General features: G+C 43.7%; 44 protein-coding genes, 6 tRNA genes and 2 pseudogenes. 31 read left to right on the top strand and 21 right to left on the bottom strand.

The window, feature by feature from the left end; translation table 11 throughout:
- Positions 1-50 precede the first annotated feature (50 nt).
- From C8322_RS08535 to C8322_RS08505, 6 genes are all read left to right on the top strand, one after another.
- Positions 51-1007, top strand: coding sequence for a sensor domain-containing diguanylate cyclase (locus C8322_RS08535; RefSeq protein WP_005221321.1), 957 nt, complete (start codon positions 51-53; stop codon positions 1005-1007).
- A gap of 578 nt (positions 1008-1585) precedes the next feature.
- A complete protein-coding gene (locus C8322_RS08530) occupies positions 1586-1828 on the top strand; it encodes a DUF378 domain-containing protein (RefSeq protein ID WP_004810720.1) in 243 nt (80 codons plus the stop codon).
- 382 nt (positions 1829-2210) lie between these two features.
- On the top strand, positions 2211-2801 hold the full coding sequence (locus C8322_RS08525) for a DUF4142 domain-containing protein (protein ID WP_008305987.1): 591 nt from the start codon (positions 2211-2213) through the stop codon (positions 2799-2801).
- A 1092-nt stretch (positions 2802-3893) separates the two neighbouring features.
- Complete coding sequence (gene ubiH / locus C8322_RS08515; protein WP_111810511.1) at positions 3894-5102, top strand: 2-octaprenyl-6-methoxyphenyl hydroxylase; 1209 nt, start codon at positions 3894-3896, stop codon at positions 5100-5102.
- Positions 5099-6340 carry an FAD-dependent monooxygenase gene (locus tag C8322_RS08510; RefSeq protein WP_111810510.1) on the top strand — a complete coding sequence of 414 codons (1242 nt, stop codon included), beginning with the start codon at positions 5099-5101 and terminating at the stop codon, positions 6338-6340. The genes ubiH and C8322_RS08510 overlap by 4 nt, the downstream gene beginning before the upstream one ends.
- 174 nt (positions 6341-6514) lie before the next feature.
- Positions 6515-6763: a hypothetical protein gene (locus tag C8322_RS08505; RefSeq protein ID WP_004810703.1), complete on the top strand. Its 249-nt coding sequence runs from the start codon at positions 6515-6517 to the stop codon at positions 6761-6763.
- An 82-nt stretch (positions 6764-6845) separates the two neighbouring features.
- Here the strand turns inward: C8322_RS08505 and rsmI are convergent, their stop codons facing one another.
- Positions 6846-7688 (bottom strand): 16S rRNA (cytidine(1402)-2'-O)-methyltransferase, encoded by an 843-nt coding sequence (gene rsmI / locus C8322_RS08500; protein WP_004810701.1) that lies wholly within the window; start codon positions 7686-7688, stop codon positions 6846-6848.
- A gap of 10 nt (positions 7689-7698) precedes the next feature.
- Between rsmI and C8322_RS08495 the strand changes: the two genes are divergently transcribed.
- From C8322_RS08495 to C8322_RS08480, 4 genes are all read left to right on the top strand, one after another.
- Positions 7699-8658 (top strand): penicillin-binding protein activator, encoded by a 960-nt coding sequence (locus C8322_RS08495; protein ID WP_004810700.1) that lies wholly within the window; start codon positions 7699-7701, stop codon positions 8656-8658.
- A 5-nt stretch (positions 8659-8663) separates the two neighbouring features.
- On the top strand, positions 8664-9083 hold the full coding sequence (locus C8322_RS08490) for a YraN family protein (protein ID WP_004810698.1): 420 nt from the start codon (positions 8664-8666) through the stop codon (positions 9081-9083).
- A 139-nt stretch (positions 9084-9222) separates the two neighbouring features.
- The gene (locus C8322_RS08485) at positions 9223-9906 is read left to right on the top strand and encodes a BON domain-containing protein (protein WP_004810697.1); all 684 of its coding nucleotides are present in this window, start codon (positions 9223-9225) and stop codon (positions 9904-9906) included.
- The gene (locus tag C8322_RS08480; RefSeq protein ID WP_004810694.1) at positions 9896-10777 is read left to right on the top strand and encodes an alpha/beta hydrolase; all 882 of its coding nucleotides are present in this window, start codon (positions 9896-9898) and stop codon (positions 10775-10777) included. Before C8322_RS08485 ends, C8322_RS08480 begins: the two co-directional genes overlap by 11 nt.
- A gap of 61 nt (positions 10778-10838) precedes the next feature.
- Here the strand turns inward: C8322_RS08480 and nudC are convergent, their stop codons facing one another.
- The 3 genes from nudC to dnaQ all read right to left on the bottom strand — a co-directional run bounded on the left by nudC (position 10839) and on the right by dnaQ (position 14789).
- Positions 10839-11615 (bottom strand): NAD(+) diphosphatase, encoded by a 777-nt coding sequence (gene nudC, locus C8322_RS08475; protein WP_004810692.1) that lies wholly within the window; start codon positions 11613-11615, stop codon positions 10839-10841.
- Positions 11615-13258 carry a hypothetical protein gene (locus C8322_RS08470; protein ID WP_004810691.1) on the bottom strand — a complete coding sequence of 548 codons (1644 nt, stop codon included), beginning with the start codon at positions 13256-13258 and terminating at the stop codon, positions 11615-11617. The genes nudC and C8322_RS08470 overlap by 1 nt, the downstream gene beginning before the upstream one ends.
- Positions 13259-13385: 127 nt before the next feature.
- Positions 13386-14789: a DNA polymerase III subunit epsilon gene (gene dnaQ, locus C8322_RS08465; RefSeq protein ID WP_034424132.1), complete on the bottom strand. Its 1404-nt coding sequence runs from the start codon at positions 14787-14789 to the stop codon at positions 13386-13388.
- Between the two features lie 206 nt (positions 14790-14995).
- Between dnaQ and C8322_RS08460 the strand changes: the two genes are divergently transcribed.
- The 6 genes from C8322_RS08460 to C8322_RS08435 all read left to right on the top strand — a co-directional run bounded on the left by C8322_RS08460 (position 14996) and on the right by C8322_RS08435 (position 25193).
- Complete coding sequence (locus C8322_RS08460; protein WP_004810688.1) at positions 14996-18316, top strand: LysM peptidoglycan-binding domain-containing protein; 3321 nt, start codon at positions 14996-14998, stop codon at positions 18314-18316.
- 27 nt (positions 18317-18343) lie between these two features.
- Complete coding sequence (locus tag C8322_RS08455) at positions 18344-20185, top strand: extracellular solute-binding protein (RefSeq protein WP_004810686.1); 1842 nt, start codon at positions 18344-18346, stop codon at positions 20183-20185.
- An 18-nt stretch (positions 20186-20203) separates the two neighbouring features.
- Positions 20204-21271 carry a microcin C ABC transporter permease YejB gene (locus tag C8322_RS08450; protein WP_004810685.1) on the top strand — a complete coding sequence of 356 codons (1068 nt, stop codon included), beginning with the start codon at positions 20204-20206 and terminating at the stop codon, positions 21269-21271.
- On the top strand, positions 21271-22284 hold the full coding sequence (locus C8322_RS08445; RefSeq protein WP_004810683.1) for an ABC transporter permease: 1014 nt from the start codon (positions 21271-21273) through the stop codon (positions 22282-22284). Before C8322_RS08450 ends, C8322_RS08445 begins: the two co-directional genes overlap by 1 nt.
- Positions 22259-23845 (top strand): ABC transporter ATP-binding protein, encoded by a 1587-nt coding sequence (locus tag C8322_RS08440; protein WP_004810682.1) that lies wholly within the window; start codon positions 22259-22261, stop codon positions 23843-23845. The genes C8322_RS08445 and C8322_RS08440 overlap by 26 nt, the downstream gene beginning before the upstream one ends.
- 103 nt (positions 23846-23948) lie before the next feature.
- Positions 23949-25193 carry an NADH:flavin oxidoreductase/NADH oxidase family protein gene (locus tag C8322_RS08435; protein WP_004810679.1) on the top strand — a complete coding sequence of 415 codons (1245 nt, stop codon included), beginning with the start codon at positions 23949-23951 and terminating at the stop codon, positions 25191-25193.
- A 53-nt stretch (positions 25194-25246) separates the two neighbouring features.
- Here C8322_RS08435 and C8322_RS08430 read toward each other — a convergent pair whose 3' ends face one another.
- The 13 genes and pseudogenes from C8322_RS08430 to pyrC form a co-directional block, all read right to left on the bottom strand.
- Entirely contained in the window at positions 25247-26659 is a 1413-nt protein-coding gene (locus C8322_RS08430; protein WP_004810678.1) for an iron-containing redox enzyme family protein, read from the bottom strand.
- Between the two features lie 243 nt (positions 26660-26902).
- Positions 26903-26978: transfer RNA gene (locus C8322_RS08425), tRNA-Glu, on the bottom strand.
- Between the two features lie 24 nt (positions 26979-27002).
- Positions 27003-27078, bottom strand: a tRNA-Glu gene (locus C8322_RS08420).
- Positions 27079-27209: 131 nt separating this feature from the next.
- Positions 27210-28121, bottom strand: coding sequence for a hypothetical protein (locus tag C8322_RS08415; protein WP_048881573.1), 912 nt, complete (start codon positions 28119-28121; stop codon positions 27210-27212).
- A gap of 243 nt (positions 28122-28364) precedes the next feature.
- Positions 28365-29257 (bottom strand): annotated as a pseudogene (locus tag C8322_RS08410) (alpha/beta fold hydrolase).
- An 85-nt stretch (positions 29258-29342) separates the two neighbouring features.
- Positions 29343-30755: an amino acid permease gene (locus C8322_RS08405; RefSeq protein WP_004810673.1), complete on the bottom strand. Its 1413-nt coding sequence runs from the start codon at positions 30753-30755 to the stop codon at positions 29343-29345.
- 114 nt (positions 30756-30869) lie between these two features.
- Positions 30870-30945 (bottom strand) — tRNA-Glu (locus C8322_RS08400).
- A gap of 46 nt (positions 30946-30991) precedes the next feature.
- A tRNA-Glu gene (locus C8322_RS08395) sits at positions 30992-31067 on the bottom strand.
- A 211-nt stretch (positions 31068-31278) separates the two neighbouring features.
- Positions 31279-31428, bottom strand: coding sequence for a hypothetical protein (locus C8322_RS14410; RefSeq protein WP_167456609.1), 150 nt, complete (start codon positions 31426-31428; stop codon positions 31279-31281).
- Positions 31429-31509: 81 nt separating this feature from the next.
- Positions 31510-34056 (bottom strand): TonB-dependent receptor plug domain-containing protein, encoded by a 2547-nt coding sequence (locus C8322_RS08390; RefSeq protein ID WP_048881572.1) that lies wholly within the window; start codon positions 34054-34056, stop codon positions 31510-31512.
- Between the two features lie 165 nt (positions 34057-34221).
- Positions 34222-34297: transfer RNA gene (locus C8322_RS08385), tRNA-Glu, on the bottom strand.
- A 20-nt stretch (positions 34298-34317) separates the two neighbouring features.
- Complete coding sequence (gene rnt, locus C8322_RS08380) at positions 34318-34977, bottom strand: ribonuclease T (RefSeq protein WP_008303612.1); 660 nt, start codon at positions 34975-34977, stop codon at positions 34318-34320.
- Positions 34962-35996, bottom strand: coding sequence for a dihydroorotase (gene pyrC / locus C8322_RS08375; RefSeq protein ID WP_004893685.1), 1035 nt, complete (start codon positions 35994-35996; stop codon positions 34962-34964). Before pyrC ends, rnt begins: the two co-directional genes overlap by 16 nt.
- A gap of 151 nt (positions 35997-36147) precedes the next feature.
- On the opposite strand from pyrC, the gene C8322_RS08370 reads away from it, so the two are divergent.
- Positions 36148-37416 carry a GGDEF domain-containing protein gene (locus C8322_RS08370; RefSeq protein ID WP_048881591.1) on the top strand — a complete coding sequence of 423 codons (1269 nt, stop codon included), beginning with the start codon at positions 36148-36150 and terminating at the stop codon, positions 37414-37416.
- A gap of 66 nt (positions 37417-37482) precedes the next feature.
- Here the strand turns inward: C8322_RS08370 and argG are convergent, their stop codons facing one another.
- Positions 37483-38823 carry an argininosuccinate synthase gene (gene argG, locus C8322_RS08365; protein ID WP_071321044.1) on the bottom strand — a complete coding sequence of 447 codons (1341 nt, stop codon included), beginning with the start codon at positions 38821-38823 and terminating at the stop codon, positions 37483-37485.
- 503 nt (positions 38824-39326) lie between these two features.
- On the opposite strand from argG, the gene lldP reads away from it, so the two are divergent.
- The 7 genes from lldP (at position 39327) to C8322_RS08330 (ending at position 47671) form a co-directional block, all read left to right on the top strand.
- Positions 39327-40988, top strand: coding sequence for an L-lactate permease (gene lldP / locus C8322_RS08360; protein WP_004810658.1), 1662 nt, complete (start codon positions 39327-39329; stop codon positions 40986-40988).
- A gap of 21 nt (positions 40989-41009) precedes the next feature.
- A complete protein-coding gene (lldR, locus tag C8322_RS08355) occupies positions 41010-41753 on the top strand; it encodes a transcriptional regulator LldR (RefSeq protein WP_004810656.1) in 744 nt (247 codons plus the stop codon).
- Positions 41754-41756: 3 nt separating this feature from the next.
- Entirely contained in the window at positions 41757-42911 is a 1155-nt protein-coding gene (lldD, locus tag C8322_RS08350; protein WP_111810509.1) for an FMN-dependent L-lactate dehydrogenase LldD, read from the top strand.
- 156 nt (positions 42912-43067) lie between these two features.
- Entirely contained in the window at positions 43068-44762 is a 1695-nt protein-coding gene (gene dld / locus C8322_RS08345) for a D-lactate dehydrogenase (protein WP_004810652.1), read from the top strand.
- A gap of 233 nt (positions 44763-44995) precedes the next feature.
- Positions 44996-45349 (top strand): hypothetical protein, encoded by a 354-nt coding sequence (locus C8322_RS08340; protein ID WP_004810650.1) that lies wholly within the window; start codon positions 44996-44998, stop codon positions 45347-45349.
- A gap of 107 nt (positions 45350-45456) precedes the next feature.
- The gene (locus C8322_RS08335) at positions 45457-47493 is read left to right on the top strand and encodes an NADPH-dependent 2,4-dienoyl-CoA reductase (protein ID WP_004810648.1); all 2037 of its coding nucleotides are present in this window, start codon (positions 45457-45459) and stop codon (positions 47491-47493) included.
- Positions 47494-47580: 87 nt separating this feature from the next.
- Positions 47581-47671: transfer RNA gene (locus C8322_RS08330), tRNA-Ser, on the top strand.
- A gap of 624 nt (positions 47672-48295) precedes the next feature.
- On the opposite strand, the pseudogene C8322_RS08320 reads toward C8322_RS08330, so the two are convergent.
- Positions 48296-49660: pseudogene (locus C8322_RS08320) on the bottom strand (ATP-binding protein).
- The gene (locus C8322_RS08315) at positions 49653-50327 is read right to left on the bottom strand and encodes a response regulator transcription factor (RefSeq protein ID WP_004893711.1); all 675 of its coding nucleotides are present in this window, start codon (positions 50325-50327) and stop codon (positions 49653-49655) included. Before C8322_RS08315 ends, C8322_RS08320 begins: the two are co-directional and overlap by 8 nt.
- 108 nt (positions 50328-50435) lie before the next feature.
- On the opposite strand from C8322_RS08315, the gene dsbD reads away from it, so the two are divergent.
- From dsbD to C8322_RS08295, 4 genes are all read left to right on the top strand, one after another.
- Positions 50436-52373: a protein-disulfide reductase DsbD gene (gene dsbD, locus C8322_RS08310; protein ID WP_111810508.1), complete on the top strand. Its 1938-nt coding sequence runs from the start codon at positions 50436-50438 to the stop codon at positions 52371-52373.
- Positions 52370-53218 carry a TlpA disulfide reductase family protein gene (locus C8322_RS08305; protein WP_111810507.1) on the top strand — a complete coding sequence of 283 codons (849 nt, stop codon included), beginning with the start codon at positions 52370-52372 and terminating at the stop codon, positions 53216-53218. The genes dsbD and C8322_RS08305 overlap by 4 nt, the downstream gene beginning before the upstream one ends.
- Positions 53219-53236: 18 nt before the next feature.
- On the top strand, positions 53237-53977 hold the full coding sequence (dsbG, locus tag C8322_RS08300) for a thiol:disulfide interchange protein DsbG (protein WP_111810506.1): 741 nt from the start codon (positions 53237-53239) through the stop codon (positions 53975-53977).
- A gap of 107 nt (positions 53978-54084) precedes the next feature.
- Positions 54085-54447: a YidH family protein gene (locus C8322_RS08295; protein ID WP_004646570.1), complete on the top strand. Its 363-nt coding sequence runs from the start codon at positions 54085-54087 to the stop codon at positions 54445-54447.
- Here C8322_RS08295 and C8322_RS08290 read toward each other — a convergent pair.
- Positions 54444-54764 (bottom strand): ArsR/SmtB family transcription factor, encoded by a 321-nt coding sequence (locus C8322_RS08290; RefSeq protein WP_004810630.1) that lies wholly within the window; start codon positions 54762-54764, stop codon positions 54444-54446. The two genes, C8322_RS08295 and C8322_RS08290, sit on opposite strands and share 4 nt — an antisense overlap.
- Positions 54765-54884: 120 nt before the next feature.
- Between C8322_RS08290 and C8322_RS08285 the strand changes: the two genes are divergently transcribed.
- The 3 genes from C8322_RS08285 to C8322_RS08275 are packed head-to-tail and all read left to right on the top strand — an operon-like array spanning position 54885 to position 56618.
- A complete protein-coding gene (locus C8322_RS08285; RefSeq protein WP_111810505.1) occupies positions 54885-55301 on the top strand; it encodes a YeeE/YedE family protein in 417 nt (138 codons plus the stop codon).
- A 1-nt stretch (position 55302) separates the two neighbouring features.
- On the top strand, positions 55303-55719 hold the full coding sequence (locus tag C8322_RS08280) for a DUF6691 family protein (protein WP_111810504.1): 417 nt from the start codon (positions 55303-55305) through the stop codon (positions 55717-55719).
- A gap of 2 nt (positions 55720-55721) precedes the next feature.
- Positions 55722-56618, top strand: coding sequence for an MBL fold metallo-hydrolase (locus C8322_RS08275; RefSeq protein WP_111810503.1), 897 nt, complete (start codon positions 55722-55724; stop codon positions 56616-56618).
- The last annotated feature ends 220 nt before the right edge of the window (positions 56619-56838 follow it).

Raw genomic sequence — 56838 nt, 5'->3', positions numbered from 1 at the left:
TGGCTCAATTAGGGGCGCTTTGCATTTCAAATCTTTGTGCAACAAAGCCCATGCACAGTATAAAATTTCATAATTTTGAAGAAGCGGGCAAGCAGGTACTTCAATATCTTCATCAGCATTTGGGTTTTGGCTTATGGATGATCACTCGTGTAGAAAATGATGATTGGATTATTCTCCAGGCAGAAAATCAAAAATATAATGTTAAGCCAGGCGAAGTATTTGGTTGGGCGGATTCATTTTGCTATCACATGGTACAGGGAAAAACTCCTAAAATAGCGCCATGTTCTAACGAAATCGAACTATATTCAAAAGCACCAATAAATAACAAACTGTCGATCAAATCTTATATTGGTGAGCCACTATTTAATGAAGATGGATCAATTTTTGGAACAATTTGCGCTATTGATGATAAGCCCCATTCTGAGGATATTTTAAAAGATGCGGCACTCATTTCGCTTTTAGGCAGTTTATTGAGCTCAATTTTACAAAGTGAATTGCGGGAAAATAAACAGAGACGTTTACGTGAACGTTATGAGGTAGAAGCGCTCACCGATAGTTTAACCGGACTGTATAATCGCCGCGCCTGGGATCAGCTGTTAGAAGCTGAGGAGGGACGCTGTCAACGTTATGGCTTACCAGCTGCAATATTTAGCATCGACCTGAATGATTTAAAGCAGGTGAATGACCAGTTTGGACACGAAGCAGGAGACCAGTTAATTCAGCGTACTTCAGATGTACTGGTAGAACATATGCGTGTTAATGATGTGATTGCACGTATGGGTGGGGATGAATTTACGATTTTATGTCCTGAGACCAAAGCTGAAGACGCAGCGATTTTATATCGCCGTTTAAGTGAAATATTTGCAGCTGCCAATATTCATGTGGCAATTGGCTATGCAGTCCGTCAGCTGACTAAAGATCTACATGAGGTCTTAATAGAGGCAGATAAGAATATGTATGAACATAAGAAAAAAGCGAAACTGGAAGCAGATGATTTTATAAGCTAAAACTCGTTAAGATCAAATCATATAGGCTTGGTGGTCTGCATGAAACGTTCCTTAAGGTGTATTTATTGAGAGGCAGTATCAAGGTCCCCCTTTGCGCAAATAAAAAGTACAACAATCGCCTTTCATCTATTTTCATCAATTACTAGATTTAGATATTCAATGACTGGTTACTGCATAGGGAAATATTTTGAGCGGAAAATCAAAACCTAAACTAATGAAATTTATTACTCATACTTTTAAACAAGCAATTTTTCCAGTCGTGGTAGGATGTTAAATCAGAATGTAGAAGAAATAATTTATAGTCTTTAGTTGTTTTTAAATCAAATAAAATTATTAAAATCAATAAATTAAATATTATTAATAAAATATTCAAAGCTTAATTCTGATTTGGTTTACGTAAAATATGAACAATTCAAAGAAAACCAACCCAATTAAAATTTAATGCTTATAACATGACATTTATTCAACATAGATCAACACAGAATAGGGACTTTTAGCATCAAGACTACATATTCATTTTACTATGGCTTGCATAATTTTGGATGAGAATTAGTCAAACATTAGCTTGGAGAAAAATCATGAGAAGACTTGGAACTTTAGACTGGATTGCCTATGCATTAGCCATTATTGGTGGCCTGAATTGGGGCTTAGTTGGTGCATTCGACTTTAACTTGGTCGCAGCAATCTTTGGTGAGCAGAGTGCTCTTTCTCGAATTATTTATGTCTTGGTTGGTCTATCAGCGATTTACCTGATCTATACCGCAACTAAGTTAGGCCGTCATGATGTCCATCATGAAGCTCATACACGAACAATGCATTGATAAGTCAGTATTTAAACTCACTTATTATTAGGTTAAGAAATTAAGTAAGTTAGAGTGAGTTGACTGCTAAATAAAAACGGAGCTTATGCTCCGTTTTTATTGTAAAAAATAACTAGATATAGATTTATATTTATATTTATTGCTTATAATAAATTGTTTAATTTTATAATATTTATATTGTGGATTTTGTCTTTATATAGAGATTTCAGAGATTTGTTTTAAGAAATTAAATTAAAAAGATTTTAGTCAATAATTTTTTACCTAATTTAATATCCATTTTATATATTTAGCTCATAAAGCTAATGAAATATTACACTGTTATTAATTTAATTCATTTATTTTATTAAGGCTTATCTAAATAACAAACCTGAGGGATGCCTAGATGAAAAAGATGACTATGAAGAACATGATCAAATGTGCTGCAGTAAGTGGAGTATTAGGTTTTGCTGCATCTCAAACTATGGCTATGGATCAGCAGTCTGCCAGCGAGAGTAAGAATCAGTCTAAAGCAATGCAGAATGCTCATCAGAATTTGACAGAGAGTCAAGTGATTAAAGTGGTAAGCACAGCCAATAATGGTGAGATTAAACAGGCAAGAACTGTTTTACCGAAGCTGAAAACAGAAGAAGCCCGTAAGTATGCTCAGATGATGATTAATGAACATTCAGCAAATGAGAAGAAAGGCCAGACACTGGCAAGCAGTTTGAAGTTAACCCCACAAGTGAGTGGTATTAGCACCTCTTTGCAAAAAGACAGTGATAATGTAGTCAGAAAACTGAGCAACTCATCCACACCAGATAAAGACTATATGAGCAGCCAAGTTGACGTACATCGTAAAGTACTGAATACGATTGAAAAACAATTAATCCCGAATGCTAAAAATGCTGAACTCAAAAATATGTTGACACAAACACGTACCGCAGTTGCCAAGCACTTAAAAATGGCTGAAGATATTGTTGCCAAAATGAAGTAATCTGACTTAACAAAGTTTTATAAAAAAGCCTGACATTTCTGCGTCAGGCTTTTTTATATTATAAATGATAATCAACTAATTTATATTAAGTGCTTTTAAGTGAATAGAGTTAAATTAATTTTCATATTTAATCTTAATTATTGTAGATTAGAGGTGTGATGTTCCATATTTATAATAATCGCCATAATTCTTCATGAATTCCTTACCATATATCCAAATTATTTAAATAAATTTTCCGCTTAAGTTATATTTTCTCTGTTTATTATATTTACAAATATTTTTTTGAATTACATGAATTAATTTGTCACTTTCTCTTTTTATATAAGAAAACTCTGCCATTTTTTTAGGTCCGAAGAAAAATAAAAAACAATCAGAGAAAATTCTAATATAATAATCAAGACCATATTTTTTAAACTTTGAATGAAGCTTGACATATTTTAAAGCTAAATTGCTAATAAATACTTTTTCAGTATTAAAATAACTTTTTCTGAAATCCTAAGATAATCTTTCTATTCTTACTCTAATTTGATCTTTATGCTCTAGCAGATAACTATCTGTCGCTTGAACATTTGTTCTATGCAATATCAAGTAAAATTCTAATTGACGATTAGAGTCAGGCATCGGCAGTCGATTTGCTTCTTCCTACGTAATCGGTTGATATTTTCAGGGATGTCATCAATTGGAAAGGATCCTAAATAATGCTCTCGATGTGGACTAAGCTGTGTTTTTACAATCAATTCAGGATTCTGTTTCCAGGTGACGACTTCTTCTTTCTGAGGAATATATGCTTGTTCTTTTGATGAACAGGCTATAAGTGGGACAATATAGCCGGCTAAGATAAAGCATTTCTTTATTTGCATTGTTTTTCTCTTTAAGCTTTATTCTTGGAAGGACTATTTAAGGTTCGTTTATAAAAAAGACACAGATCTGTGCCAAGTTTTATTTCTCTAGAGATTTAAGCGATTAACAAAGCAATATCAATTACAGCTAAACAACTAATTCATTATAAAAATAAAAATCTTTGAGGTAAGATTAAATCCAACATGATTAGACGTATCTAGACTTTATAGATACCCAGATAAGGATCAAAGCATGCAACAAGAAGTCATCATTGTCGGTGGTGGGATGGTGGGTTTAAGCCTCGCACTGATGCTGGCGAAAACCGGGATTGCGGTCAAACTGTTAGAAGCAATCCAATACCCAGATTATGATGATATCAATCTTGCTCCCTATCACTCCAGTTTCGATGCCCGTAACAGCGCTTTATCACGTCGTAGTGTACAGATTTATCAGGAGCTGGGTCTGTGGGATGCTTTACAGGAACATGCCACGCCGATTCTGGAAGTGAATATTACCGAACAGGGCAGCTTTGGTAAGGCACGTCTGATCGCTGAACAGGAAAAAGTCGAAAGCTTTGGTCAGGTGATTGAAAATGCCTGGCTCGGTCGCGTATTGCTGACACAAGTCAAAAAAGAGCTACTCATTGAACTGATCGATGGCGTGCAGGTGACTTCTCTCATCCAGGATAAAGACTTTGCTTATATTGAAGCACAGCGTGGCGAGACTGCTTTAAAACTGCAATCCAAACTGGTAATTGCTGCGGATGGTCGCGATTCTTTCTGTCGTAAGGCACTGGGTATTGGCGCATCGGTACACGACTATGATCAAGTTGCGATTGTCACAACCGTACAAACATCAAAACCGCATCAACATGTCGGTTTTGAACGTTTTAGTCCTTTAGGACCTTTGGCTTTGCTACCTCTTCCAGGCGAATACCGTCGTTCCGTGGTATGGCCAGTTCCTAAAGGTACCGAGCATGAATGGCTGGGTGATGAAAATGATCAGCACTTCCTGCACGCTTTACAACAGACTTATGGTGATCGTGTCGGAAAATTCCAGAAAACTGGTAAGCGTTTCAGTTTCCCATTATCGCAAGTCCTGGCGGAAAAGCAGGCAGTTGGTCGTGTGGTGTTAATGGGGAATGCAGCGCATACGATCCATCCAGTTGCAGGCCAAGGCTTTAACCTGTGTATGCGTGACGCTTATGTACTGAACCGTTATCTGGCAGAACAGCTGGAACAGGGGGCTGATTTGGGCGATGCTCAAATGCTGCAAGATTATGAAAAATCACGCTTGAAAGATCAGCAACGTGTGATCAAGTTCTGTGATTCAGTCGTACGTGGTTTTAGCAACCAGAATCCATTCCTGAAACTGATCCGTAATACCGGACTGGTGGCTTTTGAAAATATTCCAGGCATCAAGCCACTTGTAGCCAACTATGCAATGGGACTCAAAGCATGAAAGAACAAACTCAGGTATTAGATGCTGTCATTGTAGGTGGCGGGCTGGTTGGTGGCTTAACGGCATTATTACTTGCTCAAGGTGGCGTACAGGCCACCGTGCTGGATGCTGCACCGATTCTAGATGCTGAAAAGACACTAAGTGTTGCCAATCCACGCGTATTGGCACTCAGCCAGGCCACTATTCATTTGTTAAAAACAGTAGGGGTTTGGGAAAAACTTGCACGTCAGCAGCCATATACAGGTATGCAGGTCTGGAATAAAAATGGTTATGGTGAAATCAATTTTGGCCAGCCTTCCAAGAAAACACTAAAAGTCGAGCAGGCGCTGGGTTCTATGGTTGAGCCAAGTATTCTGAACCTAGCCATTCAGCAAAAAATGCTGCAAGAACTGAAAGATTACCGCACACAGGTTAGAGTTAGCCGGGTGGAACGCGGTGTGGGAGTCTGGATTGTACACCTTGCCGATGGTACCCAGCTCAAAACCAGATTGCTGATCGGTGCAGATGGTGCCAATTCCTTTGTCCGTGAACAGGCCTTTATTGACATTGATGTCCTGGACTATAAACAGGCCGGTATCAGCTGTGCCATTAAGACCGCACAACCCCATCAGCATGTTGCACGCCAGATTTTCCTGGAAACTGGTCCATTGGCTTACTTACCGATGGCCAGCCTTAATCTGGAAGAGGAGGGACATTGGCAATCGATTGTCTGGACTTTGCCAGAAGATTATGCCGAAGAATATGCAGCCTTGTCAGATCAGGAATTTATCCAATTACTGACCCGAGAAAGTCATCACATGCTTGGTGAAGTGCTCGAAGCAAGCCCACGAGCAACTTTCCCGCTTAAAGCACGTGCGGCTCAGCAATATGTGCAAGATGGACTGGCCCTGATCGGTGATGCTGCCCATGTGATTCATCCACTCGCGGGACAAGGTGTCAATATTGGCTGTCTGGATGCGGCAGTGTTATGTGATGTGTTACTGCATGATAAAACGCGTGGCGTCTGGGCACATGAGCAAACCTTACAGCGCTATGAACATCTGCGTAAGGGGCAAAATGATGCCATGATGCACAGCATGTCTGCGATTGGCTGGATAGAAACCACTCAACTTTTCCCTGTGGTTTGGGCGCGTAATTTAGGCCTGAAACAGGTTGAACAGCTGCCTGTATTAAAAGATGCTTTTATGGCGCAGGCCAATGGCTTGGGACTGCTCAAAGATACCCGCTACGCCGTCTGACCTGGAATTGTTATTTTTTAAACAATCATATGTAAAAAGAAACGAATTTGTTTAAAAAAGATACGATTTTTTAATATTTGGTACTAGGCGAAACACAAAGAGATTGCTAAATTTCAGGTAATTTACAACCTAGTTTAAATGCACATGTGATGGTCATTTGTGGGGGACATGAATATGACAGATATGAATGAATATGATGAAGCAGAAGATGCTGTCGTTGATGATGATGAAGCAAAAGCAGCAGAGAAAGGCGCTGCTGAAGGCGATGAAGTTGTTAGTGATACAGACGTTCTCGAAGCTGAAACATTGACTGTGACAGCGAAGCTAAAAAAGCGTCAGGCACTTGAAGATGAGGTGGCTGCGTTCCTGGCTCGCGGTGGTCGAATTACTGAAGTGCCGGCAGACGATTCAGTACGCGAATAAGTCGTCTACCTCCTGAATATAAAAAAACACCGCGGATTACAGTGGTGTTTTTTTATGCCTATCTTTCTCTGGAAAAAGCTATTTAGTCATTGGCACCCGTTAACTCAAGTGCACGTTGGTAAGCCACTTTCTTTTTGATACCGGTCAGATCGGCTGCCAGCTGGGAAGCTGCTTTCACAGAAAGATCCTGTAATAAACGGAGTAACAGCTTGTCGAGTTTTTCCTGATCCATATCTTTTTCGACAGTCGCTCCACCCACTACCAGTACGATTTCACCTTTTTGCTGGTTGGCGTCCTTGGCAATAAACTCAATCAATTCACCCAAGGTCATCTTTCGGATAGTTTCAAACGTTTTGGTAATTTCACGGGCAAAGCCAACCGGACGATCAGCACCAAACACATTCGCCATATCTTTCACACATTCCAGAATCCGGTGCGGTGCCTCATAGAAAATCATGGTCTGGGTTTCATCTTTGAGTTTTTCCAAATTGAGCAGACGCTGGCTTTGTTTTGATGGCAGGAAGCCTTCAAAGCTGAAACGGTCACTCGGTAAACCTACTGCGCTTAATGCAGCAATTGCAGCACAGGCACCCGGTACAGGTATCACACGAATATTGTGTTCCTGTGCAGCACGCACGAATTTAAAGCCTGGATCACTAATCAATGGTGTACCCGCATCACTGATCAGTGCCATGTTTTCGCCATTGAGCAAACGTTGAATAAGCTGATCTATCTTGTTGCTTTCATTATGGTCGTGGCAGGCTGTCAGTGGAGTGGAAATATTAAAATGCTTGAGCAATTGCATAGAAGTTCGTGTATCCTCAGCAGCAATAAGACTCACCGACTTCAACACCTCAATTGCACGATAACTAATATCATCTAAGTGCCCGATTGGAGTCGCAACAACAAATAACTGAGCACTCATAGGTTTCTCCATGTGGAATAAACAGAATTATAAAAAACGGAAGAATATTAAAAAAATATTGGGTTTGAGCTTATTGGGCTGCATCGGCAGCGTGCAAGCGGAAATTCTGGTCATTCTACCCGAATCTGGACCTTTGGCGCGAGCTGCATCGAATATCAAACAGGGATTCATGAGTGCCTATATGGCATCCGGGCAAAAAGTGCCGATTAAATGGGTGAATTCTGATCAGAAGAAAATGTCACAATTACTGAAACAGCATGTCAATAAAAAGACGCAGCTCATCGTGGGGCCACTGGCACGTCAGGATATTGAAGCACTGGTTCAGGCCCAACCCAAAGTCAAAACCCTGAGTCTGAATGACAGCATGAGCAGTTCACCTCAGCTTTGGCAGTTCAGTCTGTCTAAGCATGAAGATGCAATTGCTTTACAGAAGGTACTGACGAAGGATCGAATTCAGTATTTGCAGATACTGCGTCAGCCCGGAAGTGAGACCGAGCATGAACTGATGTTGATGTCTTTGCTCAGTGTAGGGGATCTGCAAGTGGATATTATCGATATTGCACCAAAATCTTTGTCCTCTAAACAGGGTTTATTACTCATGGGCAATCCGGAGTGGTTGGCCGCAATGCGAAACCTGCCGAAGAAACGGCTTTATACCGTATCCAATGCGATTGACCAGCATATAACTTTGCCTAAAGGTATTAAATTTTGTGACGTACCTGCACTGTATACTCATGCTTGGCCAGATGTATTGAATGCCTATCAGCAGGCGCCGGTGCAGATGTCCTATCAGCGGTTAATCGCCTTTGGTGGAGATGCCTGGCAGATCAGTCAGCTGTATTTAAGTGACCAGAAAGCCGAACAGCTACAGTTTCAGGGTCGTACCGGACATATTCAGGTCAATGCTGAGGGACTGCGACGTATGCCCGCCTGCTTTGAATATACCAGCAAGGGCGTCAAGCTGATTTAACTATTATGCGTATCAGTCAGCAATTGGGAAAATGGGCAGAACAGCAAGCGCTTGCCTTGTTGCAGCATCATGGCTTTCAGTTGGTCCAAGCCAATTATCACAGCCGTTATGGTGAAATTGATTTAATCGTGCAACATGCTCAAGAGCTGGTTTTTGTGGAAGTAAAAGCACGGGCAAGTACAGATTATGCCAATGCACTCGAGTCAATTTCCCTTAGCAAGCAGCGGAAAATGATGAAAACTGCTCTTCATTTCCTGCAAAATCATGAAGAATTTCAGCATTTTTTCTGTCGTTTTGATGTGATTTGTTTTGATTTTAATCAACATTTTGCAAAAACCATACAGCATGATTTTTGCAATTACCTTTATGATTCGCAATGGATTGAAAATGCTTTTACTTTTGATCAAGAGTTTATTAATCTTTGAACAACACAGGCTTTTCTTTGTGCGATTTTCTGTACAGAGATTATGGTAATGTTCAAGGAAAATAAAAGTTGATCAATATTGCGCGACAGAATTTATTAAATTGAACAAAGACGTATTAAACAATAAGGAGTCTTGCTGAGTGGTTAAACGTATTGTAATAACAATGTTATGTGTCGCAAGTTTATCGGGCTGTGCCAGCTTTATTTCAGGTGGTACAGGCACGGCTCCTGTCGGTACGGATCAAGGGGCGCGTACCCTTGGACAGGTTTTTATCGATTCTTCAATTGTGCGTACTGCAAAAATTAATCTTTATAAACTTGATTCACGATTCAAACAGTCGCGAGTCAATATTGAGAGTTTTCATGGTCATGTATTATTGACTGGTCAGGTGCCAGATGCGCATCTGAAACAACTGGCTGAAGACAATGTCAAAGCCATGAGTGATGTGAAAGCCGTACATAACTTTATTACTATCGGTAACCAGATCAGTTATGGCACCATCATGCAGGATACCGCAGCAACGGCAAATACCCGTGGCCTGATCATGAAAGCGCCTGTAGTTGCAGACAGTAAGGTACATGTGCATACCGAAGATGGCGTGTTATATGTGATGGGCCGTCTAAACAATGCTGAAATTGCTGATCTCAATCAGGTGCTGGCGCAAGTCGGTAATGTCACTAAAATTGTGACCCTGATTGATAATGTAGAAACGCTCAGCAATTCAACCAGCCAAAACTTTGCGACCACAGCTTCATCAAGTGCCTTGGTGCAAACTCCAGTTGCGATTGATCCTGATACAGTTGAACCAACTTATGCACAATAAGGTGCACTCTTTTAAAGCCAAGCTGTCGAGTCATCTGAACGTTGCAAGACAAATCTACCGGGATTTTCGCTTATATGATCTCGGTAGCTATGCGCTGAACCGTTTTACTCCCAAAGCAGGTTATAGCGCTGAACGGCATTTGGCCTATGGCCTTAAAGCGCGGCAGCGTTTTGATCTGTATCGTAGTGCACAGCCTTTGGCACATCGCCCCTTGATTGTCTTTGTCCATGGTGGTGCCTGGCTACATGGGGATAAGAAAGAATATCAGTTTATTGGTGAGGCTTTTGCCCGTGAAGGCTATGACGTGGTGGTTCCAAATTACCATCTGGCGCCAGAACATATCTTCCCGCAATCTGTGGATGACTTGCATCTGCTTTTGGATCATCTGCACACTGCGGCAGCAAAGCTGCAGATTTCATCAGAGAATATTGTATTGATGGGACATTCTGCCGGTGCGTTTAATGTGATGTCAGCGGTGTACTATCCGCAGCCGCATAAAGCAGAGCGGCTGGCGAATATCCGCGCTATCATTGGTTTAGCGGGGCCTTATCATTTTGACTATAAGGATGATCCGATCTGTGCTAATGCCTTTGATCAGGCAGTGCCTTATCAGCAGGTGATGCCACTGTACTTTGTACAACCTCAGCCTTTGAAGCATTATCTGTTTATTGCTGAAAAAGACGATATCGTGGGACATTTCAATAGTCATGATCTGGATCGGGTATTAAAGCAACATGGTAACCATAGTCATGTGATCAGTATTCCAAAGCTCGGACACATTACTATTGTTGGATCACTTTCCAGCCTGTTTAGCCGCTTCTTTGTAACCAAGTCTAGAGTACTGTGGGCACTAGAAGATGCATTTAAATAATTCATTCTATTGAATGTAAAAAGCCCGGATTTAATACCGGGCTTTTTGTTTATAAATTGGCTTACAACCAGGCTTGAGTATCATCAGCCACGGGCGTGCCTTGCGTGATATGCATAATCATAGAATGTGCAATGCTGCCTTTGAATGGAATTTCTGGCAGGGCATCCAGCTTAAAGAATTGCGCATCACTGATTTCTTCTTCCTGCAGTTTGATCTCACCAGAAGCATATTCTGCTTTAAAGGCAATCATCAGATTACTTGGGAAGGGCCAGGGCTGGCTGGCCAGATATTGAATATTTTTGACTTTAATTCCGACTTCTTCTTCCGTTTCACGACGGACTGCTTCTTCCAAAGTTTCACCGACTTCGACAAAACCGGCAATCAGTCCATACATCTGGCTGGTTTTATTACGGGCATTTTTAGCCAGCAAGATTTCATCTTTACCACGGGTAATCACGGTAATCACACAGGGCTGTACGCGTGGATATTGACGGTAGTGGCAAGCGAGGCAGACCATAGCATATTCTACGGCGTGGGCTTCGGTTGGTGTACCACAATGACTACAGAAACGATGATTGCGACGCCATTCCAGTAGCTGTACAGCGCGGCTGGCCTGTTCAAACTGGCGAACATTCCAGTATTGCAGTAATTGACGGATCGGAACGAGTTGCAGACCTGGGGGGATTGGTTCATCAGGGAGGAGGTCACGGGCAATCACCTGATCACCCGTACCGAGCTGTATGTCACTTGCTAGCGCTTCCACTTGGGGAAGCTGGAGATTTTCATCGACTAAAAGTTGCTGTTGTTGAAAGATATACGCAAGTGACAATTTAGACATTAGGCTACAGTTTTCAGTTTTTGACTACTGTCCAATGCTACCTTAAACATTGACTGTAATACAGGCTGTTTGCTCTTTAAATTGTCAATGAGCATATCCGCGCTGGCGAGTGGATCAAGCACGCGATTGACGTCATCGGCACTGAGTGCGGTAGCAGATTCAATCCGGCTTTGGATAAAGTCAGCTGTTGTGCTTAGTGCAGCCTGACCATTTTCAGCGTTCAGGAACAGCATTGCACCCGCAATTTCACGGATCTGATTTGGCAAGCTTTCTAATGTTTGCAGGTTCTGGTCCTGCAAGTAATTCATTAGGGTGTGGCTGGCAAGTTCGATCAGCGCTTTGGTCTCGCTCAGTAAAGCGGCATGTGCTTCATCCAGACGATCCAGTGAAATATTCATGTTATTTACACGGAGCTGTAAACGGCTAGAGGTATGATGACGTTCTAGTACCCCAATCGAGTTCATAGCAGACAAAATCACATTCATGAGCTGCTGGGCAAAACCTTCATCTTTCAACACTTCAGGTTGACTGAGTGAAGCAGCCTGACGAGTAAGATCATTAGAAGCTTCATTCAGGTTCAAAACCTTGAAGATGTTTGCCATGCTATTCAGCTGAACCTGCAATTCCTGAGTCTTTTCAGGAGTCATGTTGTGATAGTTGTATTCGATGTCATTACGAATCTGTGCCATTTCAGCAGTGACCAGATCACTGATGGTATGCATGGTTTCAAAATCAGGACCATATAAATGACGGCTGAAGACCTGTAATTGGGTATCGGTCAGTGAATCTTCACCGATATTCAGCTTGCTACGGATATGATGAGCAATGTCATCTTCCTGGCTGATACATAAGCTCAGTATATTCGCCAGGTCAGCAATGTTCGCCTTGAAACGGTCTGGGGCATTGAAATACTGTGCCATATTACGCTCAACACTGATCAGGGTGCGTAAACGTGGCTCGTTGATCAGGATCTCATCGATATGATTGAACGCCACATAGACCAGATTCCAGTACTGTTTGCTTGGGTGCTGCTCAGAAAGACCTGCCAGATAAGTCCCCACCAGTTTGATCGCTTGTAAGTCCAGATCGCTTTCTTCCTGCTTAAGCAGTTTATTCAGCGATAGCTTGTACAGGCGATGCACATAAACAGACTTCTCCAGTCCAGGTGCTTGCGGCAGATCAAAATCAGGCGTGATCAGGTCGAGCAGGGACTCAATCTGATGGCCTTCAGTAGTCAGTGGCTTGCCCAGAGCAAGTTCCAGCCGGTTTAAAGTATCCAGCAAAAATTGTGGAATTTTGACTTCACGCAAGCAAATGAACTCGATATAGCGCTTCAGCATGGTCGTCCCTTCACTGAGGGCGATCACTTCTGCCGTGTTTACGTTGGCAGGATTCCCCATGATCTTGCGCATAAGCTCAGCAGAATATTGAGCGACTTTGGCCAGGCTTGGCATATCGATCAGTGCAAGAACTTGTGCGCACTGTTCGAACTGGTTGAGCGCATCATCAATCCCAAAAGGCAAGGTCTGATCTTCTACCAGTGTGCTGACTGCTGATTCAACCAATTTGATCGAATTATCAACCTCATTTTTTATTATCAGTAAAGCCGTAGGGTCAAAATGTATAGAGGTTTGGTAAGACATTGATCTGCACCTTTCCTGAAGTTTTATCTAATAGTTGAGGCCTGCTGCAACTGGCAGGACATCTTTGTATTTACTATAACTGAACTGTTATTTTTTTTAACATAAATTGTTAACTGAATAATGGATTTTATTTTGCGAAAAGGCAAGGCGCGCCATGTTTTTCTTCATATTGTTTGACCCAGTTCTCATGTTCGCTCAGTTCTTCATCAGATGGCAAAATTACCGGTAGATCAATTTCAATTTTCACACTGCCTGAGCTGGCATTTTGTTCTTCACTATGTGACAGGGCATCCATATCAAAAGAAACCTGACCACCGGTCATCGCCAGGTAAACATCGGACAGAATTTCTGCATCGAGTAATGCGCCGTGGAAAGTACGGTCACGCTGCGGAATCTCATAACGACGTACCAGGGCATCAAGAGAGTTTTTCTGGCCCGGATGACGTGACTTGGCCATCGCCAGGGTATCCGTGACTTCACAGACTTCTGACAGGGTTTGAAAACCAGCCCGTTTGAATTCCATATCCAGGAAGTTCATATCGAAGGTCGCGTTATGCGCGATGATTTCTGCGCCTTTCAAGTAATCGAACAGAACTTGAGAAATATCTTCAAATAAAGGTTTGTCTTGCAGGAACTCATCAGTAATGCCGTGGACATTAACTGAATCACCTACCGGTTTTTTCGGATTGATATAAATATGAATCGAGCTGCCGGTGAGTTTGCGATTCACCATTTCAATCGCGCCGACCTCGATAATCCGGTCACCATCCTGATAATAGAAACCGGTGGTTTCTGTATCGAGAATCAGCTGACGAGGACCAGATATATCTAATGTGGCTGGAGTAATCACAATCTGCGGGTGCAATTGAGTCTCTACTAGCACTTGTTCAGCAGCGACAGACTGATTGTTTAAGTGAGTTTCCATGGTCACTTCAGTTACATCTGCCATGAGTTCATCCATTTCTTCAGCTTCAGCCAGTTCCAGGCCAAAAGGGTCATCCAGTAACCAGTCTTTTTCAGGCTTTTTTATATCTTGTATTTTTGTCTCAGCGCTTGCTGCAAAATCAATTGCTGGAACATGACGGGATTTTTCGCCATTTTTTAAGGCGAGATCCGCACCCAGATTAGCCAGCTGATCGGCCATTTCATTACCCTCATGGCCAGCATGTCCTTTGATCCAGTGCCAGTCAATCTGACGGCCCTGGCAAACTGCATCCAGCTGTTTCCATAAGTCAGGATTTTTGACATCTTTCCAGTTTTTACGTTTCCAGCCTTCGATCCATTCAGTGATACCTTTTTTGACATAATTGGAATCGGTCCAGATCACCAGCTTGGCATCTTTGGGACAGACAGAAATCCCTTCTATGGCAGCCATCAGTTCCATACGGTTATTGGTGGTCTGAAGCTCGCCGCCATAAATTTTATGCTCATCTGAACCGTTCTGAATATAGGCACCCCAACCCCCTACAGCGATTTCCTTACCATTGCCGCGGCATGCGCCATCCACATACAGTGTGATTGTTTGAGACATAAACCAAATCCGATCAAAAAAGAACAAGCTGAGCGGGATATTGTATAACGCAAATACGTTTGAATAATCCATATCTCCGCGATTTTTTAATTTCTTGTAACATTTAACGTCAAATCGCGGTAAATTATTAGCTTGTGTCGTCGACATGCTTAATTAAAATGGCATATCTAAAAAATAAATTTTATACAAGTTGTTTGGATTTCTTTATGTATAAACCAACCGCATTCATGTGGCAGCCATCGTTACCTTCATTTTTAAAAGTCTCAGTTCTCGGCACTGCGCTTGCATCCTTAGGTTTAACAGGTTGTTCGACGACACAAAGCGCGGCAGGGTCCAAGCATAAACAAACAAGTTCGAATTATTTAGGCGCCGACAGTCTGGATAGTCTGGAAGATCTTTTATCCGCGACTGATATGCGTGCGGTAGAAGGCGACCGACTGTTGGTACTGAAACACGGTGATGTGTGGAAGCGCATGACTGTCGGTTTCAAGATGAATCTGGATGTCTGGAATCCGCGTATTGATGCCCAGCGTGGCTGGTTCGCATCACGTCAGCCATATTTAGAGCGTTTAAGTGCGCGTGCTTCACGTTATTTATATTACACAGTAAAAGAAGCTGAACGCCGTGGTATGCCGACTGAGCTGGCATTGCTTCCAGTGATTGAAAGTTCATACGATCCGGCAGCAACCAGTAGTGCAGCTGCAGCGGGTCTGTGGCAGTTTATTCCAAGTACCGGCCGTATTTATGGTTTAAAACAGACCTCGATGTATGACGGCCGTCGTGATGTGGTAGAGTCGACTCGCGCTGCTTATGAGTTTTTAGGTGCATTATATAATCAGTTCGGTTCATGGGAACTGGCTTTAGCATCCTATAATGCCGGTCCAGGTCGTATTCAGCAGGCGATTAACCGTAATAAGGCTGCTGGTTTGCCAACTGATTACTGGTCGCTAAAGTTGCCGCAGGAAACCATGAACTATGTTCCTCGTTTCATGGCAGTGGCACAGATTGTAAAAAGTCCAGCCAAATATGGCGTGAGCCTGCCACCTATTGCCAACCGTCCGCACTTTCGTGAAGTCAGTGTTGGGGCAGCCAGCCTGAATGAAATTGCTGCAATTACCGGTTTAAGTCGGGCTGAACTGTATCAGTTGAACCCAGGGCATCGTGGAGACAGGATTGATCCGGACAGTCCGCGCCGTATTCTAATTCCAGCTGACCTGAGTCCCTCCATTGATGAAAAACTGAAAAAGCTTCAATCCTCTTCTTCAGGTTTATGGGCAAGCTCTACCAGCACTTTACCGAAGAATAATCAGACGATTACGCCAGTAAAAACCACGCCACCTGAGCTGAATAGCAAAACAATTACGCCAGCTAAACAGACACCGCCTGCAATCACGGCCTCAACCACGACAACTATTAAACCTGCAACGCCTGTAACCACTACTGCAAGCAAAGCGACGTCCCCAGCAACGACCACAGCGATTGTTACTGCCGCTGCAACACCAGCAGCTACAAGTACAACCAAACCCAACCAGACTGCCCAAAGCAAGACCAGGGTCAGCACACCAAGAGGTTCTTCAGCTTTGGCTGATTTTGCTGCGAAGAGTGAATTACCTATTCCAAGTGCACCGCGTATTCCAGTTGCAGTGACGCCGGTAACACCTGTGCAACCGATTCAGGTTGAACCGCCAATTTCTGCAAAGGAACGTGAACAGATTCGGGCGGCGGTTGTGGCAGAGGAAATTCCAAAGTCTGTAGATGAAATCCTGAAACCGGTGGCGACAGCCGCAGAACAGGCAGAAGTGGTGGAGGAACTGAAAGCACTGGCACCTGCGGGTACCGAAATTGTCGATCCTTATGATGGCAAGATTAAGCTGACTGCGATTCAGACCAGCCTTTCTGTAGCAGAACAGCAGGGTAAAGAACTAACCAAAGGTTTCTCTTATCCAAAAGGCGTAACGGAAAGTACCAAGGCAGATTCAGTCGAAGCGAAATTGAACCAAGGCAAGAATTACGTTAAAACAGATTCGGAAGTTGTGGTTGTTGCACCAAAAGGCAAGCGCAGTACCTACACGGTTTTACCGGGTGACAACCTGGCTTTGATTGCTGCTAAAAATGGAGTGAACTGGCGGGATGTGGCGAAATGGAACCAGATTGATCCAAATGCCACTTTATATGTCGGTACCACGATCTATCTTTATGATGCCAAACCTGTTCAAGAAGCATCAAAACCTGCTGCAAAACCAGAAAGCTATGTGGTACAAGCCAATGATTCACTCACCGGTGTAGCCAGCCAGTTTGGTTTAACGGTAAAACAGCTGGCTGACTATAATGGTTTGAGCACGACCAGCGGTCTATTTGTCGGTCAAAAACTATCCTTAAAAGAAACTGCTGCTTCTAAAGCGAAAGTTGAAGAAACCAAAAAAGCGGAAAGCAGTAAAGTTCAGACTAAGCCTTATACCGTTCAGCGCGGCGAATATCTGAAACTGATTGCAGACCGTTATGCACTTTCGAATGCGGAACTGGCTGCGTTGACGCCAGGTTTGACTTCAGGCAGCAACCTGATGGCAGGTCAAAAAATCAACGTACCTGTGAATGAAGCTGAATCTGCAAGCTCAGGCAAGAAAATTGAGCAGAAGTTTGAAAATATTAAAGTGGACCAGACTGCAACTGAAAACTATCAGGTAAAACGTGGTGAGACGCTGTATAGCATTGCCAATCAGTCCAAACTCAGTGTGGCTGAACTGGCAGCCTTAAATGGCTTTGCTGCCAATAGCGGTTTACGTATTGGTCAAACCATCAAGATTCCTGCGGGCAGCACTATGCCAGAGAATTATACTGTGCAGTCGGGTGATACCCTGACAGGAATTGCGACCAAATATAACCTGAGCATGGATCATCTGGCGAATCTGAACGGTTTATCCCGTAATGCTGGCCTGCGAGTAGGACAACGTCTGAAATTGACCGGAGATGCAGAAGCAGCTCGTGAAACTGTGACTGAGCAGGCGGTGAAAGGTGTGAAGTCAGACACCCACATAGTGAAATCAGGTGAAACCCTCAGTTCAATTGCACGCGAGTACAAGTTACAACTGAAATATCTGGCTGAGCTAAATGATTTGTCTGTATCGAGTCCATTACGTGTCGGAGAGCGTCTGAAGATTGATGGTGATCTGCCAGAAACTAAAAAGGTAGATGAGATCAAAGCAGTTACCACGACTGTTTCATCTAAGGCCACAGAAAGCTATACAGTGAAGTCAGGCGAATCACTTAACGCGATTGCCAGTCGTCTGGGAATTACCACCACAGAACTTGCCAGTTTAAATAATCTGCGTGCTAATGCAGGCTTGCGTGTGGGCCAAAGTCTGCAAGTCCCTAAACGTATTATGGAATATAAAATCAAGCGTGGCGACACACTGATCGGTTTAGCCTCACGTTATGGCATGGACAGTAGTACACTGGCAGAAATGAATGACCTGAAACCGAATACTCAACTGCGTATTGGGGATGTGATCAAGGTTCCAAATCTCTAAAGCCGAAATGATACAGGGAGTATCTGAATGCCGTTTGCTGTTGCAAAGCGCCTGATTTATATCTGTGGAATTTCGGTCATTACTCAGGGGGCTTGGGCTGCACTGCAGACCACCCCTTATATCGCCATTCATAGTCAGCCCAAATATGCCGGGCTGACACATTTACCCTATGCCAATCCTGCAGCACCCAAAGGTGGCTATCTCAGCCAGTCTGCCAATGGTACCTTTGATAACCTGAATGCCATGAATGGCAAAGGTACAGCAGCAGATGGCGTGGAATACCTGTTTGATACGCTCATGGTCAGTTCCCTGGATGAGCCGGGCGTGATGTATCCCTTGCTGGCTGAAAAAGTCACCTATGATCCAAAAAAAACTGCCTATGTGATTTATCATCTGAATCCCAAAGCACGTTTTAGTGATGGTACGCCAGTCACTGCAGAAGATATAAAATTCAGTTTTGATACATACACAACCAAGGGCAATCCAGGCTTGCAGATGTATCTGTCAGATCTGGATAAAACCGAGGTACTATCCAGGTACCAGGTCAAGATGAGCTTCAAGTCGAATAATAATTCGGAAATGCCGCTAATTCTGGCGCAGATGCCTATCTATTCTAAGAAAAACTGGCAGGACAAAGACTTTACTCGTATCACTATACAGCCCATTTTGGGTTCAGGACCTTATCTGGTTGAAAGTATTGATGCGGGGCGCAGCATTAGCTATAAACGCAATCCAAATTACTGGGCGAAGGATTTACCTGTTAACCGGGGTAAATATAACTTTGATCGCCTGAAGTTTGTTTATTACCGCAATATGGATGTTGGTTTTGAGGGTTTTAAGTCTGGTCAATATACCGTACATCAGGAATACACCGCACGTAAATGGGTAACGGAGTACAATTTTTCAGCCATCAAGGACAAGATGGTGGTGAAATACAACTTCAACCATGAAAACCCGATTCCGACACAAAGCTTTGTATTCAATACTCGTCGTGCACCAATGCAGGATATCCGCTTTCGTCAAGCCTTAACTTATGCCTATGATTTTGAGTGGCAGAACAAGGCGCTGTTTTATGGTCAATACCACCGTTTACAAAGTTATTTTGCTAATAGTGAGCTGGAAGCGAAGGGCATGCCTTCAGCTGAAGAACTGGCGATTTTAAAGCCTTATCTGGCTAAGTTAGATCCGATTCAGCGTGTTGGTGTGCTGAAAGACTGGAAATATCCAGTTTCGGATGCTTCGGGCTTTAATCGCAAGAATTTACTGGTCGCGCGGGAATTGTTACTCGAGGCGGGTTACCGTTATCACAATGCGCAATTAACTGATCCAAAAGCTAAGCCGATTCGACTTGAGTTCCTGATTCATCAGGATGGTTTGCAACGTACCTTAATGCCTTTTATACGTAATCTGAAACGGCTGGGTATCACGGTGAATATCCGTCATGTCGATGTACCTCAGTATATTGAACGTATGCGCAGTAAAGATTTTGATATGACGACCAATGTCTTGCCACAGTCTCTCAACCCGGGCAATGAGCAGGCACAGTTCTGGAGTAGTGCGTCAGCAGATCAGCCGGGTAATTACAATTATGCGGGTATCAAAAATGCTGTGATTGATGATGCTATTACCAAGGTGATTCAGGCACCGGATCGCCAGCAATTGGTGATTCGTACCAAAGTATTGGATCGTCTGCTGCGTGCTGGTTATTATCAGATTCCGACCTATGGGAAAGGCGGCAACTGGTATGCTTACTGGAATATGTATGAGCAGCCAAAGATCAAGCCAAAGCTTGCTGTTGGATTCGACTTCTGGTGGAGTAATCCACAAAAAGCTGCACAAGTGAGCCAATATTTACGTCGTCAAAAATAATAAGGAATATCACTGACAATGGGAACCTACATACTTAAGCGGCTCTTGCTGATTATCCCAACTTTATTTTTGATTCTGCTGATTAATTTCATTGTCATTCAGATTGCGCCGGGTGGACCGGTCGAACAGGCCATTCAACAGGCAGAAACTTTTCAGGGCATGGGCGGAACCACAGGTGCAGAAACTGCACAGTCCAAAAGCAGCTATCAGGGTGCCAAAGGCCTGAGTGACGAGATGGTGGAAAAAATCAAGGCCCAATATGGTTTTGATCAGCCCGCTCATATCCGTTTTTGGGAAATGCTGAAAAGCTATGTACAGCTAGATTTCGGCATCAGTTTCTTTAAAGATAAACCTGTAACTACATTATTGTTGGAAAAATTACCAGTTTCTCTGTCATTGGGACTGTGGAGTACTTTGCTGATTTATCTGGTCTCGATTCCACTCGGGATCCGGAAGGCGCGTCAGCATGGCAGCCTGTTTGATAAATCCACTTCGATGCTGCTCGCCGTGGGTTATGCCATTCCGGCTTTTGTCTTTGCCATTTTACTCATCGTATTTTTTGCGGGTGGTTCCTATTTCCAATGGTTCCCATTGCAAGGGTTGGTATCGGAAAACTTTGCTGAATTGTCTTGGTTCGGAAAAATTAAGGATTACTTCTGGCATATGACCTTGCCATTGCTGGCGATGGTAATTGGCGGTTTTGCTGGGCTGACTTACTTAACCAAATATTCTTTTATGGAAGAGCTGAGCAAACAGTATGTACTGGCAGCACGTGCCAAGGGCTTAAATGAATCGCGTGTGCTATATGGACATGTCTTTCGAAATGCCATGCTTATTGTCATCGCGGGTCTGCCGGAAGCACTGGTCGGGATCTTCTTTGTCGGTAACCTGTTTATTGAAATTATCTTTAACTTAGATGGATTAGGTCTGCTTGGCTTTGAAGCGATTGTACAGCGTGATTATCCGGTGATTTTTGGGACCTTATTTATCTTTACTTTGCTTGGGCTGATTCTGCGTTTGATCAGTGATGTGATGTATCAGGTGATCGACCCGCGAATTAACTTTGACTCGCGAGGTGCCAAATAATGTCACCGATCATGCGAGCGCGCTTGCAGCGTTTTAAGGAAAATAAACTCGGCTTCAGCTGCTTTATTATCTTTATCATTATTTTCATTTTGTCCTTAGGTTCAGAACTGATTGCTAACGATAAACCGTTGCTGGTGAGATATGACAGTTCACTGTATGTGCCGGCATTTAAGACTTATCCGGAAACCACATTTGGTGGTGTGTTTGAAACTGAAGCAGATTATAAAGATCCCGTCGTCCAGCAGTTAATCAATGCTAAGGGCTGGGCATTGTGGCCACTGATTGAATATTCCTACCAGACGCCAAACCTGGAACTGGCAGTGCCTGTGCCGTCTGAACCCACGCCACAAAACTGGCTAGGGACTGATGACCAAGGTCGTGATGTGTTGGCACGAATCCTTTACGGTCTACGAATATCATTGCTGTTCGGCTTTGCACTGACCATCGCATCTGCCGTGATCGGCATTATAATCGGTGCGATTCAGGGCTACTATGGTGGCTGGATTGATTTGGCAGGGCAACGCGTTCTGGAAGTCTGGGGCGGCTTGCCGATGCTGTTTATGGTGATGATTCTGGTCAGCATGTTTACCCCAAACGTGTACTGGCTATTCCTGATCATGCTGCTGTTCGGCTGGACTACCCTGGTTGGTCTGGTACGGGCTGAATTTTTACGGGCACGTAATTTTGACTATGTGCGTGCCGCGCGTAGCCTTGGTGTTTCTGATCGCGCGATTATCTTCCGGCATATTTTACCCAATGCCATGAGTTCGAGTCTGTCCCAGTTACCCTTTATGCTGACGGCTAATATTACCGCACTGACAGCACTGGATTTTCTTGGCTATGGATTGCCACCTGATGCGGCTTCACTGGGTGAATTGCTGCTACAAGGCAAAAACAATCTGAATGCGCCGTGGCTGGCTTTATCCGGCTTCTTTACGCTGGCCATAGTTCTATCTTTACTGATCTATATTGGGGAGGCGACGCGTGATGCATTCGATCCAAGACGTCAATAACGCAACACCGCTTCTACAGGTCGGAAATCTGCAGATCAGCAGTCTAGATCAGGTGCTGGTACAGCAGCTGAGTTTTGAACTGTCTGCCGGGCAGACCTTGGCGATTGTCGGTGAAAGCGGTTCAGGTAAATCGATTAGTACTCTGGCAATCTTGGGTTTGTTGCCAAGAAATTTAAAGGTACAAGGCCGGGCGGTATTAGATGGTCAGAATTTACTGACGCTTTCTCAGCTCCAATTACGTCAGATTCGCGGCAAGAAAATTGCCATGATCTTTCAGGAGCCGATGACGGCACTCAATCCCTTGCATCGGGTAGAAAAGATCATTGGCGAAACCTTGTTGTTGCAGGGCTGGTCTAAAGCCAAGGCACGAGAACGGGTGCTGGAGTTACTGAAGGATGTTGGTATTCCTGAACCTGAGGACAAACTAAGACGTTATCCGCATGAATTATCTGGTGGCCAGCGTCAGCGCGTGATGATTGCCATGGCATTGGCACTAGATCCAGATATCCTGATTGCAGATGAACCAACTACAGCACTCGATGTCACCTTGCAAGCCCAGATTTTACATTTGCTGAAATCTTTACAGCAGAGTCGGCAGATGGCGATGATTCTGATCAGTCATGACCTGAATCTGGTGAGACGCTATGCTGATCAGGTGATTGTCATGAACAAGGGCTGCGTTGAAGAGCAAGGTGGAGTACCACAAATCTTTAATTCACCCCAATCAACTTATACCCAAGACTTGCTCAATCATGATTTTGGTCAGGCACTGCCTTTAGAGCAAACTGAAACCTTGCTCGAACTCAAGCAGGTAGAAGTCAAATTTCCCATTAAACGGGGTCTACTGAATCGCATTAAGGGCTATGTCACTGCTGTCGAACCGCTCAATTTAAGCATGCTGCAGGGACAATCGATTGGAGTGGTGGGTGAAAGTGGTTCAGGTAAAAGTTCACTTGCTTTAGCCATAGCACGATTGATTGAAAGCCACGGTCAAATCCTTTTGGAAAATCAGGATTTGAATCAATTGTCTGAAAAAGCTTTGCGACCATTACGTAGTAATTTTCAGGTCGTCTTCCAGGATCCATTTAGCAGTCTGAATCCGCGTATGACCATTGAACAGATCATTGGTGAAGGGTTGGGCTTGAAGGCGATGACCGAGGAGCAAATCCGTAGTCGTGTCGAGGAAGCTTTAGTGCGGGTAGAGCTGCCCGCATCTTTTAAAGACCGCTATCCGCATGAGCTTTCTGGGGGGCAGCGTCAGCGTGTATCATTGGCAAGAGCATTGATTTTAGAGCCAAAACTTTTAATTCTGGATGAGCCGACTTCTGCGCTGGACCGTACTACACAACGTGCAATTGTGAAACTGTTACGTCGTATCCAACAGGAAGAAGGAATTAGCTACCTGTTTATCAGTCATGACTTACAAGTGGTACGTGCACTCTGCCAGCAGGTTTTAGTACTGCATCATGCACAAGTTATGGAGGTTCAGGAGACTGAACAATTATTCCTGCACCCACAAACTGACTATACCCGCCAGTTAATTGCAGCCAGCCAATATTAAAACTACAAATCTTTTTAAATGAAATTGACATGGGTCATTGTCAATTTCTTGCTGACAGGGTATAACACCGACAGAATAAAAGCATAATGTTTAGGAAAAAAGTATGACACAACTGGCAGATTCAATTCAGATTCGTAATACCCTCTTTAAAAACCGTATCATCAAGGGAGCTATGAGCGAGGCACTCGCTAATGATGCTGGTCAGCCGAATGACTCACATTTGAAACTCTACGAAGCCTGGGCTAAAGGCGGGCTAGGTTGTGCGATTACGGGTAATGTCATGGTGGATTTTCGTGCCAAGAATGAACCGGGTGTTATAGTCGCTGAAACAGAACGTGACCTGAACAAACTCAAGGCTTGGGCAGAAGTTGGCAAACGTCATGGTATGGTACAACTGGTGCAGTTGTCACATCCGGGGCGTCAATGTCCGAAAGGGTTGAACCGGGAAACTGTAGCACCATCGGCAGTGCCATTTAGTCCGGCACTGGCTGTCAGTTTTGGTACCCCACGTGAACTGCGCGAAGATGAAATTCTGGATATTATCCAGCGTTTTGCAGCTTCTGCTGCAATTTGTGAAAAAGCAGGATTTGAAGGCGTACAGCTTCATGGTGCGCATGGCTATCTGATCAGTCAGTTCTTATCGCCATTGACCAATAAACGTCAGGATCAGTGGGGTGGCAGTATTGAAAACCGTACCCGTTTCTTATTAGAAATCTATAAGGCAGTGCGTGCTGCGACTTCAGAAAATTTCATTATTTCCGTTAAACTGAATTCGGCTGATTTCCAGCGTGGTGGTATCACCGAAGAAGATGTGATCTATGTCTTTAAAGCTATTGATGCAGTAGGCATTGACCTGATTGAAGTGTCCGGCGGTAGCTATGAAGCACCAGCAATGGCAGGCGTTAAAGCGGATAAACGTAAAGCTTCCACGATTGCCCGTGAAGCCTATTTCCTGGATTTTGCCGAAAAAATCCGTCAGGAAGTGAGCTGCCATATTATGGTGACTGGCGGTTTTAGAACTGCTGCTGGTATGAATGCTGCACTTGAGAGTGGTGCCTGTGATTTTGTTGGTATTGCCCGTCCGTTTGCAGTAGAAACTGATCTGGGGCAGAAGCTGGTAGCAGGGCAGGATGTACGCTATGCTGTAGAGAAGATTAAAACCGGTATTCCAATGATTGATAAAATGGCAATCATGGAAATCATCTGGTATGCCGCGCAGTTTAAACAGATTGCTCAAGGCAAACAGCCAAATCCAAAACTGTCACCATTAAAAGTTTTCCTGCATTATCTAAAAGGCAATGTCACTGCTGTGATTAAAGGACAGATTAATTCACGTAAATCTGCATAACCTGATCTACATATAAAAAGGCACCTTATGGTGCCTTTTTATATGCAACAGATTTAGCTGAATTGCACCGCTTGGGTCTGGAAAGGAAACAGGATTTTAGAGACCTGTTGTGTCGCCCAAAGTCCAAGCTGCTGATAATGACAATGTGGTGCTACATAAGGCGTGAGAATCTCCAGTTTTTCTTCATTATTGTCACAACGCTTTAGATGCAAGCGAAGTTCTTCCAGCTTATGCTGCTCTTGCCGGCTGATTATCGGTGTTTGCGTCCGTAGTGGATGTGAAGAAAGCCGTCGAGCCAGTTCTGGACCTTGAATCCAGTCACGAATTATCTGTTTCTCTGTGGCATTAAATACGCCAAACATCTTGCCATCTGGATCATCAATCAGTTTCCAGAAACGGCTTTGCTCTACAGACAGTCCACGTTGGATCCAGCCTTTATCCATCATGACCTGTAGAAAATCCTGAATCTGCTCAGGTTGTGACAGCCACTCATTGATGGTCTTGCCGCTAAACTGGCATTTCTGGTTATGAATGTACTGACCAATTAAAGCTTTCTGCTGAAACAATTTTAACACCTGGGCATCGAGATCCAACTCACGCACAATCTGGGTAGAACTTTTGCCTATGTCATTCAGCAAGTAACCCTGTTTGACCATTTCCAGATAGCGCTCCGGGTGTTCTGCAGAACGATATAGATCTAGGAAAGCTTGCAGGGATTTTTGCGCATGGCCATTATGCGCATTATCAATCGTGATGTGCACATTAAAGTAATGCGGATTGATACCGAGTTCAGCCAGTTCATAATTGGTAATCAATAAATGTAGCGGTAGTTGTTCATAGCCCAGATTAAAGCCAATCACCAGCGGTAAATATTCAGCTGGCGCATAAGCTAAAGCCAACTGGACAGCTGCCTGTTCATAATAGCGGTCGTCGAGTTGTTCGCTATAGGCAGTGAGTTCATAGTTATTTAGCAGATCCTGATACATGGTGACATGGTTGGCTTGTGGATGACCTAGCCCCAGCTCTTCCAGATAAATATGAATCAGGTCTTTAAGCGCAGGTTGATCCGCATGTTCCAGAGTAGAGTATAACCATGAGCCATCGACCATTTTTGTAGGTGCAACCCGGTAGAGAAATTCAAATGCATGCGATACCGTAGCAAAGTATTCACGTTGTCCGCCTTGTTTGCGACGACTGAGATAATCCTGAAATATGCCACAAATTTTATGATGTTCTTCTAAAAAATGCGTAGCAGCATGTTCGGGTTGGTCGAGCCAGCTCATAGAATCCAGATCGATGTGCTGGATTAACTGATTGAGGTATTGTTCTGCCGAAGCTGTTTTTGTTTTTCTAGAGATCTGCTCATCCAGAAAAAAATCCACCCAATCTTTGAAGCTTTTAGTTGGTTCTTGAACAAGATTTTCAAATGGGGGTGCAGTTAAACAAAACTCTGTACTCGTGAACATAATCTTATCCTTGCATATTGGCTCCTAACTTACCTTAGCCTTATGTGAAAGATCAGATGTTTGGTTTTTGTTCGATTTTATAGCCGCAAATACAAGGACTTTGCAAAAGTGCGTAAATTTTTATAGGTTTATTATTTTGAATATATGGTAAAAATAAATTAAATTGAAGGCAATAAAAAAGCCCAGGTTACAATGCCTGAGCTTTTTTATAAGAAGATCATTTTAAGATAATCATCTCGAATATGGCGTCCCTACGGGGATTCGAACCCCGGTTACCGCCGTGAAAGGGCGATGTCCTAGGCCTCTAGACGATAGGGACTTAATAAAACTACTTTCTGAAAATTGGCGTCCCTACGGGGATTCGAACCCCGGTTACCGCCGTGAAAGGGCGATGTCCTAGGCCTCTAGACGATAGGGACGTTTCAGAGGTGGGCGTATAATAGGGTGAAAAAAGGGGGGTGTCAAACGCATTTCTGCACTTTTTCTAGTTTTTTGAACCGAGTGCATAAAATTAAAACAATCTTAAGAAAATACTTGAAAAATACATGGTTTAAGCCGGATTTTTAAGCAATTCTAGAATTGTTTCTACCACCTGCGGATGGAGTAAATAACCAGTAATATCATGCGGGCGGTGAATATGTGTACGAATGCCGTGGTTAATAATTGCAGGTTGAAACTGAAATGGCGGTTGGGTAAGAGGCAAAGCGGTGAGGAAATCATCGGTTGAATAGAAATTTATCCAGTCGCCCGTAATTGCAGCAGGTCGTACAATCGGTTGTGGTAAATGTGACTGGATCACCTGGAATGCTAATGGCGATCCTAAAGTAATAAAACGCTGTACATTGAGTTCCGGATGTTGAATAAGATGATTATAGGCAATCACACTACCCAGAGAATGAGCAATTACAATACAAGGTTTGCGACCATTCAATTGCCGGGCGATCCGCTCATGAACTTCTTTCATGAAACCCGGATTGTCGAGATACAAATAGGTTTCAATAAGAAATTTTTGAAGCAGGCTACGATGCAGACTGGGAAAATAATTGAGCAATAACACAAAGTCCCGCAGCGCAACATTTTTGCTCAGTGTAGTAATAAATTTGAATTTCTGTTTGAAATTCATGGAGTCATTCAGGTTAAGCTGGGGAAGATCGGAAATCACGGGTTTGCGCCAGCCAGGGCGTGGAACTGGTGCAGGAAGCTGAGGTTGAGCAGGCTGACGGAACCGAAAGCTGGGCCATTGCTGTGGCATCAGGGTGCCAGCATTGAGGATGTTGCGGACGTTATAGCGGGAAAGCAAGTCCCCGTAAAATGGAATGTGAATGTGACGTCGTAAATAACTGAATCTGGCATCGTGATGATGTTTGCGAATGCCTTTTTGAAGTATATGTAGCCAGCGCTGACGGATCGATGCAGCGCTATGATGTTGCTGATTCATTCCATGAATAAAAATAACTTTCATCGATACCTCACGGAGGTCGATCTATATATTCACAGTATAGAGAAAATTGCGGCAAGCCAAGCTGTACTTTTTGTGGTGTTCATGTGTAAATTACTTTGATAAAACAATCATTAACAGACAGTTGTATATTTATAAAAAAGTAGAAAAAGCAGTAAATTGATAGATACGGATCAAGGATTTTACTACATAGAAAAAAGATAGGAATAAAACGGTAAAAGTTAAATCCCGCTGTTTAAGTAAATCCTAAAGTAATTCCAGCAGCGCTTTGATGACGTTGGGATGTTGGATATAACCATCAATCTCATGCGGATGATAGATGGAGGTACGAATTTTCTGATTAATAATCGCCGGCTGAAACTGGAAGGGTGGTTCTGATAAGGGAAAGGCAGTCAGAAAGTCATCGCTACAATAAAAATTGATCCAGTCACCACGAATGGCCTCGGGTCGAGTCATCGGTTGCGGCAAATGTTCCTGTATCACACGAAAGGCCATGGGTGATCCGAGCGTAATAAAGCGCTGCACATTTAATTCCGGATGTAAAAGCAGATAATGATAGGCAATTACGCTGCCTAAGGAGTGTGCGATCAAGATACAAGGTTTATCATCATGTAGTCGCTGACCAATACGCTGATGAACTTGCTGCATGAATCTGGTATTGGCCAGATAGGAATATGTTTCAATCAGAAATTTTTTGATGAGCGTATCATGCAGATGGGGAAAATAATTGAGCAAGACCATAAAATCCCGTAAGGCTGTATTTCGGCTTAAGCTAGTAATAAATTTCAGCTTCTGGTTAAAAGTCAGAGCATCCTCAATATTTAATTCGGGAATCTTGCAAGTTTCAGGTAAATACTGATGAATATGTGGCGGCAACGGTTGGGATTTAAGTGGCTGACGCAAGGGAAATGTGGCCAGTCTTGTGGTATTAAGGTACTGGCATTCAATACATTATGTAAATGATGCCGTAACAGTAAATCTCCATAAAAAGGGATACGAACATGACGTTTGATATAGGCAAAACAGGCCTGTCGATGCGACTGTTCCAGACCATGTTTAAGCAGACTTAGCCAACGTTGCTTTAATGAAGCAGAACTAAAATTCTGCTTGTTCATCCCATGGATATAAATAATTTTCATCGACACACCGCTGTGGCTGCCTGAAACATATTCAGTATAGATAAAAAAAGAGCAGCCGGAGCTGCTCTTTTTTTAGCGCTAAGATTTAAGCTTTATTGTGATAAAACTTATAATAGCTGGCATAGCAAAGTCCAATAAACACCAGACAGCCAAAGAAACTGATTCGCATTGTTGGATCAAATACCATACTGATACAGGTAATCAGACAGAACAGGAAACCCAGAATCGGCACAATCGGGAACAACGGTGCAGCGAAAGCAAGATCTTTAGCTGTCTTCCCTTGTTTGTACCATTCACGGCGGAAGTTGAACATACTCAGACAGATACTCATCCAGACCACCACCATGGTAAAGGCTGCAATACCCAACAGGTTAGTGAAAATGGTTTCTGGCGCAAACTGTTCAGACAACAGACCTGGCATACCACCAATCATAGTCACGATTACCGCAATGTAAGGAATACCGCGTGCATTCACTCTTGAGAACATGGCTGGTAATTGTTTGCTATAAGACAATGACCACATCATACGGGAAGCAGCAAATAAACCTGAGTTTGCAGCAGACAACAGTGCGGTGATAATTACAAAGCGAATAACGTCTTCAGCATATGGAATACCAATGTGCTGGAATACGGTCACGAATGGGCTACTACTTACACCTTCCGCCGCAAGACCTGCTTCTTGATGTGGTAATAGACATGTCACCACGACAATCGTACCTACAAAGAAAATCAATAAACGGAAAATTGCGGTATTGATGGCTTTCGGTACGTTTTTGGCAGGATCTTTGGTTTCACCAGCGGCTACACCAATCAGTTCTGTACCTGAGAAGGCAAAGTTGACAATCAGCATTGTTGTGAAGATGGGGAACAGGCCTTCAGGGAACCAACCCTGAGCTGTCAGATTGCTAAACAGCGGCGCAGTTTCCTGACCTGCATAACCCAATACACCAAATATGGCCAATAATCCCAGCAGGATAAAGGCAATAACAGTGACAACTTTAATGAGGGCCAGCCAGAATTCGGATTCTGCAAACCAGCGGGTCGAAATCATATTCAGTGTAAACACAAGCGCACCAAAGACCAGTGTCCACATCCACATGGAGCTGTCCGGGAACCATTCCTGCATCAATAAAGCTGCAGCGGTAAATTCGGTTCCCAGTGTCACTGACCAGGTCAGCCAGTATAACCAGGTAATGGTATAACCTGTGCCCGGTCCAATATAACGTTTGGCATAAGCACCAAATGAACCAGATTCAGGCATATGTACGGCAAGTTCACCCAGACATAGCATAACCATGTAAGCGATGATACCGCCGAGGAGATAAGCAAGAATGGCACCTACAGGCCCCGTTTGTGCAATGACTTCACCCGACCCTAAAAATAGGCCGGTCCCGATTGCGCCACCAAGCGAAATCATGACCAGATGTCGAGTACTCATAGCGCGTTTTAAAGGCGCAGAATTGCCCTGATGCGTAGCATCATTCGGAGATGAGTGCATAGGAAATACGAAATACTTCAAAGGAATGAAGCGAGCTATTGTAGTCAAAAACTACAAATCTGCAATCAAATAATAGTAATTCTGAATAAGTGCTGATCGTATGAGATCAATAAATGGCGTCCCTACGGGGATTCGAACCCCGGTTACCGCCGTGAAAGGGCGATGTCCTAGGCCTCTAGACGATAGGGACAGTACAGAAGATAGATTTTAAAACCTTTACTTTCAATTTGAAGTAATGGCGTCCCTACGGGGATTCGAACCCCGGTTACCGCCGTGAAAGGGCGATGTCCTAGGCCTCTAGACGATAGGGACGTTGCGAGGTGATAGCTATGTTAAGGACTAAGCTAAGCTTTGTCAAAAGGCTTTTTGCTAAAAATGAATTAACAGATTAAACATTAAACAAGAACAAAGGATTAACGTGATTTCTGATTTTAAACTAGCGTATCCATCAGTTTATAGCATCAGAAATCGACATTAAAACCTCAAATTCCCGTCACTTTACAGGAGTTTAAGCAGTGTGGATTTAATGGTCAGGTGTTTGGGATTCGGCCGGTTGACTGGCTGGAACCGTTTGTTCCGCAGGTGCTTCGGTTTTATCTTCACGGTTGACGATATAGAGGTACAGTGCGGAAGGTGCTAAAATCATTAAAACCAGTAAGATCTTTTTTAACATGGCACAAATGCAAGAAATGAAATTGCAGTAATTATAGCCTAAGCAAATTAAAAAGAGCACCTGAGTGCTCTTGTCCATGAGTTAGAATTTAAAAGTGATATCTGCGATAAATTGGCGGCCAATTTCAGAGTACAGTTTGCTTCCACTCACATATAGATTATTGCGGTTAGTAATATTATTGACCGTTAAGCCAAAAATCGCTGAATAATCTTTTGAAACTTTCCAATCATAGGTAGTGCGCACATCCCATGTAAAACGAGGTTTTACATCTTGTAGCGTATAAGTATCGATTTTAACGCCATCATGCACCACTTTGTCAGCAGAGCTCGCTTCTAACACTTGCTCATAGGTGTCTTTATAGCTAAAGAAGTTGGAAATTTTTAAAGGAAGAGAATCAAAGCCAATATTCCACATGACACGTGCAGTAATCGGTTGGTTATAGTTTGATGCAGGGCGGTCACCATAAGGCATAATTTTGCCATCAAAGGAAATCAGCTTCTGAAGATCTTCTTCGGTAAAGTTTTCCGTATAATCTGGTGCGCTACGGTACACATCCGAGTAATTGACCGCTAAGCCTAAATTATGTTGAGTGCCTTTAAATTTAAGTGGCTCAATCGTATTAAGTTCGAGTGTGACGGTATCATTTTCGCCATAACCGCTGTTATCAAACTCATAAGAATAAGTAAAATAGTCATTTGGAATATCAGTTCTATTACGGGTGATTTCATCATCATACTGACGATTCACCCATTTTAAGCTGAGATTGGTGTTTTTAAATTGGCTATTAAACCCAAGGACAAATTCATCTGCAAATGGGGTTTTAAGATCCTTGCGGCGTGTATCATTGGCTGAAACTTTTACTTCTTCAACCCATTCAGAATTTTGATCAGCACGGCTGATGTCAAAATCTAATGAGGTCAGATGTTGACGCAAGTCCGTCATATACGTTGGGGCATTATAGTAGCGGTTCCAACCTGAAGTCAGGGTTAATAATTTATTGGAAAAAGGCTGATAACTAATGCTGCTACGTGGTGCAAAGTTAAGATTGTTATTTGATTCATCATAATCAGCACGCACACCTAGACGGGCATTGAGGTTGTTCCAATGAATATTATCTTCTAGATACAAGGCTGCTTGATGATATTGACCAGCAAAGCTGCCTGCTTTGTATACATTACCCTTTTTAAAGTATTGGCCATCAAAGACCGTAGGGACTTTATTGTTCAGGAATACAGCCGTGGTATTTTCATCGCAGAGGGGATCATTGATTTGACATTGTTGACCTTTAAGATCAAACAAGTTTTGGGTTTTCCCTGATGTCACGCCATAGAAAGTTGAGAAATCTTTGGTACGTTCCCATTGTACATCATCATAATGATAGGTAAAACCGGCGCTGATTTGATGGTCGGTGTCTGCAAATTTAAAGTTATTAAATACCGCATCTAACCCATAACTCACAGAAGATTGTTTTAAATCAATATCTGCAGAGGTTGCACCTTCCCATACTTTTTCAGTATTCGCCCAGTCTTTGCTCCCTGCTGCATACATCCAGTTTATGCCACGATCAGATGTTGATTCACGGGCATTGTTAATTTTTTGGTAATTGAGCTTGTGTGTTAATTGTCCCCAATCTTGTTTTTGTTGCATCTCCGCGAAAATCAAAGCTGATTGATTATTGGTGCTGCTGTGAGAGTTACGACGTTTGTCTGCGTAAGTATTGTCTTCCAAATCACCTAAAGCGAAACCGAATTTCATACTGGTGTCTGCATTTGGATCGACATACAAGGTTCCGCCGACATTGGTATTACGTTTTTCTTGATCAATTTGTTTTGGTGCAGGTAAGCCACTTTCAACAGGAATTGCTGATTTACGTTGTGAAGCATAGAAATCGAAGCCATAGACCTCTGAAAGCTTAGCAAAAATATTGGCACTAACACCTTGGCGAACATACTCTTTTTGGTTTGACTGGGTTGATGAACCTTCAAAAAGTCCTTTGTCTGCATCAGTTTTTAAGTGGTAGTGGTTCCAGTCACTTTCTGTATAGTCATAAGTGATGCTACCATGGACTTTGCCAATTTCAGATTTAGGCGCACAGGTTTCTGCCTGAACCACACCACCGGTGAAGCCACCGTGTTTTGCACTAATGTTGCTGTCTAATACTTCTAAATTACACAATAAATCCGTGTTGATTGCCACACCTTGTGAACCGCCAGACACTGCACCGTAGTTGGTTGTTCCTGAACCAGCAGGGTCGAGGTTATTGCTGTTGCTGACGCCATTGACCACAAATTTATTATTAAATGATTGTGCACCATGAATCGAAATTTCAGTCGGTTTTAAATCAGCTTGTGAGCTGGCTGCCATATGTTCATTGCTAAACTGCACATTCGGATTTACTTTTAAAAAGTCAGTAATATTTTTAGAGCTATTCGGCGTCTTTTCTAAGTCTTCTTTTGAATAAATGGTTTTTCCAAATTCATTTTCTTGCTGAACTTCAATAATAATCGTGTTGAACTTAACCGTAGCTTCATTAAGGATGGATTCTTGATAATTTGATTCTTCTGCAAAGCTAGAGGTTGATAATGTTGTTAGAACTGCAATAGAAAGTGTTGAATAAGCAAAACGCATGAGAAGGGTTGAATCTGTAAAAGATAATGAAAGTGATCATCATTAACTTTGGTGTAATAATCAATAATAATGAGAATTATTTGCATTAATAGGTTTTTTATGTGTGCGGAATTTAATCGACTTAAATAGCTGAATAATAGAAATAAAAAGACAGAGGAAAATAGATGGCGTCCCTACGGGGATTCGAACCCCGGTTACCGCCGTGAAAGGGCGATGTCCTAGGCCTCTAGACGATAGGGACGTTTAGAAGATGGCGGTATCTTATTGATCCGCCACCAAAGTGTCAAGCAGGTGTGGGGTGAGTTTGTTTAAAATATAGCAAAACAGTTCAGCTGTCTTCTGCGTGTCGTATAACGCAGAATGGGCTTCTTTGCCATCAAACTCGATACCGGCCTGAATACAGGATTTTGCCAGTACGGTTTGACCAAACATCACCGCGCTCAAAGTCACTGTGTCGAAGACAGAAAAACTATGAAATGGGTTCTGGTTTTTGGTTCCTGTACGTGCAATAGCTGCCTGTACAAAGCCTAAATCGAAATGGGCGTTATGACCGACCAGAACGGCATGGGTACAGTTTTGCTGGCGGCGTACTTCATTGACAGATTTAAAAATACGTTTAAGCGCAGTTTTCTCATCTTCGGCCATTGCAATACGCATCGGATTAGAGGGATCGATCCCAATAAAGTCCAGCGAACGGCGGTCAAGGTTTGCCCCTTCAAATGGATTGATATGTGCATGGTGAGCAGGGCCCGGCACAAACTCACCTTTCTCATTAAAAATAATAGGAATGGCAGCGATTTCCAGCAAGGCATCAGTTTGTGCATTAAAGCCCGCTGTCTCTACATCGACAACAACAGGCAGGAATCCACGGAAACGTTGACCAATGACTGGGAGAGTTTCATTTGTCACACTTTTCTCCATTGAATGGTTTTACCCGCATATAACGGAATAATCTGTTCACCATCCAAATAGTCCAGACTCTCAGGAATCACTTGATCTTGTTTTACGAGAGTAATGGTATTGGTATTGCGAGGAAGGCCATAGAAGTCAGCACCAAAGTGGCTCGCAAAACCTTCCAGACGGTCAATTTTGCCGACCTGATCAAATGCCTGAGCATAAAGTTCAATTGCAGTGGGCGCACTATAACATCCTGCGCAACCACATGCATTTTCTTTGGCATTTTTTGAGTGCGGCGCACTATCTGTGCCCAAGAAGAATTTAGGATTACCGCTGGTCGCGACTTCCAGCAGAGTTTGCTGATGTGTCTGGCGCTTTAAAATCGGCAGGCAGTAGAAATGCGGCTTGATGCCACCCACCAGCATGTCATTGCGGTTAAACAGTAAATGCTGTGGCGTAATAGTCGCAGCCACATTACGGTCCTGTTCCAGGACAAAGTTTGCCGCTTCACTGGTGGTGATATGTTCAAGCACCAGCTTTAGTTTCGGGAACTGCTTTAATAATGGAGAAAGTACTTCATCCAGGAAACGTTTTTCACGATCAAAAATGTCGACATGGTTATGCGTGACTTCGCCATGTAGCAATAAAGGTACCTGATGTTCTTCAAGCTGCTCAATTACTGCATACACTTTAGAAATATCGCTTACACCGCTATCCGAGTTTGTAGTCGCACCAGCAGGATAAAGCTTGATGGCATTCACATACTCAGATTCTTTGATTTTTTTAACTTCGGCAGGTGAAGTATTGTTGGTGAAGTACAACACCATGCGTGGATCAAAGTTGCAGCCTTCCGGCACATGCGCCATGATGCGTTCACGATAGCTGTTTGCCTCTTCCACGGTTTTTACTGGTGGAACCAGATTTGGCATACAGATTGCGCGGGAAAATTGTTGAGCTAGATCAGGAACAGTACGTTTAAGTGCTAGACCATCACGTAAGTGAGCGTGCCAGTCATCTGGCTGGAGAATCGTAATCGTATTCAAGGCGAATTCAATCAGAGAAATAATATGAATGATAATGCATCTATACCGAAAATGGTAATGTGAAATACTGACAAAAGATGCATTAACTATGAATTAATTTAAAAAAGTATGTTATTTTAAAAACACTAAAAAAATTACATACATGCTTGCCATGGAATATAAGTATAATTTAGCAAAACTGCAGGATCAAAAGGAAAAAGTCGAAGAGCTTATTGCTGGGCAGAAATTGAGCCGAGTTTTTCCTCAACCGCTTGAAGATGAATTCTGGACCAAAAATCTGGAACGTGCCCGTAAGCACACCGATCAGTATGTCTGGGCAGGATTATTAATCTATTTTATCGGCATCCTTATCCTTATTCCTACCGATTACTGGATCATCGATAAACAATATTTTGTACATGATTTTGTATTGTCTTTAATAGGTATTATTAATGGCGGAATTAGTTTATTTGTTTTCTATTTATTCTCAAGTTTAGAACGCTTAAAACCTTTTTTTCAGCCTGCTTCACTGGTCTTGATATTCTGGGCACTGGTTTCAACTTCATGTCTGACTATGTCTATTCAGACCGCAGCCTTGCAACATCAATCCATGGCAATTGTCACCATTATTTATGTGCTGGGTTATATCCTTACTGGTGTCAAGCCGATTCAGATGATGATCACTGGTGTATTGGCAGCTGGAACTACGATTATTTGCCTGACCCTGGTTGGGGCTAACTTTAATCTTTTGGTATTTGGCCGAATTCTGTTGGGAAGTTGCCTGCTCGGTTTTGTTATTAGTCATATGATTTTTGCACGTGAACGGATGATTTTTCTTTATTCCATGCGGGCGCGGATCAGTGAGCAGATTCACCGGATTCACAATACCGAGCTGTTACATCTGAGCCAGCATGATGAGCTGACCAAAATCTCGAATCGCCGTACCTTTGATGAAATGCTGGAAATTTACTTTTCTACCGCTCAGCGTCAGGAAAGCTCTCTGGCTATTTTATTTATCGATGTAGATTTCTTTAAGAACTATAACGATTTTTATGGGCACCAGAAGGGTGATAATGTGATTTCGACCATCGCCAAAACTATCAAGAATGCGATCCGGCATATGGACTTTGTTGCGCGTTATGGAGGTGAGGAGTTTGTGGTGCTGCTTCCAGAAACTGATGCACATGGGGCTTATGCAGTATCTACCAATATCTTTAAAGCAATTGAACGTCTGGAAATACCACATGAAAAATCTTTGGTATCCAAGCAGATTACGGTAAGTCTAGGCATTACGGTTTATCGCGGCGAGCAAGCCATGACCAAAGATGAATTACTCGGCATTGCAGATCAGGCACTGTATCGTGCCAAGCAACTGGGGCGCAATCAGATTTATTATCAGAGCATTGCTTCGGCAAATTCAAAACCGCTGCATATCAGTTAAATTTTTCCTGAATTACAGACAATAAAAACCGCGCAGTTTGCGCGGTTTTTTTGACACAACTAAAACTTAGTTTTTGTCTTTTAATTGTGGAACAGCTGAACCGGTACCCACTGCAAGTAAACCCGCACCTGTGTAGATACCCAGTTTCGCACGCGTATCCGTAATGTCCAGGTTACGCATAGTTAACTGACCGATACGATCCATTGGTGAGAACATAGAATCACCTTTCTCCATCGTTAAGCGTTCAGCTTCGTATGTCAGGTTTTCAGATTCAGTGTTCATAATCGTGTAGTCATTACCACGACGTAGTTCTAAAGTTACAGTACCTGTGATTGCTTTAGCAACCCAACGCTGAGCAGTTTCGCGAAGCATAAGCGCTTGAGAATCGAACCAGCGACCTTGGTAAAGCAGACGACCCAAACGAAGACCGTTGATACGGTATTGTTCAATGGTATCTTCGTTATGAATACCCGTCACCAGACGTTCATAAGCAATGTGAAGCAGCGCCATACCCGGAGCTTCGTAAATACCACGAGATTTCGCTTCAATGATGCGGTTTTCAATCTGATCCGACATACCAAGACCGTGACGACCACCAATACGGTTCGCTTCAAGAATGAACTCTACTGGATCTTCGATACGTTGACCGTTGATTGCAACAGGGAAACCTTCTTCAAAAGTGATCGACACTTCTTCAGGTTTGATTTCAACGTCGTCTTTCCAGAACGCAACGCCCATGATTGGCTCAACGATTTTGATACCAGCATTCAGGTATTCAAGATCTTTGGCTTCGTGAGTTGCACCCAACATGTTTGAGTCAGTTGAATAAGCTTTTTCTTTTGACATTTTGTAGTCAAAGCCGTTGTCGATCAGGAACTGAGACATTTCAGCACGGCCACCAAGCTCGTCAATAAACGTCTGGTCTAACCACGGCTTGTAAATTTTAAGCGCAGGGTTAGTCAACAAACCATAACGGTAGAAACGCTCGATGTCGTTACCTTTATAGGTTGAGCCATCGCCCCAAATGTTCACGTCATCTTCTTTCATTGCGGTAACAAGCATTGTCCCTGTTACTGCACGGCCCAGTGGCGTTGTGTTGAAGTAAGGAACACCACCAGTTGAGATGTGGAACGCGCCACATTGAATTGCAGCAATACCTTCTAATGCAAGCTGTAAACGGCAGTCGATTAAACGTGCTTTTACTGCGCCATAGGCTTCAGCTTTCTTTGGAATGGCATCGTAATCATCTTCATCAGGCTGACCCAGGTTTGCAGTATATGCATAAGGTTCTGCGCCTTTTTGTTTCATCCACAACAGGGCTGCTGAAGTATCCAGACCACCAGAAAAGGCAATACCAACTTTTTTGCCTACAGGTACATTCTGTAAGATAGTTGCATTATCAGACATTGTTAATCCTAACGATAGAATAATATAGGCACCACTTATATTGGTGGCCAAAGAGAATTTTGAATGCAGATATTGTAACACCTTTCAAATGGCAAGTTTTCGCAAAAAAAATGCAAAATCTAAAAAATAGACAAAAAAATAAACAATCTAATGCAAAGAGAGCTATCAAAAATGGCCTTGAATTGGCCAAATCCAGGGTTTTAAAGCGGGCTAAGACTAAAGTTCTATAGGCTTCATTTTATTTCAACCTTTGCTTCTCTCGACCTGTTAAATACCGGATGTTGCTTAGCTATCACTTATATTGAATTCCATCTTTTAATATAAAAATTGGTCATACCAATTATATTTTAATAAATTAGCTATTGCAGTATTTTAAATATTTCATTAACTTTGGCTGAATAAAAGACCGAGATTGGTCTGTTTAATGCTAAATTGGTCATACCAATAATCTTTTGGACATGTCCTGTAATGAAATAACAAACAAGCATTTCAAGGAGTAGAGAATGCTTCAACAGTGGCAACAAATTTACGATCCAATCGGAAATATCTGGATTTCCAGCGCGATCGCCCTCATTCCAATTGTATTCTTTTTCCTTGCTCTTGCTGTTTTCAGAATGAAGGGCAGTGTAGCAGGAACGATTACTGTGGCTTTGGCATTTCTGGTGTCAATGTTTCTCTACAAAATGCCAGTCACTATGGCATTGGCTTCCATGGTCTACGGGTTCTTCTACGGCTTGTGGCCGATTGCCTGGATTATTATTGGAGCAGTATTCCTTTACAAGATTTCAGTGAAGACCGGTCAATTTGACATTATTCGCTCATCGATCCTGTCATTAACCGAAGACCAGCGTTTGCAAATGTTATTGGTCGGCTTCGCTTTTGGTACTTTCCTGGAAGGTGCTGCAGGCTTTGGCGCACCGGTTGCGATTACTGCTGCATTATTAGTAGGTCTTGGATTTAAACCGCTGTATGCTGCGGGTTTATGTCTGATTGTGAATACTGCACCTGTGGCTTTTGGTGCGATGGGGATTCCGATTATTGTCGCTGGTCAGGTATCAGGCGTAGACACCATGGAAATCAGCCAGATGGTAGGACGTCAGTTGCCAATCATGGTACCCATCGTACTGGTGTGGATTATGGCAATCATGGATGGCTGGCGTGGTGTGAAAGAAACCTGGCCTGCAATTTTAGTCGGTGGTGGTTCTTTTGCCCTGGCGCAGTTCCTGACTGCTAACTATGTAGGTCCTGAATTACCCGATATCACTGCAGCGATTGCATCTTTGGTGAGCTTAACGGTATTACTCAAGTTCTGGCAGCCAAAACATATTTTCCGTTTTGATAATGAAAAACAAGTCGATAGCAATATTGCTTTGGCAAGCCAGCAAAAATATAGCATCGGTCAAATTATTAAAGCGTGGTCGCCATTTGCGGTACTGACTGCCATGGTAACTTTATGGAGCATCAAACCCTTTAAAGATCTGTTTGCCAAAGATGGGGCTTTAAGTGATTTAGTAATTTCCATTAAAGTGCCTTTCCTGCATCAAATGATTCAAAAGTTGCCGCCGGTGGTCGCTGAAGCGAAAGATTACGACGCGATCTATAAATTTGACTGGTTATCGGCGACGGGTACAGCGATCATGATCGCTGCAATCATCACCATCATTTACCTGAAAATGAAACCGAAAGAAGCTGTAGCGACCTTTGCTGAAACAGTAAATGAGCTGAAAACACCGATTTACTCAATTGGTATGGTATTGGCATTTGCTTTTATTGCCAATTACTCAGGCTTATCGGCAACCTTGGCATTAGCCTTGGCACATACAGGACAAGCATTCACGTTCTTCTCACCATTCCTGGGTTGGGTCGGTGTATTCCTGACAGGGTCTGATACTTCAGCAAACGCATTGTTCTCGGCTTTACAGGCAACTACGGCTCAGCAGATCGGTGTACCTGAAGTATTACTGGTGGCTGCGAATACCAGCGGTGGTGTAACCGGTAAAATGATTTCACCACAATCGATTGCAATTGCCTGTGCCGCAGTAGGTCTTGTCGGTAAAGAATCGGATTTATTCCGCTTTACCGTAAAACACAGTATCACCTTCACGGTGATGATCGGTATCATTATCACCTTACAAGCTTATGTGTTCCCATGGATGATTCCATAACACCATACTGAGGGCGATGCAATGAAAGTCTCTGATAAAGTCGTACAAAGTCTGCGTAATCTGATTGAAAAAAATCATATGCAGGTCGGGGACCGTTTGCCCGCAGAACGTAAATTATGTGAACAGTTAGGTGTGTCGCGCTCTTCGTTGCGAGAAGCGCTGCAGCATCTGGTTAGTCAGGGCATGCTGGTGAGCCGTGTTGGTGCCGGTACTTATTTGCAGGAACTGCCGAATCACTGGTCACAGCATCATATTGTGCAGCCTTTAAGTGACCTGATGGATGTCGATCCTGAATACCGTTTTGATGTTCAGGAGTCTCGTCTGATTCTGGAAGGCGGTACAGCCTGGTATGCGGCACAGCGCGCCACACCCGATGATATAAAAAAAATCAGACAGTGTTATGACCAGATTGCGCACTATCAGCTGTTGGGTGATGACGATGAGGCAGCTCGCGCGGATGCCCGTTTTCATCTTGCCATTGCCGAAGCATCGCATAATGTGGTGCTGATCCAGTTGATGCGCAGTCTGTTCGACCTGCTGCAATTTAATGTGGTACTCGGACGACGCAAGGTCTATTCCGAGGCCCACCGTTTTGATCAGTTGCAGGACCAGCACTTTAAGGTGATGGCCGCAATTGAGCGTCAAGATCCAGAAGCTGCACGTCAGGCAGTTTGTGGACACATTGAGTTTGTCATTCAGCAAGTACGCACGATTGATGAGGATGAAGCCCGTCAGCAGCGTATGAGCCGATTAAACAGGATCTAAATTATGATTATCTCTTCTGCAAATGATTACCGTGAAGCCGCACGACGTCGTCTTCCACCATTCCTGTTTCATTATATTGATGGTGGGGCTTATGCAGAATACACGCTGAAACGCAATGTAGAAGATTTATCAAAAGTAGCGCTGCGTCAACGTGTCTTGAATGACATGTCAGCACTAAGTCTGGAAACTAAATTATTTGATGAAACCCTTTCGATGCCGGTGGCTTTGTCACCTGTAGGCTTGACCGGTATGTATGCACGCCGTGGGGAAGTACAGGCAGCAGTTGCGGCAGACCAAAAAGGTATTCCATTCACCTTGTCGACGGTATCTGTGTGCCCAATTGAAGAAGTGGCACCAGCGATCCAGCGCCCAATGTGGTTCCAGCTCTATGTCCTGCGTGACCGCGGTTTTATGAAAAATGCCTTGGAACGTGCCAAAGCTGCGGGTTGTTCAACGCTGGTCTTTACCGTGGATATGCCAGTGCCGGGTGCACGTTACCGTGATGCGCATTCTGGCATGAGTGGACCAAATGCAGCGATGCGCCGTTATATGCAATCTTGCATGCATCCACACTGGGCCTGGAATGTTGGCTTAATGGGTCGTCCACACGACTTGGGTAATATCTCGAAATACCTTGGTAAACCGACAGGCCTTGAAGATTATATCGGCTGGTTGGGTGCCAACTTTGATCCTTCTATTTCCTGGAAAGATCTGGAGTGGATCCGTGACTATTGGGATGGTCCAATGGTGATCAAAGGGATTCTGGATCCTGAAGATGCTAAAGACGCTGTGCGTTTCGGTGCGGATGGCATTGTAGTATCCAACCATGGTGGTCGTCAGCTAGATGGTGTGTTATCCACCACACGTGCCTTGCCACCAATTGCTGATGCGGTAAAAGGTGAACTGAAAATCCTGGTCGACTCTGGTATTCGTAATGGTCTGGATGTGGTGCGTATGCTGGCAATGGGTGCGGACACCTGTATGCTCGGTCGGGCCTTCGTTTATGCATTGGGTGCTGCAGGCGGGGCAGGTGTCAGCAACCTTCTTGATCTGATCGACAAGGAAATGCGTGTGGCCATGACCTTAACAGGTGCCAAGACCATTGCTGAAATTACACAGGATTGTCTAGTAAGGCTTGATTGCGAAATTTCACAATAAAACCAATCAGGATGACCACTCTAAATCGTGGTCATCCTAAAGTAATTCGGAACAACAGAATTGCTGCTATTTCATCTATTCAAGATTAAAAATCCAAAACATGCTTATGGCTGATTTTATAAAAAGATAGCCATAAAAATGAAACGGGGCTCTACTATGCAAAACTCATTTGACGCTACTGCGACCTTAAACAATCTGGTCGCTGTGGTCGGCCAGCAACATGTGTTAACGGACGATAACGATACTCGTCTGTATCGGCAGGGCCGGCGTTATGGTTCAGGTGAGGTGTTTGCGGTCGTCACTCCAGGTTCATTACTAGAACAATGGCAAGTATTGCAAATTGCTGTTGCAGCAGACTGTATCATGATTATGCAGGCAGCCAATACCGGTTTAACTGGTGGTTCAACGCCGTTTGGTGAATATGACCGTCCAGTGATTGTGATGAGTACTCGCCGTCTGACAGGTATTCAGGTGATCCAGGAGGGTAAACAGGTTGTCTGTTTGCCGGGTGCAACACTTGATGCACTGGAAAAACAGCTAGTGCCATTTAACCGTGAACCGCATTCGGTGATTGGTTCATCCTGTATTGGTGCTTCGGTGCTGGGTGGCGTATGCAATAACTCCGGTGGAGCCTTGGTTCGCCGGGGGCCGGCCTATACTGAACTGGCATTATATGCGCGTGTGAATGAACATGGCGAACTGGAGCTGGTGAATCATCTCGGTATCCATCTGGGGCACAGTCCGGAAGAGATCCTGAAAAATCTGGAACAGAAACAATATAATGAGCAGGATATCCAGCAGCAGGAACATCGCTGTGCTTCCGATCATCGTTATAGTCAGGATGTGCGTCAGGTCGATGCTGATACTCCGGCACGCTTCAATGCCGATCCAAGTCGTCTGTTTGAAGCCTCTGGTTCTGCTGGTAAAGTTTGCGTATTTGCCGTGCGTCTGGATACTTTTGAAAAGATTCCAAGCCAGGTGTTCTATGTTGGCACCAACTCGCAGGATGATCTAACAGAAATCCGTCGCTTTCTGCTCAAAGATCTGCCAGGTCTGCCGATTGCTGGAGAATATATTCACCGTGTGGCTTATGACATCGGTGCGGAATATGGCAAAGACACTTTTATGTTCATTGAAAAATTTGGTACTGCCAAAGTGCCTGCCGCATTTGCCATGAAAGACAAGGTTGATGGGATATTGCAGAAAATGGGGCTACGTGGCTTAAGTGACAAAATTCTGCAAATGATCAGTAAAATGCTGCCATCACATTTGCCAAAACGCATGAACGAGTACCGTGATCTGTATGAGCATCATCTGATTCTCAGAATTGAAAATCAGGATGTGGCACAGGTACAGGCCTTCTTTGAAGGCTACTTTAAGGCCCATCCTGGCGGGAACTATTTTCTCTGCACCGAAGACGAAGGACGTAAGGCATTTCTGCACCGTTTTGCCGTAGCTGGTGCAGCAATTCGTTACCGTGATACCCATTTAAGTGAAGTGGAAGATATTGTGGCGCTGGATATTGCGCTGCGTAGGAATGACCGCCAATGGGTAGAAACCCTGCCACAGGAGATGGAAGAGCAGATCTTACATAAACTTTATTATGGTCACTTCCTGTGCCATGTATTCCATCAGGATTACATTGTAAAAAAAGGGGTTAATCCGCTGAAAATGGAACATGCCATGTGGAAGCTGCTGGATGATCGTGGTGCGGAATATCCGGCTGAACATAATGTAGGGCATCTCTACATTGCCAAACCGGCATTAAAAAACCATTACCAGAAGCTGGACCCGACCAATAGTTTTAATGTCGGTATTGGGCATAGCTCAAAGCTGAAATACTGGAAATAAGCAGAAAAACTGGGAATAACAACAATAACAATATGATCTGGCCTATCTCATGCAGTGCTCGCACTGCATTTTTTTATCTGTAAAACATTGGAAAATACAGGTTGTACGAATGTTGCAATAGATCGAAAAACTGCTGATTTAAATCCATTCTTGGGTTTTAATATGCCAAGTAGAGATCATTACCTGGTCCTGATACGATAAAACTAACAATAACAATTTTTTAGGAATCTCTTATGAATTCGAGTATCACCCCGCCCCAGCTGCCACGACTGCATGAGCGTAATCAGACTTTGTCTGTATTGCATGGCATTTATGCCGGCCTGTTGATCTTTAGTGGCGCAGTATTTCTTTATCTTGAATCTCAGCAAAGAACCGCTTCAACCATCAGCCTGGGATTTATCATTCTATTAATGCTGGTATTGATCTATTTCAATGTTCAGGCAGCTCTGAAAGTTAAGAAAGGTCAGGGCGAGGGGCGTACACTTTCCCGAGTTATGGCGGTGCTGATGCTGTTGAGTTTTCCTGTAGGAACAGTACTGGGGGCAATTGCATTATGGAAAAGCTCGGCGAAACAGTGGGAGGCCTGAGTTGACCTGAGAAAGCAATAATTTTGTGAAAATGCCATAAACAAAAATAAAAAACACGCTAGAGTAATATGCAACAAGTTGCAAAGCCATCATCAAAGGGAATAGCCATGACAACGACTCGTTATGCAAATATTTTAAAACCGCTTCATCTGGGATTTACCACGATTAAAAACCGGGTGGTGATGGGTTCAATGCATACCGGGCTGGAGGATCGTTTCTATAATTACCCCAAACTGGCAGCTTATTTTGGCGAGCGTGCCAAAGGTGGGGTAGGTCTGCTCATCACGGGTGGTATTTCTCCAAACCGTCAGGGCTGGTTACTGCCTGCAGGCGGGACCATGAATACCTTGGGAGATATTGCTCCGCATCGACTGGTAACTCATGCCGTGCATAAGCATGGTGCCAAAATCCTGTTGCAAATCCTGCATGCGGGCCGTTATGGCTACCAACCTTTTGTGGTTTCAGCGAGTCCAATCAAGTCCCCGATTTCTCCTTTTAAACCACGACAGCTTTCAGAAAAACAGATTCTGGCTACTATTCAGGACTATGTAAAAACTGCCAGTCTGGCAAAAAAAGCCGGCTATGATGGTGTGGAAATCATGGGTTCAGAAGGTTACCTGATTAACCAGTTCCTGAGTCGTCATGTTAATCAGCGTAATGATCGCTGGGGTGGTTCGATCGAAAACCGGATGCGTTTTGCGGTGGAAATTGTCAAAGCGATTCGGGCCGAGATTGGTGAAAAATTTATTATCTGCTTCCGTCTGTCTTTACTGGATCTGGTACATGATGGTAATACCATGCAGGAAGTCATTACCGTCGCTAAAGCATTAGAGAAGGCCGGAATTACTTTACTCAATACCGGGATCGGCTGGCATGAAGCACGTATTCCAACCATTGTTACGTCTGTGCCACGGGCTGCTTTCGTCGAGTACACTGCAGAAGTAAAGAAAAATGTTACTGTTCCGGTGATCGCATCGAATCGTATCAATATGCCAGATACTGCTGAAGAAATCCTGGCATCAGGGCAGGCGGACATGGTGCAAATGGCACGTCCTTTACTGGCAGATGCTTTCTGGGTTAATAAAACAGCGACCAACCGTGTTGATGAGATCAATACCTGTATCGCCTGCAACCAGGCTTGTCTCGACCATACGTTTAAAAACCAGCGTGCTACCTGTTTAGTGAATCCGCGTGCTGGATATGAAACTGAACTGGTTTATGTCAAAACCAAAAAACCGAAACGGATCGCCGTTGTGGGTGGTGGCGTTGCAGGTATGTCAGCGGCAACGGTGGCTGCCGGACGTGGTCACGAGGTGACCCTGTTTGAAGCGACGAACGATGTCGGTGGCCAGTTCAACCTGGCCAAAGTAGTGCCTGGTAAAGAAGAATTTCATGAGACCATTCGTTATTTCAAGGTTCAAATAGAAAAGACAGGGGTTGAATTACGTCTGAATACCAAGGTCAATCGTGAACAGCTGGAACGTGAAGGTTTTGATGAGGTGATTGTGGCGACGGGCGTTGTACCACGCGCCTTGAAGATTGCGGGTAGTGATGCGCCACAGGTCTTGTCCTATACCGAAGTGTTGAATGGAGCATCTGTCGGAGATCGAGTTGCCGTGATTGGTGCAGGAGGGATTGGTTTTGATGTATCTGAATTTTTGCTAAAACCGCCATTGCAACCCCAGCCAATGCCTGTAGAGGAATGGAAGCGTGAATGGGGAGTAGACCCAAATCCAAATTATGTAACTGAAGGAGGAATGCAGCCTGCGGAGGTTGAAGCACCAGTCCGGGAAATTTATCTGCTCCAACGTAAAACCACACCACTTGGTGCTGGTCTAGGGAAAACCACAGGCTGGGTACATCGTGCACAATTGAAAAAACATGGTGTACGCATGCTGCGGGGTGTGCAGTATAAGTCGGTTACTGATGAAGGCTTATGGATTGAAGTGGATGGACATGACCAATTGCTACGCGTAGATACGATTGTGGTATGTGCCGGTCAGGAATCAGTGAAAGAAATCATGCCAGTTGAAGGTCAAAAAACTATAGCTAAGTATCATATTATTGGTGGTGCCAAACTGGCGGCAGAGCTGGATGCCAAACGCGCGATTCGTGAAGGTGCTGAACTGGCAGCCAGATTGTAAGGATTTGATGAAACTATATGCAGTTGATTGCATTCACTGTAATTTTCACTTGTCAGGTGAGGAAAAGCTCCGTATGATGGCGCACATGGAAGCGTGGCAGAGCGGTTTAATGCACCGGTCTTGAAAACCGACGAGGGCTTATACCCCTCCGTGAGTTCGAATCTCACCGCTTCCGCCAGATACGAAAAACCCCAGTCAATGACTGGGGTTTTTTATTGTCTGGATATTTTAAATTACGGGTATAGGTCATTGAATTATATAATAAATTAGAATATGCGGACATATAAAAACTGATATAGATTGACAGTGACAAAGTAGTAAAAAGTGCCAAAAGCTAAAACCTACACCTTTTTTTGCATGGTGAATGGGATTACATGTAGTTTAAGTCAATTGGCCGCTATAACCACTATAGAGGTTAAAAAAGCAGAACTTCATCTGGACAAAATAATAAAGCTGCCAGCTGGCGAAAATCTTGATCTATGTATTGATACTGATCCTCATGGGAGCAAGTGCTCAAACTTAAATAACAGAAAATAAAACTTCAGCTTTAGGGGGGAAATTAAGAATTTTATGTTTGCATGATTATTAGAGTCTTTCATAAATTATGTTTAATCACTATCAAGACAATTCCTTCTCCATAGAAGATTTGCGAAACAGGCTCCTTAGGAAGAGCTTTCCACCCCCTCATCCTGTTGCGAGGCAGTGCTTCTTATCCCAAAGAGAGAAGGCACTTTTAATATCCATTTAAAGATAAATAGCACGATCATTTTTTGATTTATGAAAGTGGTCTATTAAAATCAAATTAATTTTGAATATATTGTTGAATTTTAATAGTCAGTCCTACAGGCTGACGCTGCTGAAATCCAAGGTGGTATTGATAATTACCTAGCAAGCTTTTAACCAATGCCAGTCCCAGACCATGGCCGTGCTGCTGAGCAGATTTGCGCCAGAAGCGTTGTCCTAAATGTTGAATATCCTGTGCTATCAGTTGTTGTCCATCATCTTCAATCACCAGGCAATCAGACTGCATGGAAATCCAGATATGGGCAGCCTGTGCATGTAGCAGGGCATTTTCAAGCAGATTTTTCAGTACCGTATACAGCACAAATTCAGGCAGCTAAATTTCACCCAAGCTGTCCCAGTTCACTTGTATTTTTTCGTTCATTTCTGGATAGCGCGTACCTAAGTCTGCAAGAACTTTCTCAAGAGTGGGGTGAAGCCAGATGGCCTCGGTCATTTCTTGGACACTGTTTTCTGATTGGGTCAGCAATAAAAGCTGCTCGAGTAACAGCGTATAACGCCGGATACTCTCATTGGCCTGCTGCAAATTGTGCTGAATGGATTCAGGCAGGTTCTGCTGCTGACCGATCAGCTGGGCCAGTTGTACATGGGTTTTAATTGCAGTCAGGGGACTGCGTAATTCATGTGCAGCATAGGCACTAAAGGCTTTCTCCTGTTGCAGACTGTCATTGAGTTTTTGAATCAACTGCGTGGAATTGTTGACAAAAGGCTGTACTTCTTGGGGAATACTTGCAGGCTTGAGCTGCATTAAAAAATCTGCCGCCTGTGAATAGTTGAGGTTTTTCTGGTTCAGGTATTGACTGAGCTGATCCAAAGGCCGGAACTGTCTGCGGATAATAAAGATGATCAAGGCAATACAGATCAGCAGTGAGAAGACCAAGGGAACCAGTACGGACTGCAGAATCTGCTGTAGTAGCATATCCCTCAAGAACATGCGTTCTGCCGCCACCACCTGAATATCGCCACGACGCAGAACATAACTGCGCCATTCCGTATCACCCTGCTGCCAGGTGCTGAATCCTTCTGGTCGCTGGCTTAAATTTTGGGGGGCACCGCGTGTTTTGGCAATCACCTGATTACCTAACGAGATGTCAGAGCTAAAAAGAGAGACTTCACAGGCAATTAACTGGTTTGCATCATCATTCTTGGCTAATTTTGATAGGGTTGCATCCCCCAGACTATCCAGCGGTAACTGCTGAATCAGCCGGGCAACCATTTGTGCAGATGCCGATAAGCGTTGATCCAGTGTGTCTTGTAAACGCTGTTTCAGGTCAATATACAGCCATGAAAATACCGCACTCCACAACACAATAAACACGGCCAAAAGACTCATGACCAAACGCCATTTCAAGCTGTGACTAAACATGACGTTGCTCAAACGGTTTGAAAATATAGCCCACACCGCGAACGGTCTGAATCAAGTCTGGATGCAGTTTTTGTCTCAGGTGATAAATGTGTACATTCAGGGCATTGCTCTCTATAGCGTCCTGAAAGCCATAGAGCTTGTCAATAAGCTGTTCATTTTTCAGGATCTGGTTGGGGTGACTCATCAGGGTTTCCAGCAGGCTGAATTCACGGCGAGATAAATTCACGGCCTGGTCTTGATAGGTCACAGTCTGGGTATCCCGGTTCAGAACCAGTTCATCAAATTGCAGTGTATTCGAGGCAAAGCCACGGTGGCGCCGGGTGAGGGCATGAATCCGGGCAATCAGCTCCTCCAGTTCAAAGGGTTTGGTCAGATAGTCATCGGCACCGGCATTCAGGGCCTGAACACACTGATCGGTCCGCAGCCGCGCCGTCAATACCAGTACCGGGAGATCAATCTGGTCGCGTCGCCAGCTATGCAACAACTCCAGGCCATCCTGATCCGGCAGGCCTAAATCCAGTAAACACAAATCGACTGCACTATGCCGGATAAAATAATCTGCAGCACGTGCGTGACTGACATGCTCCACTGAAAAATTCAGATAGTTCAGAGCAGCACAAATGCTCTGTGCGATATAGGGATCATCCTCAACCAATACAATAAACATAGAACATCCTGATCAAACTGCCATTATTTTATAAATGATTTGGGCTGTTAATGTTGCCTTAATTTTAGTTTTTCAATAATGCAGTCCTAACAGGAGGAGATCAGCTGGATGTTGAAGTGGATATTGGGTGCCGTGATCGGCGGTGGAATCATGACGGGAACTGCACATGCAGACTTTTTACCACCAGATCAGGCATTTCAGTTTCAGGTGGTTTCTACAAGTCAGGATCAGGCAGAGCTTAGCTGGAAAATTGCAGAGGGTTATTATCTGTATCATGACCAGCTTAAAGTGTCTTCTCAGCAGACTCTAGTCAAGCTAACATTGCCCAAACCCGAAGACAAAGACGATCCCAATTTCGGTTTGACCCAGGTGCATTATGGGCAAGTCAAAAGCAATATGAATGTGCAGCCCAACCAGCAGTTTGTGGTGCAGTGGCAGGGCTGTGCAGAAAGCGGTTTATGTTATCCGGTGCAACGCGCCACGGTATCAACTGATGCAGATGGTCTATTTCCAGCGCAAAACCTGAGCAAAACACCAAAACTGCTGGCCAGTACTGCACAGCCACAAGCAAACGAAAAAATTCTGAATGCTCAGAAAGATGAGTTCCAAGCTATAGAGCAGACTCCAAGTACAGATCAAGCCCTGACTGAAGAAAAGGTAGAGGAAATACAAGTCGCTGCAGTTTCTGAACCTGTGGTGCAGCCTGAGATGGAATTAACAGAGAAAAATGACCAGCTCATTGCAGACCCTAAAAATCAAACTTCGTCAGCAGGCATGAATAGCCAATGGAACAATGACCAGTATTTTTTAAGTTTGCTGTCGGAACAAGGTCTGTTAATTAATGCCCTGATTTTTCTCGGGCTTGGCATTCTGCTGGCATTTTTACCGTGTTCTTTACCTTTAATTCCAATTTTAACGGGTATTCTGGTCCAGCAGCACCGAGGTTACCGTGCTGCACTGATTGCGCTGGTCTTTGTTTTGGGTATGGCACTGGTCTATGCGGTCATGGGATTTGCTGTGGCACAGCTTGGTTACAGTTTTCAGCGTTGGTTTCAAAGTCCGGTATTCATCAGTATTTTCAGCATTCTGTTTGTTTTGTTCGCGCTTAATCTGTTCGGAGCATTTCAGCTGTCCTTACCCCAAGGAATGTTACAGCGTCTGGATCAATGGCAGCAAAAGCAGAAGGGTGGCACGCTGATTGGTGCTGGTCTTATGGGTATGATCGCCGCACTGATTGTCGGGCCATGTATGAGTGCACCGTTGGCCGGTGCCTTAATCTATGTGTCTCAGCTCAATCAACCGATGCTGGGAGCCAGTTATCTGTTCGTCTTAGGCCTTGGGCTGGGCTTGCCGCTATTTATTGCAGCCGTATTTGGATCTCATCTTTTACCCAAGCCTGGCATCTGGATGGATCGCCTGAAGTTTAGTTTTGGCTTTGTCATGCTGGCCTTGGCTTTGTATTTTGCCAGCCCTCTATTGCCCGGCATTTTATACCTGAGCCTTTTGGGTGTGGTACTGATCACCTGTTCAGGTTATTTCTTGTTCAAGATGCTGCCCCATGTGCATCGGTCTGTATTGAAAATAGTCCTGATGCTGCTCAGTGGTTTACTGGTCTATGCAGGAGGCATGCAGCTCTATCATGTCTGGAGTCAGGTACAGGTGGCCCATGTAGAATCACGGCTTGAATGGCAGAAGGTCAGCACAGCCGCACAATTGCAACAGGTTTTAGCCAAACATCCTGCACAGCCGGTGGTGATTGATGTCTATGCAGACTGGTGCGTGGCCTGTCAACCGATTGAAAAGGAAGTGATTCCACGTAGTGATGTCCAGACGGCTTTACAAAATGTGGTTCGTATCAAATTAGACCTGACTCACTATCATCCAAGTCAGGATGAGCTGCTAAAAGAATGGCAAATCCTGGGTCCACCCACCTTTATATTTTTAAATGCAGCGCATCAGGAGCAGCGCGAGTTGCGTTTGACCGGAAGCTTTAGTGCGGCACATTTACTAGACACATTGCAGCAACTGCAAGGGGAGCAACCATGATGATTTCCAGTGATGCATTGCATCTGGGACCTTTGATGTTGCCCTGGACACTCATAATTGTTGCCACTGGCTTGATGCTGTTATCTGCCGTGCTGTTTGGATTAGCCAGAAAGTATTCATGGTCTAAACAGCTGCTTGGACAAAGTCAGGATTTGCTCTGGAGCAGTTTTTTGCTGGGGATGCTGGGTGCGCGTCTTGTTTTTGTCCTGCTTAATGCCGAGCTGTATTTTGCAGCACCCATCGACATACTGAAAATCCAGGACAAAGGTTTCCATTTATGGGGAGGGGTGCTGATTGGTGCTTTGTGGTATGTCATTCGAAACAGACAGTTGCAGACCCGATTCAAAGCCATCTTGTTGATCATCTTTATAATTTGGATCGGGCTTGGGCTCGCATTCAAATCCAGTCTAAAAACTGAAGCGGCGTTTCCTGATCTAGCCTTTGGTGGGCTAGAACAGGGGCATCTGGGTACAGACAAGATTCCACTCAGCCAGTTCATTGGCCAGCCCACGGTAATTAATATGTGGGCGAGCTGGTGTCCGCCGTGTCACCGTGAAATGCCGGTGTTGGCTAAAGCAGCCAAGCAGCATCCTCAAGTGAATTTTGTCATGCTCAATCAGGGTGAGGAGGTAGCCACCGTAAATGCCTATTTAAGAAAACATCAGTTTCAATTTAAACATGTCCTGCTGGACCCATATGGTGAACTACCCCAGCAGCTGAATAGTTTCGGCCTGCCAACGACGCTGTTTTTTAATGCTCAAGGTCAGCTGGTCGAGCGGCATATGGGGGAACTCAGTCCGGCCATGTTGCAGCAATATTTAAACAGGATTTCAGATCAACCTTAAAAAACGGAAGGACGTAGTATGAATAAAATTAACCAGGTGCTTGGTGCAGGCATGTTTCTGATCATGAGCATGCACACGCAGGCAAATATTAAACAGAATATTGAAAAACAGGGTTTTGTGTTTGTAAAACAGATTCCGGCACCACAAGGAATGACCGGCTGGGTGGGGCATGAAGACCAGTACTCCAATACGGTATTTATCTCCAATGATGATAAATACTATATCAAGGGCGAACTGTTTGATGCGCAAGGGAAAAGCCTGTCCAATGAACAGATTGAAAAGCATATGAAAAAAGCGGTATTGGACGACGTCTGGAAAACCCTGGAAAAATCGACTTGGATTCAGGATGGCAAGCCGGATGCACCACGAGTGGTTTATGTCTTTTCCGATCCGAATTGTCCATATTGCTATAAATTCTGGCAGGCGGCTCGGCCTTGGGTCGAATCAGGCAAGGTACAGCTGCGTCATATTCAGGTCGGTGTGATCCGTGAAGAAAGCCGTGGTCAGGTGGCAACATTGTTAATGTCGAAAGATCCAGCAGCAGTTTTTAATGATATAAACAAGAATAAAGGCAAAAAGCAGCTCAAGAAAATGGCAAAGATTCCTGCAGAAATTGCTGCAAAAATTGATGCCAACCAGGCCCTAATGGGGAAATACGGCTTTTTCTCCACACCGTCGATGGCCTGGAAAAACAATCAGGGTGAATTTAAATCTACTCAAGGCCTGGCGATGGATGTCAAGGAAATTTTTGAACAATAATATTTTAACTACATGATAGAAAAGTAATTTTTACTTAAAACATCTATACATGATAGGGAGGCAGATTTACATTGGTGGATAGGCTAAGCATGAAGAGCAGATAAGATATGTCAAATTTGGATGATCCACGGGTACTGCTTGCTTTGGAACGAACCGCTCTGGCGTGGAATCGGAGTGGTTTGGCATTAATTGCTTTTGGTTTTGTGATTGAAAAATCCAACCTGCTAGTGCAACTGGTGGACCCAGACACTTATGCACAGAAAATAGCTTATTCACAATGGTTGGGAATTGCGGTGATTGTATTTGGTATGTTGGTAAATTTCGCCTCAATCCTGCAATATCGACGGGGGTTGACATCACTGCGACCGCCGGAATTTATTGAAGGTTATTACACCCAGTATCCCGTATGGCTAAATCTGTTTACTGCTTTTAGCGGACTGCTTCTGATCATTTCTTTTTGGCTGCACTAAGAAGAGGGCTGGGCGCAATACAGCTCGTACAGCTTTTGCATCAGGCTCAAGACCTTGGGGTCACTCAGACGATAGAAAATCTGTTTGCCCTCACGTCGGGTGCCAACCATGTCGGCCTTACGCAGTACAGTCAGCTGTTGTGAAAGTGTAGGTTGATGAATATCGGTAGATTCTTCAATTTCCTGAACATTCATTTCCCCGTCGACTAAGATACATAAGATTTTCAGACGATCAGGATTGGCTAAAACTTTTAGGCATTGGCTGACGAAATCGACCTGTGAAAAATCAATTTTGGCATTTGCAGCAATCATATCCATAGATGTCCTCGAAACCTTTGATGTAGCCCGTGCAGTTTACACAATTTACCATAAAACTGCTTGATTATTATTTTTTATTATATAATATAAAAAAGTATATTGTATAGGGATTGATTCATCATGCATGACTTCCTCATCGCATTTATTGGCGGTTTAATGCTCGGACTTTCAGTGGTCGGCTATCTTTACGTCAATGGCCGTATTGCAGGAATCAGTGGTTTGGTTGGGCAGGTATTGAACCCAAAAACCGTATTTAAAACGCCTGCGATCTGGTTTTTATCAGGTTTAATCATCACACCGTTTATTTATGGTCTGTTTGTACAACCTGAAATTGAATTGAATGCCAGCCCATTGATGATGATTGTGGGAGGTCTGCTGGTAGGCTTTGGGACGCGTTTGGGCTCGGGCTGTACCAGCGGTCACGGAATTTGTGGCATTAGTCGCCTGTCTAAGCGTTCTATTGTCGCGACCATGACTTTTATGTTTGCAAGTTTTGTCACCCTTTATATTATCCGTCATATCACAGGAGCATTCTAAAATGAAAAATGTGTTTGCCTTTTTATTTGGTGCCCTGTTCTCTGTGGGTCTGATGGTGTCGGGCATGTCCAATCCGGAAAAAGTACTCGATTTCCTGGATCTGTTTGGCGATTGGGATGCCAGTCTGGCCTTTGTCATGATGGGCGCGATTGCAGTGGCCTTTATTCCCTTCCAGAAAGCAGTACGTAAGGCTCAACCGAAAACAATATTTAATGAGCCTATTGATTTGCCTAAAAATAATCAGATAGATAAGAAACTGATTACGGGTGCGGTTTTATTTGGTGCAGGTTGGGGGATTGCGGGCATCTGTCCGGCACCAAGTTTCACCTTGATCGGTTTGGGTCACTATCAAGTGCTCTATTTTGTTGTAGCAATGCTGGTGGGTGTATGGATTCACCGTAAATGGTCAGGAGCTTAACTATGCAAGACATTTCAATGGAAAAACAGGTACAACAACCGGTTGTGCAAGATTTCTTTGAAGAAAACACCAATACCTTCAGTTATGTGGTGAGTGATCCTGCAACCGGACATTGTGCCATTATTGACAGTGTCCTGGATTATGATGCGGCCTCGGCCAGCACATCGACTACACATGCAGATCGTATTATTGCCTATGTTAAGGCACAAAATTTAACTGTCGAGTTGATTCTGGAAACCCATGTTCATGCAGATCATCTGACAGCAGCACAATATCTCAAGGCAGAACTGGGTGGAAAAATTGCCATGAGCCAGAAGATTTCTGTGGTACAGGAAACCTTTGGGGCGATTTATCATCTGGACATGAAACAGTTTAATGCCCTGCAGCCATTTGACTACCTGTTTGAGGATCATGAGCATTTCAAGATTGGTGAAATGGATGCCTATAATATTCCTACACCAGGGCATACACCGGCCTGCCTCAGCTATGTGATCGGGGATGCGGTATTTGTGGGGGATACCCTGTTTATGCCGGATTATGGTACAGCACGTTGCGATTTTCCGCGTGGCAGTGCATCAACCTTATTCGATTCGGTACAGTCACTGTATCAGCTTCCGCCTGAAACTCGGATGTTCTTGTGTCATGACTATCTGCCTTCAACACGTCATGACTATGTCTGTGAAACAGATGTACACACCCAGAAAACCCAGAATATTCATATCCACGAAGGCACCAGTAAAGCAGAGTTTGTCGAAATGCGTCATCAGCGTGATGCCACTTTAAGTATGCCGAAACTGATTTTACCGGCGATTCAAATTAATATGAAAGCAGGGCAGTTTCCTGAGCCTGAAGCCAATGGTGTGTCTTATTTGAAATTGCCATTGAATTATTTTAAATAATTTTGAACTGCTGCTTCTGTAAGCCCTGTAAATACAGGGTTTTGTTGTTTATAAGACTTGATTATAAAAGGAAGGAAAATGTCAGCTCATTTTATTTCCTTCCGATGCTTCACCTCATTCTGTGCCACACTACATTTAAGCATCGGAGGAAAAGAGCAGCTTAGTCTTGATATCTCTGTACACGACAAAAATAGATAACTCATTGAAATAATGTCATAAT

The sequence above is a fragment of the Acinetobacter sp. SM1B genome (assembly GCF_003289665.1).
Lineage (GTDB): Bacteria > Pseudomonadota > Gammaproteobacteria > Pseudomonadales > Moraxellaceae > Acinetobacter > Acinetobacter schindleri.
Note: the sequence above shows the minus strand (reverse complement) of the source record. Positions and strands in the feature narration are given on the sequence as shown.

What these genes read in the sequence shown, in the direction of transcription:
- lldD (WP_111810509.1), top strand. Translation starts at nt 41,757, where the DNA reads ATGATTATCTCTTCTGCAAATGATTACCGTGAAGCCGCACGACGTCGT.
- C8322_RS08305 (WP_111810507.1), top strand. Translation starts at nt 52,370, where the DNA reads ATGATGATTTCCAGTGATGCATTGCATCTGGGACCTTTGATGTTGCCC.
- C8322_RS08525 (WP_008305987.1), top strand. Translation starts at nt 2,211, where the DNA reads ATGAAAAAGATGACTATGAAGAACATGATCAAATGTGCTGCAGTAAGT.
- C8322_RS08530 (WP_004810720.1), top strand. Translation starts at nt 1,586, where the DNA reads ATGAGAAGACTTGGAACTTTAGACTGGATTGCCTATGCATTAGCCATT.
- C8322_RS08445 (WP_004810683.1), top strand. Translation starts at nt 21,271, where the DNA reads ATGTCACCGATCATGCGAGCGCGCTTGCAGCGTTTTAAGGAAAATAAA.
- lldP (WP_004810658.1), top strand. Translation starts at nt 39,327, where the DNA reads ATGCTTCAACAGTGGCAACAAATTTACGATCCAATCGGAAATATCTGG.
- C8322_RS08340 (WP_004810650.1), top strand. Translation starts at nt 44,996, where the DNA reads ATGAATTCGAGTATCACCCCGCCCCAGCTGCCACGACTGCATGAGCGT.
- C8322_RS14410 (WP_167456609.1), bottom strand. Translation starts at nt 31,428, where the DNA reads ATGTTAAAAAAGATCTTACTGGTTTTAATGATTTTAGCACCTTCCGCA.
- dsbD (WP_111810508.1), top strand. Translation starts at nt 50,436, where the DNA reads ATGTTGAAGTGGATATTGGGTGCCGTGATCGGCGGTGGAATCATGACG.
- rnt (WP_008303612.1), bottom strand. Translation starts at nt 34,977, where the DNA reads ATGGAGAAAAGTGTGACAAATGAAACTCTCCCAGTCATTGGTCAACGT.
- C8322_RS08280 (WP_111810504.1), top strand. Translation starts at nt 55,303, where the DNA reads ATGAAAAATGTGTTTGCCTTTTTATTTGGTGCCCTGTTCTCTGTGGGT.
- rsmI (WP_004810701.1), bottom strand. Translation starts at nt 7,688, where the DNA reads ATGAGTGCTCAGTTATTTGTTGTTGCGACTCCAATCGGGCACTTAGAT.
- C8322_RS08490 (WP_004810698.1), top strand. Translation starts at nt 8,664, where the DNA reads ATGCGTATCAGTCAGCAATTGGGAAAATGGGCAGAACAGCAAGCGCTT.
- C8322_RS08495 (WP_004810700.1), top strand. Translation starts at nt 7,699, where the DNA reads ATGTGGAATAAACAGAATTATAAAAAACGGAAGAATATTAAAAAAATA.
- C8322_RS08455 (WP_004810686.1), top strand. Translation starts at nt 18,344, where the DNA reads ATGCCGTTTGCTGTTGCAAAGCGCCTGATTTATATCTGTGGAATTTCG.
- C8322_RS08450 (WP_004810685.1), top strand. Translation starts at nt 20,204, where the DNA reads ATGGGAACCTACATACTTAAGCGGCTCTTGCTGATTATCCCAACTTTA.
- dnaQ (WP_034424132.1), bottom strand. Translation starts at nt 14,789, where the DNA reads ATGTCTCAAACAATCACACTGTATGTGGATGGCGCATGCCGCGGCAAT.
- dsbG (WP_111810506.1), top strand. Translation starts at nt 53,237, where the DNA reads ATGAATAAAATTAACCAGGTGCTTGGTGCAGGCATGTTTCTGATCATG.
- C8322_RS08460 (WP_004810688.1), top strand. Translation starts at nt 14,996, where the DNA reads ATGTATAAACCAACCGCATTCATGTGGCAGCCATCGTTACCTTCATTT.
- C8322_RS08470 (WP_004810691.1), bottom strand. Translation starts at nt 13,258, where the DNA reads ATGTCTTACCAAACCTCTATACATTTTGACCCTACGGCTTTACTGATA.
- C8322_RS08435 (WP_004810679.1), top strand. Translation starts at nt 23,949, where the DNA reads ATGACACAACTGGCAGATTCAATTCAGATTCGTAATACCCTCTTTAAA.
- C8322_RS08370 (WP_048881591.1), top strand. Translation starts at nt 36,148, where the DNA reads ATGGAATATAAGTATAATTTAGCAAAACTGCAGGATCAAAAGGAAAAA.
- C8322_RS08290 (WP_004810630.1), bottom strand. Translation starts at nt 54,764, where the DNA reads ATGGATATGATTGCTGCAAATGCCAAAATTGATTTTTCACAGGTCGAT.
- C8322_RS08335 (WP_004810648.1), top strand. Translation starts at nt 45,457, where the DNA reads ATGACAACGACTCGTTATGCAAATATTTTAAAACCGCTTCATCTGGGA.
- C8322_RS08285 (WP_111810505.1), top strand. Translation starts at nt 54,885, where the DNA reads ATGCATGACTTCCTCATCGCATTTATTGGCGGTTTAATGCTCGGACTT.
- C8322_RS08415 (WP_048881573.1), bottom strand. Translation starts at nt 28,121, where the DNA reads ATGAAAGTTATTTTTATTCATGGAATGAATCAGCAACATCATAGCGCT.
- C8322_RS08295 (WP_004646570.1), top strand. Translation starts at nt 54,085, where the DNA reads ATGTCAAATTTGGATGATCCACGGGTACTGCTTGCTTTGGAACGAACC.
- argG (WP_071321044.1), bottom strand. Translation starts at nt 38,823, where the DNA reads ATGTCTGATAATGCAACTATCTTACAGAATGTACCTGTAGGCAAAAAA.
- nudC (WP_004810692.1), bottom strand. Translation starts at nt 11,615, where the DNA reads ATGTCTAAATTGTCACTTGCGTATATCTTTCAACAACAGCAACTTTTA.
- ubiH (WP_111810511.1), top strand. Translation starts at nt 3,894, where the DNA reads ATGCAACAAGAAGTCATCATTGTCGGTGGTGGGATGGTGGGTTTAAGC.
- C8322_RS08480 (WP_004810694.1), top strand. Translation starts at nt 9,896, where the DNA reads ATGCACAATAAGGTGCACTCTTTTAAAGCCAAGCTGTCGAGTCATCTG.
- lldR (WP_004810656.1), top strand. Translation starts at nt 41,010, where the DNA reads ATGAAAGTCTCTGATAAAGTCGTACAAAGTCTGCGTAATCTGATTGAA.
- C8322_RS08535 (WP_005221321.1), top strand. Translation starts at nt 51, where the DNA reads ATGCACAGTATAAAATTTCATAATTTTGAAGAAGCGGGCAAGCAGGTA.
- C8322_RS08405 (WP_004810673.1), bottom strand. Translation starts at nt 30,755, where the DNA reads ATGCACTCATCTCCGAATGATGCTACGCATCAGGGCAATTCTGCGCCT.
- dld (WP_004810652.1), top strand. Translation starts at nt 43,068, where the DNA reads ATGCAAAACTCATTTGACGCTACTGCGACCTTAAACAATCTGGTCGCT.
- C8322_RS08440 (WP_004810682.1), top strand. Translation starts at nt 22,259, where the DNA reads ATGCATTCGATCCAAGACGTCAATAACGCAACACCGCTTCTACAGGTC.
- C8322_RS08315 (WP_004893711.1), bottom strand. Translation starts at nt 50,327, where the DNA reads ATGTTTATTGTATTGGTTGAGGATGATCCCTATATCGCACAGAGCATT.
- C8322_RS08275 (WP_111810503.1), top strand. Translation starts at nt 55,722, where the DNA reads ATGCAAGACATTTCAATGGAAAAACAGGTACAACAACCGGTTGTGCAA.
- C8322_RS08390 (WP_048881572.1), bottom strand. Translation starts at nt 34,056, where the DNA reads ATGCGTTTTGCTTATTCAACACTTTCTATTGCAGTTCTAACAACATTA.
- C8322_RS08430 (WP_004810678.1), bottom strand. Translation starts at nt 26,659, where the DNA reads ATGTTCACGAGTACAGAGTTTTGTTTAACTGCACCCCCATTTGAAAAT.
- C8322_RS08510 (WP_111810510.1), top strand. Translation starts at nt 5,099, where the DNA reads ATGAAAGAACAAACTCAGGTATTAGATGCTGTCATTGTAGGTGGCGGG.
- C8322_RS08505 (WP_004810703.1), top strand. Translation starts at nt 6,515, where the DNA reads ATGACAGATATGAATGAATATGATGAAGCAGAAGATGCTGTCGTTGAT.